This is a genomic window from Acinetobacter sp. A47 (genome assembly GCF_000805455.1).
GTDB lineage: Bacteria > Pseudomonadota > Gammaproteobacteria > Pseudomonadales > Moraxellaceae > Acinetobacter.
In genome coordinates this window covers 1-57671 of record NZ_JSUS01000039.1, presented here as the reverse complement: position 1 = coordinate 57671, position 57671 = coordinate 1, and the positions used below count along the sequence as shown (strand labels likewise).

The following is a 57671-nucleotide window of genomic DNA, read 5'->3' as shown; positions in this document are numbered from 1 at the left end:
GGATCACACAACGGATGGAACGGTCTTTTTCAATTTTTTTTGCGGTTGCGACCAGTTCCTTCAATAAGGCAAAGCTCATTGCATTGCGTTTGTCCGGTCGGTTTAAAGAAACAGTTGCAATACCATTTTGCTTTTCAACGCGTAAAAGTGCCATCTGTCTTACTCTTATTGTGTTCGATAAGGCAGCATAACATGAGAGCCAGAGCTGAAACATGACACCCCAGTCACCTTAACTGTCGTGTGCATGCAAGATCAGGTTTGCTGCCTGTCTGACCTGCTCGATTGCCGTATTCAACTCATTAAAACGATGGTTGGTTTCACGAATAAAATGCTCATCGGCTTTACGGCGCTCTTTACGTAAAGTCGAAACAAACTGTTCAAACTCACCTGAAACCTGTTGCAGATTTGGTGTGCCGACATAGCGGGTTGCGCCATACAGGCGGTGTAACACATGTTCGAGCTGTGGAAAGTCTTCCATCTCGATCAACTGCTGCATTTCTGCAAGTTCGGTATCAAAACTGTCGACCAGCATGCCTAACAGATCCTGAGCCAGATCTTCCTTGTTGGCTGCCAGCTGTACGCTTTGTTGCCAGTTCAGAATCTGTGGGTCAATCGACTCGATCGGGCGTTTTTGTTCAATGTTGACTGGCTGGACACTAAAATTGTTTTTGGTCCAGTGGGTCAGGATCTGGATAATCTGTTCCATCTGGATCGGCTTGGTCACGTAATCATTCATGCCCACCTTGAGTAATTTCTGTTTTTCATCGGCCAGTGCATGTGCGGTTAAGGCGATGATTGGCAATTGCATGCCGTTATCCAGAGTGGACTCCAAGGAGCGGATGGCGCGTGTGGTATCAATCCCGGACATGACTGGCATCTGGATATCCATAAACACCAGATCGAATGGCGGTGACTTCTGCTCAATACGTTCCTGAATGATATCAATGGCTTTTTGCCCGCTGAGTGCCTTGGTGGTGGTGACATTGAGTTCGCCCAGCAAGGCTTCAAGTACAATCAGGTTCGGGAGATGGTCGTCAACTGCCAGTACGTGCAGACCCTGTCCATTAAAGTCTTCGGGTTCCTGTTCAAAAATCGGCTGATTGCCCAGTAACTGAACCAGTTCGCGACGACTGAGCGGTTGATACAGCGGGCGGGCGCGGTATTCATTGAGCATGTTTGGCTCAAGGCTCATCTGGTAACCATATACTGCGAGATTGCCATGATAGCGCTGGCGAATTTCCTTGAGCAAGGCTTCAGTGTCGCCACTATGATCTACAATCAGCCAGGTATTTTCCTGCTGGTTGAGGTGATTCAGGCGGCTGAACAAGTCCAGTATGGATTGGGTTTCAATATGGGCAACACGATAATTTTCCAGATATGAACGCAGCACGCTGGCCGTAGCCGGATGAGCCAGATAGGAGACCACTTGTAAATGGTCAAAATGAGGATGCTCGACAAACTCGTTGTGTTCTTCCACTTTAAATAAAGCGGTAAACCAGAAGGTTGAACCTTTTTCTGTCGGTGCGCGCTCCTGATTGTCCTCAAAGCCGATCTGGCCATGCATCAGGTGTACCAGTTGCTTGGAAATGGCCAGTCCAAGTCCGGTTCCGCCAAACTGGCGGGTTACCGAGGCATCACCCTGCGAGAAAGATTCAAACAGTTTTTTGCGGTCGGTACCGCTTAAGCCAATACCGCTGTCCTGTACACTGAAATGCAATAAACATTGTCCGATCTCGTCATCTTCCATCCGCACCCGTACGATGATTTCACCATCAGGCGTAAATTTGATTGCATTGGAAATCAGGTTGGTCAGAATCTGCTTGAAGCGCAGCGCATCGCCGACCACATGCTGTGGAATATTTTCGGCATAGTAAAATGCCATGTTGATATGCTTTTGTGCGGCCAAAGGCGAAAGCATGTCCATCACATCAAAAATGGCTTCTTCCAGATCAAATGGTGCGGTTTCGAGCTCCAGTTTGCCCGCGTCGATTTTGGAAAAGTCCAGTACATCATTGATCAGTGCCAATAAGTGCGCTGAGGATTTCCGAATGGTTTGCAGATACAGGTTCTGTTCATTGCTCAGGTTTTGCTGACGCAACAGCAAGTGAATAAAGCCATCAATACTGTTCAGTGGCGTTCTGAGTTCATGGCTGATATTGGCCAGAAAAACCGACTTGGACTGATTGGATGAAATGGCCTGGTCCCGGGCCTGACGATAGGTAATGTTCTGGACTTCGAGTGTGTCCAGGGTACGTCGTAAATCTTCCTCGGTTTGTTCGGTATGTTCTTTTAGCTCAAGGAAGCTAAAGTGCAGGCGTTTTACCACATTGGCAATATCACGCTGTAGCAAACGCAGTTCGCCGGTACTGTTTACCACAATATGCTGGTCGAGGGTATCGGCATTGAGGCGTTGCATCTGCATGCGGATTTCATAGATCGGCGCCAGCCAGCGACGTGAAAATACATTCAGGCAGAACAACAGAATCAGTAAGGTCAGTAACCCGGTGACAATCAGTGAAAGCAGCACTTTATAGCGTGCCAGTTCCAGTGGCTGGTTATCCAGTTCGATCATCAGCCAGACCGAATCCGGATTGCCACTATCGAGTTTGGAGCCGTAAATATTATTGTGATTATGGGAAATCGGGCCAAAAAAATTACTATTGTTGGGGAAGTTGGGCCAGAAACGGTTGTTTTGGTAACCGACACTTAAATAGGTCTGTCCTTTATTGTCGATCAGCACGGCACGTTGCAAGTTTTTTTCATCAAACATCTTTTGCATGATGTTCTGGGCACGATCATATTGATCAGGCTGCTCCTGAACCAGCTTTAATAAATCATTTGCAGTTTGATGATAGCGCGCCAGTATGGCCGAAGCCTCTGCACGTTGTTGTTGTTTTGCTGAGTTGGTGGTTTCAGCTAAAACCCAAAGAATCCCTACGCTGGTCAAAATTGCAATTGGTACAAGAATCAGTGCAATCAATTGCCCATAAGCATGATTGAGGCGTAAGCGTTTCGATATGGTCTTATTGAAATTTGACATAGTTCGGTCAGATTTATCATTCTGCGCAACATCTTAGCATGCTTTCCGGTAAGCGCAGCCATCTGCTTGCCAATAAAAAGCAGAGTGAAATGGTGCAGTATTGCTGTTTTTTTCATACAATAGTCGCCACCTTAATATCGGTGTCGATCATGACGAATACGCAAACTGATTTTTTAGCAGATGAATTTTTACTGGATGAGTATGTCGGTAAAACCCCTTTAGTACGTTTGCAGCGTTTAGCGTGTCACACTCAGGCCACGGTATTGGCAAAATTGGAAGGCAATAACCCGGCAGGTTCGGTCAAGGACCGTCCTGCCTACAATATGATTGTACAGGCCGAAAAGCGCGGTCAGATCCGTCCGGGCGATACCCTGATTGAAGCCACCAGTGGTAATACGGGTATTGCTTTGGCGATGGTGGCGGCCATGCGCGGCTATAAAATGAAGCTCATCATGCCGAACAACATGAGTCAGGAACGTAAAGATGCCATGCTGGCTTATGGGGCAGAGTTGATTGAAGTGACTCAGCAGCAGGGGATGGAAGGCGCGCGTGACCTCGCGATGCAAATGCAGGCCGAAGGCAAGGGCTTTGTGCTGAACCAGTTTGGTAACCCGGACAATGTCGAGGCCCATTACCTGACCACAGGTCCCGAGATCTGGAAACAGACTGGCGGCAAGATTACCCATTTTGTCAGCTCAATGGGTACTACCGGTACCATCATGGGGGTATCCAAATACCTGAAAGAACAAAATCCGGATATCCAGATTGTGGGGCTGCAACCTTCAGATGGTTCAAGCATTGCCGGCATTCGCCGCTGGCCGCAAGAATATCTGCCTACCATTTTTGACCGCAGTCGTGTCGACCGTATTATTGATATTCCCCAGATTGAAGCAGAAAAAACCATGCGTAAGCTGGCGCGTACCGAAGGGATCAGCGCAGGCACATCTTCAGGTGGTGCGGTGTGGGCCTCCATTAAACTTGCCGAAGAAACTCCAGGTGCAGTGATTGTCTGCATTATCTGTGACCGCGGTGACCGTTATTTATCAACGGGTTTATTTTCAGTTCAAGATTAGAGTCTCCCTCTAATACCTCCTGGAAAAAAGGGGGGGCTTTCTCCCTTAGATCAAGGGAGCTAGGGAGGGATTTAAAGAGATGTCAAGATGAGCTTACGCTTTCCGATTTTAGTTTTTGATATTGAAACCCTGACCGATTTAAAGGCGGGGGCTCATCTTTATCATCTGGATTTGCCCGAAAGTGACGTGGAGCAAGCCCTGACCAAGCTTCGTCGACAGGAGTCCGGTATGGACTTCCAGCGACTGCCTTTACATGAGATCGCCTGTATTTCCGGACTGTGGATTGATGAAAAGGGCTTGCGCCTGTTTTCATTTAGTCAGGAGCAAAATACCGAGGCCGAAATGCTGGCCAAGTTCCTGTCTATTTTTGACAAGAAACAGCCGACGCTGGTGAGCTGGAACGGCTCGCAGTTTGATTTGCCTGTGATCCTGTTTCGTGCCATGTATCATGGGCTGTCTGCACCAAGCCTGTTTGACCAGGGTGAAATCAACCAGCAAAAACGCTACAACAATTATCAAAACCGTTATCACCACCGTCATGTTGACCTGATGGATGTGATGGCGATGTTTAATGGGCGCAATTTCCAGAAGCTGGATGACATCGCCTGTTTACTCGGTTTTCCGGGCAAGCGCGGAGAGATGGGCTACCATGTACCAGAATACATACGGACTGAACAATGGCTTAAACTGACCAGTTATTGTGAAGGTGATGTCTTAAATACATGGCTGATCTATCTTCGCTGGCTATTGCTCAAAGGTCAGCTCAGTCAAAAAGATCATCAGCAGCTGGTTCAGGCCACGGTTGATTATTTACAAACTCAAACGCAACAAGCAGAATTTTTACAGATATGGCAACAAACATCGCAATATACTGTATTTACTGCCGACACTTTTGCGCCAGAAAATTAGGTTTATCTTTTGAAACACAAAGCGAAACATCGCCCCGCCCAGTATCCAACCTATACCTTTCAGATCGAAGCATTTTCTCATGAGGGGCGCGGCATCGCGCATTATGGAACCCATCCCGATCATCCGAAAGAAAAACATGGCAAGAAGGTGTTTATTCGCTATGGGCTGGTTGGGGAAACGGTACAGGCCAAGATTACCAACCAGACTTCCCGGCTGGAAGAAGCCGACATGATCAGGCTGGAAAGTCAGGCGGCCGAAGGACGGGTTGATCCTGTCTGCCCGCATTTTGGGGTATGCGGGGGCTGTAGCCTGCAACATATCCATCCTGATGAGCAGATTTTATTGAAGCAGAACGTGCTGAAGTCACATTTACAGCACTTTGCCGGCTTGCAGCCTGAGCAGTGGCTTGAGCCTGTCCGTTCAGACCGGCCGGATTACCGCCGTCGGGCCCGTATCGGGGTGCGTTATATTGCCAAGCAGAACCGTTTGGTGATGGGCTTTCGTGAGCATCACAGTAACCATCTGACTGCGGTTCAGCAATGCATGGTTCTGGACCGGAGCCTGTCTGAAAGTTTGCCGGAACTGAAAAAATTACTCGAAAGTCTTACAGGCAAAGCCCATATTGGTCATATAGAATTGGCCATGGGCGACACCGAGGTTGCATTGCTGATTCGTCATCTGGATGAATTAACACTGTCGGATGTCAACCAATTACGTCAGTTTACGTTACTCAAGGGATGGCAGTTATATTTACAGCCGAAAGGGGTAGATAGTTTACATCGCGTAGATGATTCACAGGCAGCGATGCGCCTGCATTATAGCCTGGATGAATTTGCAGTCAGATTTGCATTTTCACCGTTAGATTTTACCCAGGTGAATAGTGGCGTAAATGCAAAAATGATCCACCTGGCATGTGAATTGCTTCAATTACACAAAGGAGAACGGGTGCTTGACCTGTTCTGTGGACTGGGCAACTTCTCGCTTCCGATGGCACGTTGTGTGGGTGAGGACGGGCAGGTGATTGGTGTTGAAGCAAGTGAAGAGATGGTACAGCGGGCGACAGATAATGCGAAAGCAAATCATCTGTCACAGGCAGTATTCTTTTCACAAGATTTAACAAAAGACTTTTCGCATCATTCTTGGGCGAAACAGGGATTTGATGCATTATTAATTGATCCTCCAAGATCAGGTGCATTTGAAGTCATGCAATATGTGCCTAATTTTGGAGCGAAAAGAATCGTTTATGTTTCATGTAATCCATCCACACTGGCAAGGGATGCAGGTGTACTGGCACAATATGGCTATCAATTGAAGAAAGCGGCGGTCATGGACATGTTTACACATACTGAGCATGTTGAATCCATCGCCCTGTTTGAAAAAGTTGAGCAGCTTGAAAAAATCGAAGAGATAAACGATTAAAAAATGAGTTACATATCCAGAGGAGAAAGGTATGGTCACAGTACGTGAACAGTTACCTGGGCCACTCCAAGAGTTGTCCGAGGAAGCGACTGTAGAACATGCCGCTGAAGCGCAAAGTAGTCTAGTGTCTTGGCTAGACCGGGTGCGTGGTATTTTGGATGGGGCCGAGCTGGAACAACTACAACGAGTTGCAGAGCTTACCTTGGCAAAAGAGTTACAGGCAACGGCCAATCACCGGATCAATACCTTTAGTACCGGTATTGGAATGGCGGATATTTTAGCGCATTTACATGTCGATGAAGACACGCTTTCAGCGGCAGTGTTATATCGTAGTGTACGTGAAGGCCTCATTACTTTAGAGGATATTCAACAACAGTTTGGCGAGCAGGTGCTGATGCTGGTAAAAGGCACGCTTGCGATGGGTAAACTGTCAGAACTGATTGAAAAGAATAAACGTTTAGAAGATCACTTTAACAATAACCAGCGTGAACACCTGAACGGCATCTATAAGATGCTGATCTCTGTGACAGAAGATGTCCGGGTTGTGCTGATCAAACTGGCCGAGCGTACCTATGCCTTGCGTGAGTTGGCCACCGCCAGCAAAGAGCGTCAGGAACGGGTCGCTCGCGAGATTCTCACCATCTATTCACCACTGGCGCATCGTCTGGGGATCGCCCAGCTGAAATGGGAGCTGGAAGATCTCGCTTTCCGTTATCTGGCACCAGAGCGTTATAAAGAAATTGCCTCTCTGCTCAATGAGAAACGTCTGGAGCGAGAGCAATATATCCAGTTTGTGATTGACAAGCTGAAAAATGAACTGGCCGCTTATAATATTCAGGCTGAAATTTCGGGGCGCGTAAAGCACATTTATTCGATCTACCGGAAAATGAAAAGCAAGAACCTCAGTTTCGATCAGCTTTATGATATCCGTGCTGTACGTGTTCTGGTCAAGAGCGTTCCCGACTGCTATCACGCTCTGGGCATTGTGCACCAGATCTGGCGTCACATTCCGAACCAGTTTGATGACTATGTCACCAATCCTAAAGCCAACGGTTATCGCTCCTTGCACACGGCTGTGATTGCAGAGAATAAATCTCTGGAAGTCCAGATCCGTACCTTTGAAATGCACAACGAAGCCGAGCTTGGGGTGTGTTCACATTTTAACTATAAGGAAGGCGCCAAGAATACCGATCATTCTTTTAATGATCGCTTGCATTCATTACGTGCTGTGCTTGAGCATTATCAGGAACGTACTGAAACCACACCGCATACTGAAGATGAAGAGTCCAACAGCATTGATCAGATTCAGGATTTTGAAAATTTTGAAAAGATCTATGTATTTAGCCGTGATGGTGACATCAAGGAGTTACCGCGTGGCTCAACCGTGCTGGACTTTGCTTACCATGTTCACACCGAAGTGGGCAACAAATGCTATGCAGCGCGGGTGAACCAGCGTTATGTCCCGTTAACCTATATGTTAAAGACGGGCGAGCAGGTCGAGATTTTAACCAAGAAAGATCGTGAGCCTAACCGGGACTGGCTGGTAAACTCTCTGGGGTATATCAAGACCGCACGGGCACGTGACAAGTTACGTCACTGGTTTAGACAGCAAGACCGTAGCAAGAATGTCGAGGTAGGCCGTGAACTGCTCAACAAGGAGCTGGCACGTCTGGCGATCCACCCGAAAAGTATTGACCTGAAAGATTACTCCTCCCATTTCAACCTGAAATCGGGCGATGATATTCTGGTGGCACTGGTCAGCGGTGATGTCAGCCTGCATGCCTTGATGAATCAGGTTAATCGTCAGATGCATCTGGATCAGGATGAACCTGAACTGGTGCTAAAACCGGCTTTAAACCCTCGTGCCAGCCATACCCTGTCTGCACACGGTATCCTGATTGATGGTCTGGATAATGTTGAACTGCATATTGCGCAGTGTTGCCAGCCTGTCCATGGTGAATCGATCGGGGGATATATCACCTTGAATCGTGGGGTGAGTATTCATAAGGTTGCCTGTCCGGACTATCTGCGCATGACCACCCAAGAGCCTGAGCGGGCAGTTGAAGCCGATTGGGAAATGCAGCCGACGCGTGGTCAGAGTGTACAGATTGTGGTGGAAGCCTATGATCGTCGTGGTTTACTCAAAGATCTGACCCAGGTGATTTTCTCCGACCAGATCAATATCCGTCAGGTCAATACCATTTCTGAAGCAGATGGTATTGCCAATATGAAACTATTGATTGAAGTCAAAGGCCTGGCGCAGTTGTCACGTTTGCTGGCCCGTTTAGAGCAGCAACCGGGGATTATCAGCGCAAGACGTTTAGTCCAGGGCAGTTAATATATCTGTGTTGACCAATAAAACCTGCAAGCCTTGCAGGTTTTATTGTTTATGATTAATTCCCGGTTTTGGCCTTTAATCATAAAAGATCATTTAAACTAGATTTTGCACTTTTTGCTTTTTTGATAAACCGTCATGTTATCAATATTGGTTTGAGCCTTTGCTTTAATTGCCTGCTGTAATGTCAGGTTGCCAGCATCAGAGCTATCTTCTTCCCCTGCAATGTTTTGTGCAATTTGCCCGACCTTGGCTGCTTTTTCCGAATTACCTGCAAAAGCACTAATCGCCCCACTTGCAAGGCCTGCCCATTTGCTCACGGCTTTAGCTGGTGATTGTGCATTTGCATTGATGTTTGCAATATTCTTTTCTGCCTCAGCAAGTTCACGTTTGGCATTGGCCTGTTCAACAGAAAGATCAGCGCAGCTCATGGCTTTTAATTCAGTGGTTGAAAATGCCTTATTGGTGTTTTCGTTTGCAGCCCATGCTGAAAAAGACATGGTTGCAGCTAAAGTTAAAACTGATAATTTTTTCATTATTAATTCCCTCGAAAAGAAGGGTGGCATAATAATAAAAAAATATATTTATTTTTTTGACATAAAAAACCTTAATAATTAACAATCTAAGTGTTTTTAAAGGTTTTGCTGTTTTTGTTTTAAATCAATGTGAAGGATTTTATTGCTCACTTATAAAATGTTGAAGACTGATTTGTCTGGTTTAAAAGTCTCCCTTGATATTTTATAGCGTATCAAAGGCGTTAAAACTATTTTTTTCTTGATAATAATAGGTTGGTGATCCGGTTTAAAAACTGTGGGCTCAGGTTAGACAGTTGATACATTAATTTGGTTTTAATGCCCACAGGTGTATGGGTTGCAAGCAGGGCATGATCTTTCTGCCGGGCTAGATGCAGAACCTGTCTGGCAACATCGGCAGCGCTGAGGCTTACCCCGATATGCTGGATACTGCCTGCATCCATATTGTTCACCATACTGGTATGTACAAATAACGGCATCACATCCAGAACACGGATATTGTATTTTTGCCATTCGACATCCAGTGCTTCAGTTAAACCGCGCACAGCAAATTTGCTGGCCGAATAAGAAGCAAGATCTGCCTGTCCATAAATGGCCGAAGCAGAGGACAGGTTAATCACTCGGGCAAAGCTGGCCTGTTGCAGATGTGCCAAAGCAGCGTGGCAGCCATTCAGCAGGCCCTTGATATTGATGTCGATGGTGCGGTGATGCGCCAGAATATCCGTATTTTCAAAAGCGCCCGAATGCAGAATGCCGGCATTGTTAACCAGAATGTTCAGTTCACCTGCCCAATGTTGAAATTGTTGTAATGCAATTTGCCATTGTTGATAATGACTGACATCCAGATAACCTGCTTTTGCATGCTTTCCAAGTGTTGAAGCTAAAGCCTGCGCCTGTACTTCATTGATGTCATAGATTCCTACTTTATAACCTTGTTGATAAAAAAGACGGGCGATTTCAGCACCGATTCCCTGTGCGGCCCCACTAATAAAAACACTCTGTTGCATTGCTTTCCCTTGCTTTATATTGATATTTTTTGCCTACATGTATATTAGGCATAAGCATGTTCAGGCTGCAACTATCTGGCCGTATTCAGTATCGAGGTGATCATGGAAAAGTTATTGGCAATCATGCAAGAGTTAAGACAAAAATGTCCATGGGATCAACAACAAACGCCAGAGAGTTTGACGCGTTATGCCATTGAAGAAGCGTATGAGGTCGAGGCCGCCGTGCGTTCTGGTGATATTGATGAGATTCGCAATGAGCTCGGTGACCTGTTGCTGCAAGTAGTGTTTCAGTCACAAATGTTTGAAGAAAAAGGATTATTTAATTTTCAGGATGTGGTGAATGCGATAAGTGAAAAACTGGTGCGCCGCCATCCACATGTTTTTGAAGCAGAAAAATATCAGAACCTCACATCCGGGCAGGTAAGCGAACTGTGGAAACACATCAAACAACAGGAAAAACAGGGTAAAGTACAGTCGCGTCTGGATGAGGTTAAGCATGGCCCAGCCTTGATTCAGGCCCATGAAATTCAAAAAAAAGCGGCACAACTGGGTTTCGACTTCGAGACGGTCGGGGATGCCTGGGGCAAGCTGGATGAAGAGCTGGGCGAATTACACGCAGCCATTCAAAGCCAGAGTACCGGTGCCATGCAGGAAGAGTTTGGCGATTGCCTGTTTTCATTAATCAATGTCGGCAGAAAGCTGGGGCTGTCGAGTGAGGCTTCCCTGCTGGCCATGATTCATAAGTTTAGAAGTCGTTTTGCTTACATGGAACAACAGGCACAACAGCTCAATACAGACTTGCAGGACATGAGCCTGACCGAAATGGATCAGCTCTGGGAGCAAGCAAAACAACAATTAAAATCTCGGGAGAGGAGTCATGATTTCGCGGCAGGTGAGCAGCAAATATAAGCTTGTTTTCATCATTATCTTGTTGGGATGTGTCTCACATCTCAACGCCCAGTCCTTTGACCAGTCATATCAGCAGTGGAAAGCACAGCAGCAGGCTCGTGATCAGCAATTGGCAAGGCAGGCCAACAATAACTATTATTTATCCCGACCTGCTACCCGGCAAAATACCGGCCAGCATTCGTCCCCGCCCGCGATGCAAGGCGATAAAATCAGTTTAAATCAGGCAAATTTACAGCAATTACAGGGCTTAAATGGTGTAGGCGAGAAAAAAGCCCAGGCAATTATGGAATATCGTCAAAAAAATGGCGGTTTTAAAACCATTGACGAGTTGATGAATATCAAGGGCATCGGCCCAAAATTGCTTGAGAAAAATAAAGCAAGGCTGATGTTGTAGGCCTGAAATTGTCATGCCGGGAGGGTCTGGAGGGGCTGATCTGTTGAAACTTGCATCAGAATAAATTGCCCTTTGTGTGTGTTAGAGCTATGATTAGCGACAAATTGTTATTTACGTCCTGACGTAGGAGACAGTGTCTTTTGCAAACTTTGCGTGCGTCAAAATGTGGTCTGTCCACAACTCAACTTCCTTCCTCAATTCTAGATGTGATCGATAGCCTGACAAAAGCTGGCTACGAGGCATATATTGTGGGCGGAGGTGTTCGAGACATGATGTTAGGTCTTAATCCAAAGGATTTTGACGCGGTTACCAATGCTACACCAGCTCAGGTGAAAGAAGTGTTTGGTCGACGTTGCCGGATTATCGGACGGCGTTTTGAGCTGGCACATGTATATTCCGGTCGCGAACTGATTGAAGTTGCGACGTTCCGTGCTCCCCCGAAAAAAGCAGTCACCAGTGCCTCTGGCATGATCCTTCGTGATAATAACTGGGGAACAATCGAGCAAGACTTTGCCCGCCGGGACTTTTCCATCAATACCCTGTACTACCAGCCAAGAAAAGGCATCGTGCTTGATTTCTGCCATGCGGTAGATGACATTCAAACACGGACTTTACGTTTTTTAGGTGAGCCTGCACAGCGTTTTGAGGAAGATCCGGTGCGGATGTTGCGTGCTTTACGCTTTGCTGCAAAACTGAATTTCCAGATTGATCAATCCATTCTCGATGTGTTTAATGTGGAAATGACGCAGTTGTTGCGTGATGTTTCACCCCATCGTTTATATGATGAATCGCAAAAGCTGTTCACCATGGGACATCTCACACGCGTGTTGCCGATGCTGATCGAGTTTGGTGTCTGGAAACAGTTGTTTGCTGAAGTCCAGCCCAACATTACGGCATTTATTGACCGTGCTGCCCGCAATACCGATCAGCGTATCCAGATTGGTAAAACCATTAACCCGGCATTTTTCTATGCGGTGTTGTTATGGAAACCGTTTTTAGAGCGTTGTGACTTTTATTTGAATAAAGGTGTGATTCCGGCTGAAGCCCGTGCACAAGCCGGGCTGGATGTACTAAAACGTCAGGCCACGCGCACCATTATTCCGCGTTTTGCAGAAACCTTCATTCGTGAAGTCTGGGAAATGCAAACCCGTTTGCTCAATCCGAAACCCCAGCAGATTGAGGCGCTGGCCGGGCATGCCCGCTTCCGTGCCGGATTCGATTTCTTGCTGTTACGTGAAAAGTCCGGAGACAGCAGTACCGAGGGGATGGGAGCCTGGTGGGAAGCCTATCAGGAAATGACCACCGACCAGAAAGAAGCTGCAATCCGCCAGTACAACCGCCAACGTAGCAAGACACGCCGTAAAGCGGCTGATACCGAGGAAAGCAAGGCCACCGAGATTGAACCTTTGGTCAACGTGCCTGAGCCTAGAAGCCGTCGTGGCAAGAAAGAACGGGCAAGAGCAGATGATTCTGCCAGCCGTTTTATGGAAAAAGCGGCAACAGAGCCAGGGCAAATCAGTGCAGATCACCCGATTCTCAAACGCAAGCGGGTACAGCGTGATCTTAGCCAGGTGGTGTTTGGGCCGACACAATGAGCATACGTACTTATATCGGTTTAGGCAGTAACCTGGGCGATTCACGGCAGATCATGCGTGAAGCTGTTGCGAGGCTGGCAACCTTGGGGGCAGTACAGGTTTCACGGCTTTATCAAAGCCCGCCGATGGGTCCACAGGACCAGCCCAATTATTTAAATGCGGTTGTACAGCTGGATACGACCCTTGCTCCGCTTGACTTGCTGGATCAATTGCAACAATTCGAGCAAGCGGCAGGACGTGTGCGCTTACGCCGCTGGGGCGAACGTACCCTTGATCTGGATTTACTGATCTATGGTCAGGAGCAGATTCACAATGAACGTTTGACCGTGCCTCATGTGGGCATTCTGGAACGTGATTTTGTGGTTATTCCCTTATTAGACCTAGATGCTCATTTACAATTAAATGGTCATTCTTTAAAAGATTTAGAACTGGTACAGCAAGCAAACTTGACTGTAATAGCAGACCAGTCTTGGGCAACAGCCTAAGGCTGTTTCGTTCTGGAAACGCCTGTAGAGGACATCATCATGATTAGTCTTAGTGACTTAAGAAAATTTAAAGCCGAGGGACGCAAGTTCTCATGTCTTACTTGTTACGATGCAAGTATGGCTAAAGCTATGGAATTGGCTGAAATTGATACGATTTTAATCGGTGATTCTCTGGGAATGGCGATTCAAGGTAGAGATTCTACGCTTCCTGTCACAGTTGAAGATATGGCCTATCATACGGCAGCTGTACGTCGTGGTAATTCACATGCCCTGATCATGACCGACTTGCCGTTTATGAGTTATGCCACTGTTGAAGACGGACTGAAAAATGCCAGAACCGTCATGCAGGTTGGTGCACAAATGGTCAAGATCGAAGGTGGCGCCTGGCTTAGTGAACTGGTCAGTGTGTTGACACGGAACGGTGTTCCCGTATGTGTCCATTTAGGCTTAACCCCGCAATCGGTTCATGTCTTTGGCGGCTATAAGCTGCAGGCCAGAACACGCGAAGCTGCCGACCAGCTGATTGCAGATTGCCGTGCTGTTGTTGAGGCCGGAGCAGCAGTACTCTTGCTGGAATGCGTACCAGCCCAGCTGGGTAAGGAAATTGCGGAGCTGTTCCCGAACACGCCGGTTATCGGTATCGGGGCAGGCAATGAAACCGATGGGCAGGTGCTGGTGGTACAAGACATGCTGGGTTTAACTTTTGGCCGCGTTGCTCGATTTGTGCGTAACTTTATGAAAGAACAGGCGGGCGAAACAGCAATTGTAGATGCGTTTAAATCTTATCATGCTGCCGTGCAGGACCAGTCTTTCCCGGCCAAAGAACATACTTTTCAGGTTGAGCTGTAATTCATGAAAACTGAAACAACGATACAAGGCTTAACAGCGTCACTTTCACCGGCACGCAGTTCTAAAAAACTGATCGGCTTTGTCCCGACCATGGGCAACCTGCATGAAGGTCATTTGACCTTGGTGCGTGAAGCCAAAAAACTGTGCGATGTGGTGGTGGTCAGCATTTTTGTGAATCCGATTCAGTTCGGTGCGGGGGAGGACTTTGACAGTTATCCCCGTACTCTGGAGCAAGATAGCCGCTTATTGGCAGATGTCGGCTGTGATATTATTTTTGCGCCGACGGTTGAGCAAATGTATGGTACCCAGCCGCGCCTGACCAATATCAGTGTGGGCCAGATTACCGATGACCTGTGTGGCAAGTCACGCCCAGGACATTTTGATGGTGTGGCTGTGGTCGTGACCAAGCTGTTTAACATTGTTCAGCCAGATTTTGCTTTCTTTGGGCAAAAGGATTACCAGCAACTGGCGGTGATTCGTCAGCTGGTGCAAGACCTGAACATGCCGCTTGAAGTGATTGGTGTGCCGATCGTGCGTGCCGAGGACGGCCTGGCGTTAAGTTCGCGTAATGGCTACTTAACGGCAGAACAGCGTGCCATCGCACCAACCATTTATCAGCTGCTTAAACAAGCTGAACAACAATTGCATGAAGGTCAGGCACTTACGCAAGTGTTAGCAAATATCTCGACCCAATTGACACAGGCCGGTTTTGTTGTGGATTATGTGGAAGCACGTCAGACCAACTTGCAGCCGATTGCACAATTTGATCAGGATATTGTCCTATTTGTTGCGGCAAAACTCGGTACAACCCGTTTGATTGATAATTTACAAATTGACTTTAAAACATAAAAAATGAAGGGCAAAATGCCATGAAGCGTATACTTATCGTGACAGGACAATCCGGCTCAGGCAAATCATCTGCATTACAAGTGCTTGAAGACTTGGGCTATTATTGTATAGATAACTTACCTTTGGCATTATTGCCCGAAATTGTGGCTAAACTGGACCATGAAAATAATCTTGAACAGTTGGCACTGGGTGTCGATATCCGCAGTACCCGTGCCGATATGCAAGAGTTCGATCATGTGTTTCAGCAATTACAACGCCATGGTTCGGTGGATATCATTTATCTGACCACGCAAGATCAGGACCTGATTGCACGCTTTAGTGCATCACGCCGACCACATCCGTTGGCCAGCCGTTTCAATAGCCTGTTGCAATGTATACAGGAAGAAAAACAGCTGCTCATCCCGATCCAGTTCCGTTCCACGGTACATATTGATACCACCGATAAAAGTGTTCATGATTTAAAACATATCCTATTGTCTAAACTGGGACAGTCGGATAACTTAATTGTAATTTTACAGTCTTTTGGTTATAAGCACGGTATTCCGCTCGATGCAGATTATGTATTTGATGTACGCCATCTGCCCAATCCGCACTGGGATCTGGAGTTACGCCGTTTTTCAGGTTTAGATGAACCTGTGCGCCGCTTTTTGGAAGGCAGTCAGCAAACTAATGAAATGTTTGAGGATATTTATGCTTTTCTGGATAAGTGGTTACCTGCTTTTGCCGAAGGGCATCGCCATTACATGACCATTTCGGTGGGATGTACCGGCGGGCAGCATCGTTCGGTTTATATCGTGGATAGACTCAAACAGGCCCTTGAGGCGAAATGGGCTGTCCAAATCTTACATAGAGAAATGAAGCACTGGTCATGATAGACACAACAATTGATGTAATTAATAAACTCGGCTTACACGCTCGCGCCTCTGGTAAACTGATTGAAGTGACGACGAAATTCCGTTCTTCTATCCAGATTGGTAAGGGTGACAAGCTGGTTGATGCAAAAAATATTATGTCATTGTTGATGTTAGGTGCTGGTAAGGGCACTACATTAAGACTGGTCATAGAGGGTGCCGATGAAGACAAGGCACTGGAAGAAATTCAAACGCTGTTCGCAGCAAAATTTTACGAGGCAGAGTAATAGTGGCACGTGGTCCCCAACGTTATACCGATGAAGATTTTGAGTCATTAGAAGGGCGTGCGAGCCGGACTGAACAGAAAAAAGCAGTACAGCGCATGGCTGCTTTGGGTGAGCAGCTGGCTCAGCTGAGTCCAAAGCAGATTCAAAAGCTTCCTGTCGATGAGCGTTTAATTGATGCTTTGCTCGAAGTACAGCGGATCAGTTCATTTGAAGCGCGTCGCCGCCAGTTTCAGCGTGTTGGCAAGTTATTGCGTAACGAAGACGAGAGCACGATCTTGTCTTATCTGACACCACAACAAGGCGCCAAAAAACAGATGCAGCTGATGCGCTGGGTAGATCGTATGATCGAACAGGGTGACCCGGTGATTAACGAATTTAGCAAGGTATTTAATGCTTCTGAACGTCATACCTTGCGTCAGCATGTCTTACGTATTCATCGAGACATCAAGCAGCAAGCCAGTGAAGAAGAGCTGGAAGCCTCTAAACGTAAATTCGTGAATTATGTTCAACAGGTCGCCCTGTTATCTGATCAGGGTTAAACGTTCATCTCAAAAGAAGTTTCAAAGGAAACTTCTTTTTTTATTTAGGCTCAATGACCAAACTCGCCATTGGCCCTTTGTCTGGCCCATTCCCTTAAGATAAATTTCTGCAATTTTCCGGTCGAGGTTTTTGGAATGTCGGTGATGATCACATCCTTCGGGACTTTAAAGCGAGCCAGTTGCTGCTGACAATGCGCAATGATCTCTTCAGGTGATGCTGTGGTACCCTGTTTGAGTTCAATAAAGGCGCATGGGACTTCCTGCCAGCGTTGATCCGGTTTTGCGACCACAGCAGCAGTCAATACAGCAGGGTGGCGGTAGAGCACATCTTCCACTTCCAGCGATGAAATATTTTCGCCTCCTGAAATAATAATATCCTTGGATCGGTCGGTAATCTTGGCATAACCATCGGGATGGCTGACCGCCAGATCGCCTGTATGGAACCAGCCGCCTTGAAAGGCTTCTTGTGTGGCGTCGGGATTTTTTAAATAGCCTTTCATGACAATGTTGCCACGGAACATGATTTCGCCCATGGTTTGTCCATCATTGGGAACCGGTTGCATGGTGTCTGGGTCGAGTACCCGCATACTGTCCTGTAAAGGGTAGGGTACGCCTTGACGTGAATGCAATTGTGCCTGTTCCTGAATGGATAAATCATTCCAGCCTGCCTGTGAGGCACATAAGGCCGAAGGACCATAAGTTTCAGTCAGACCATAAACATGATTGACATTGATGCCCAGATGATGCATCCCTTCAATAATTGCCACGGGCGGAGCAGCACCCGCAACCATCACTTCGACATGATGGTCAAATGAAGTTCGCTGCTCTAAGGGAGCATTAATCAGCATGGACAGTACAATTGGTGCACCGCAGAAGTAATCAACTTTATATTGCGCAATATATTTAAAAACCAGTTTGGGGTCGACACGACGCAGGCAGATATTGGTACCGCCACTGGCGGCAATGGACCATGCAAAACACCAGCCATTGCAATGGAACAGCGGCAGGGTCCACAAATAGACTGCACGCGGTTTCATGCCGCAGGCCAGAATGTTGCTGGCTGCATTCAGGTAAGCACCACGGTGATGGTAGACCACGCCTTTGGGATTGCCTGTGGTGCCTGAGGTATAGTTGAGGCTGATGGCATCCCATTCATCTTGCGGGAGTAGCCATTCAAATTCAGGATTTCCTTGAGCAAGCCATGCTTCATATTCATATTGTCCGATGGCAATCTGTTCGCCTTCAAACTCGGCATCAAATACATCAATCACCACGATCTCTTGTGGTACCAGTTGTAATGCTTCTGCTGCGACCTGACGAAACTCAGGATCAACCAGCAGTACTTTGGATTCGGCGTGCTCCAGCATAAAGGCGATGGTTTTGGCATCCAGACGGGTATTTAAGGTATTGAGTACCGCACCCGTCATTGGCACGGCAAAATGTGCTTCGATCATGGCCGGAATATTGGGGAGCAATACGGACACGGTGTCGTTTTTTTGAATCCCCAGCTTGGTCAGTTGATGCGCAAATTGACGGCAGCGCTGATAGGTCTGTTGCCAGCTGATTTGACGATCACCATGGATGATCGCAGCCTGATGCGGGTAAATGTAGGCTGCACGCTCTAAATAACGTAACGGCGACAGGGCCACAAAATTGGCGGCAGTTCTGGGTAATTCATCGTATGCACTGACCATGTGTTTTGCTCCATTTTATGTTGTTCTCATTAATGACTAAGCTAGTCTGTCACCGAGTCTAAATCATTTAGGCTTTAGTCGGAGGTGAATCGCAAGAGATATCGGGTTTTTCTGGTTCAGAGGTTTCATCCACAGCTAAACCCGTGTAAAATCTTGGATACTTTTTTATCCGCCGTTTTTTATCTTTTGAGGCTGCGCCTCAATACATAATCTCGCGGTGATATGCTCCTTCGTATAGGGCATCACTCCTTAAGGATTTTTTATATGCCAATCATTACTTTACCAAATGGTGATCAGAAACAGTTTGATCAGCCAATTTCCGTGATGGAACTTGCCCAAAGCATTGGTCCGGGTCTTGCCAAAAATACAGTGGCTGGCCGCATCAATGATCGCTTGGTGGATGCTTGTGATTTAATCACAGAAGATGCGACAGTTCAGATTATTACCCCTAAAGATGAAGAAGGTTTAGAAATCATTCGTCACTCTTGTGCGCACTTGGTCGGACATGCGGTTAAGCAGTTGTTCCCGGAAGCGAAAATGGTGATCGGTCCTGTGATCGAAGAAGGTTTCTACTACGACATCTGGATGCCTCGTCCGTTTACGCTGGATGATATGGCAGCAATCGAAGAGCGCATGAAAAAGCTCATCGATCAGGATTATGACGTCATTAAAAAAATGACACCACGTGAAGATGTGATTGCAGAATTCACAGCGCGTGGCGAAGAATACAAGTTACGCCTGATTGCAGACATGCCGAACGAAACTCAAATGGGCTTGTACTACCATCAGGATTATCTGGACATGTGCCGTGGTCCGCATGTACCGAATACTAAATTCTTAAAATCGTTCAAGCTTACTAAAATCTCTGGTGCCTACTGGCGTGGTGATGCCAAGAATGAACAGTTACAACGTATTTACGGTACAGCCTGGGCTGACAAAAAACAGTTAGCGGCGTATATCAAACGTATTGAAGAAGCTGAAAAGCGTGATCACCGTAAAATTGGTAAGGCGCTAGATCTGTTCCATATGCAAGAAGAAGCACCGGGCATGGTGTTCTGGCATCCGAACGGCTGGACCATTTACCAGGTGCTTGAACAATACATGCGTAAGGTTCAGCAAGAAAATGGTTATCAGGAAATCAAGACTCCGCAAATCGTAGACTTCACGCTCTGGGAGAAGTCTGGTCATGCGGCAAACTATGCTGAAAACATGTTTACGACCCATTCTGAAAGCCGTAACTATGCCGTGAAGCCGATGAACTGCCCATGTCACGTACAGGTGTTTAACCAGGGGTTAAAATCTTACCGTGACTTGCCGATCCGTTTGGCCGAGTTTGGTTCTTGTCACCGTAATGAGCCATCGGGTTCTTTACACGGTATTATGCGTGTTCGTGGCTTTACCCAGGATGATGCCCATATTTTCTGTACCAAAGAACAGATTGGTAAAGAAGTTGCCGACTTCATCAAGCTGACTTTAGACGTTTATAAAGACTTCGGTTTTGAAGACGTACAGATGAAGCTGTCTACGCGTCCAGAAAAGCGTGTAGGGGATGATGCACTTTGGGATCTGGCAGAAAAATCTTTGGCCGATGCGCTTGACGATGCCGGTTTGGCATGGGACTTGCAACCGGGTGAAGGTGCCTTCTATGGTCCGAAAATTGAATTCTCGCTAAAAGACTGCTTAGGCCGTATCTGGCAGTGTGGTACCATTCAGTGTGACTTCAACCTGCCAATCCGTTTAGATGCGTCTTATGTCACAGAAGACAACGAACGTGACCAGCCTGTGATGCTTCATCGTGCAATTCTTGGCAGTTTTGAGCGATTTATTGGTATACTAATTGAACACTATGCGGGGTTCATGCCACCTTGGCTTGCGCCAGTTCAAGCTTGTGTCATGAACATTACAGACTCACAAGCGGAAGCAAGTGAACAAGTGGTCGCAAAACTCAAAGAAAATGGCCTTCGTGCTATTTCAGACTTGAGAAATGAAAAAATCGGATTTAAGATTCGTGAGCGTACCCTAGAGCGTATTCCTTACCTTCTAGTACTGGGTGACCGGGAAGTTGAAGAAGGTACCGTTAATGTGCGTACCCGCTCAGGAAAAAATTTAGGTACTATGTCAGTAGATGCATTTATTGACTTAGTGAAATCTGCCGTTGCCGAACGTGGCCGGTACATTGTGGAGTAATAAAGATTAAACAGCCTGACCGTAACCAACAACAAGGTGCTAAAAGTAACCGTCCTGCAATCAACGAAGAGATCCGTGCTAAAGAAGTACGCCTCGTCGCTGCAGATGGGGAGCAAAAAGGTGTTGTTTCATTAAATGAAGCATTGCGTGCTGCAGAAGAAGCCAATCTTGACCTTGTTGAGATTGTTGCTAATGCAGAACCGCCTGTTTGTAAAATCATGGACTACAACAAGCACTTATTTGACTTGAAACAAAAGCAAAAAGATGCGAAGAAAAAACAGCATCAAGTGCAAGTGAAAGAAATCAAGTTACGTCCTGCGACGGATGTAGGTGATTACCAGGTAAAATTGCGTGCAATTTTACGTTTCCTTGAAGAAGGAAACAAAGTGAAAATTACCTTGCGTTTCCGTGGTCGTGAGATGGCACATCAACAGCTTGGTTTAGCTCAATTACAAAAAATTGAAGCTGACGTTGCCGAGTTTGGTGTTGTTGAACAAGCGCCGAAGATGGAAGGCCGTCAGATGGGCATGTTACTTGGTCCGAAAAAGAAAAAGTAATTTTTTCTTGAAAAAAAGCACCGCAACAGGCGGTGCTTTTTTTATTTCTTTATAAGCCCGAAAACAATATGTCCTTCATCACATGTCCATAAAAGAAAACAGGATATGATAAGATTGCTTGATAATTACACGATTTAAAAACTGGAAAAATTCATGTCTATAATTAAAGGTACACAGGAACTCTCTGAAATTAATCAAAAAGTGGTGCAGGAGGGCGAGCTTCTACCGCAAGTTAAACTCAAAGATGGCAGTCGTGTACAAACCGGTACCGTTGCGACCATGCTGCACAATATTAATCTCTACAATGCCGGTGTGCGTGGTGCCGTTGAAGAAGAGCTGGCTCTAGCTGTTCCGACCCTGTTTAAGGTGGGCATGTTTGATTTGTTCTCTGTTGAAGAGTGGATCAATGGTGATAATGCCGGACGCAGGTTTGTGGGTGAGAAAGCCTGGGAATTCCAGCAAAAGCAAAAATAATTTTCCCGAGATCGGGATTAAAAACACGGCCTATTGTAGCTTTTCGTGCCTATTTGCTGATCAAGAGAAGTGAACTGTGCTATAACGCAACACAGTCAAGAAAATGATGAACAGGATAGTATAATGATTGACTTATATTACTGGGGTACACCCAATGGACATAAAATAACAATTGCTTTAGAGGAAATGCAGCTTGAATATCAGATTTTCCCGATTAATATTCTGGAAAATGATCAGTTTCAACCTGATTTTCTGAGAATCTCCCCAAACAATAAAATTCCTGCAATTGTTGATCAGAATGGACCACGCGGTGAGCCGATTTCCGTATTTGAATCTGGGGCAATCTTGCAATATCTAGGCCGGAAAACGGGTTTGTTCTATCCAACCGATGAGCAGGAACGGGTTGAGGTGGAACAATGGTTAATGTGGCAAATGGGTGGCTTTGGTCCGATGCTTGGTCAAAACCATCATTTCAATAAGTTTGCACCTGAACGTATTCCCTATGCGATCGAACGTTATATCAACGAAACCAAACGTCTTTACAATGTCCTGAACAAGCAGCTGATTGGCCAGAAATTTGTAGCAGGTGAATATTCCATTGCCGATATGGCGATCTTGCCTTGGGCATTGCGTTATGAATGGCAGGGCATTCAGCTTGAAGATTATCCTTATGTGAAAGATTATATTGAACGTCTAACAGCCCGTCCTGCAATACAAAAAGCCTTGTCCATCAAGGTGGTATAGACGGGTGACAGCAACACAGCGCTACTGGAAGCATTGGCGGATTGCGATGGGATTGCTGTTGCTGACGGCAATCCTGTGTGCCCAACTGCAAAAACTCTTTTTAGCGCCTCATCTGGCGGTGCTAATGTTTGTTTTCATAACTGTTCTGGGGCTGTTATTTTCTACACTGTTTGCCTGGTTACAGCTAGAGTCCCAAAACACCTATGCGAGCAGCTGGTGTTTTGCCGGCTTTTTAGCGCTATCACTGGGGTTAGGCAGTTATCTTGATCATCAGGTGTATATGGATCTGGTTGCAGCCCCAGATACAACACTACAGCTGAGTCTGTATCAGAAGATCGTAAGTTCTGATCTTAGCTTTTGGTTCCTGTTTGTTTTTCCCTTTCTTTTTTCGGTCTTGAGTTTTTCTCTGCGGACTAAAGCTCGACCATAAGCTGTTATCTGGTGTGCAGCTCTGTTTTATTGTTGTGTAATTTTCAGCTTTTTTGCATCGAACAGGCTAGGATAGTTCCATATCCCAAAAGATAAATCTTTATGCATAACCTTATTTCAGCAGCTTATCTGGAAACACTGGGTTTCAAGGGCGACTTTTCTCCAACATTAGCTCATCTGGAAAGCTTGTTAAGCCTGCATGTGCAGTCGATTGCTTTTAGTAATTTTGCTTCCTTTTTAGGTGACAAGGTCACATTGGCACCTGATCAGCTTGCTGAAAAGCTGTTGCTGAATGGTCAGGGCGGATATTGTCTGGAACATAGTACCTTGACCAGAATTGCATTAACCGAATTAGGGTATGAGGCGTATAACGTACTGGGACGGGTCTATTATCAAGGCACACCTGTCAGTACGCCTGTACGTAGTCATTTGGTGACACTGGTGCGTATTGATCAGCAACTATTTTTATACGATCCCGGATTTGGTGGTATGACGCCTACCACGATTTTATCTCTGGATCAGCCTAATGAGACACAGCATACCCCGCTCGAAGCGTTCAGGTTTGTAGAGGTTGCACAGAGCGGGCTGGAGCCTGCGGTGCTGACCGAAATGCAGTATATGTTGCAGGTTTGTCTTCATGATCAATGGGTTAATGTCTATGCCATTCATCCTGAACAGCAGATCGCAGAGGCAGATGCCGTAGTCGCCAACTGGTATATTTCGACTTCACCTGAATCTTTGTTTACCCAGTATCTCATGCTCTCCGTGATTCGTGCAGACCGGCGAATCACTTTAAAAGACCGTATCTTAAGAACGCATGGCAAAGCAAACTCGACCAAGAAAGAGTTAACTTCCTTTGATGAGTTTGAGCACACCATTCAAACCGTTTTTCAACTAAAGATACATGATCAACAACTGCGTGCGGCTTGGGAAAAATTGAAACAGGTGCAATAAATTGCGGTTATATTGCAGTAGGCTGATCTGTCTTGATCGATATTGAGTGTACTTGATAAATTGATGTCTTATTGTTTATTGTTCCTCTCTGCCTTTGGTGCGGCGACTTTATTACCCTTACAGTCTGAAGCAGTGTTGATGACCCTGTTGGTGCAAGGGACTTCCCAGCCTTTTTACCTGATCCTGGTCGCAACGATTGGTAATGTTTTGGGTTCCTGTGTGAACTGGTGGCTTGGCCTGAAAATCGAACACTTTAAAGATAAAAAGTGGTTTCCTGTATCCGGACAGCGATTAGAGCAGGCCCAACAGATATATCACAAATATGGTTTCTATTCGCTGTTACTGAGTTGGACACCTGTGATTGGCGATCCGATTACCTTGATTGCAGGCTTGATGAAAGAGAACTTCTGGCGATTCTTCGTGATCGTGACAATCGCCAAAGGTGGACGTTATTTAACCTTATATGCTTTATATCTGGGTATCTTTTAAAAAAGAGGAAACAACTGCGCTTCCTCTTGGGTTTATTGATCTGAACCTTGGCTGATATCGACTTTGAATAGGTCACTGGTTTTAAACCAGCAATAACTTACCACTGCAAGGGTCATGCAACCACCGAAAATGGTTGCGGTGATGGTGCCCAGATACTTGGCTGCCAAGCCTGACTCAAAAGCTCCGAGCTCATTACTTGAAGAGACAAACATTCCGTTCACGGCAGCGACACGCCCCCGCATATTTTCAGGGGGGAAGATCTGTAGCACGGTTTGACGTACCACAACAGAAACACTGTCACACGCTCCTGTCATGGCGAGGGCAAACAGCGATAGCCATAAATTGTTCGAGAAGGCGAATACAATGGTAAACAGGCCAAAGCCTGCGACGGCCAGCAGCATATTGCGCCAGGCGTGATGCATCGGTGGAAACTTGGTCAGTACGATCATGGTCACCAGTGCACCGATGGAAGGGGCAGCACGTAAATAACCTAATCCTTCAGGCCCGACCTTTAAGATGTCCTCGGCAAAAATTGGCAGCAGGGCAATTACACCACCAAACAGTACCGAGACCAGATCAAGGGAAATGGCCCATAAAACAATCTTGGTTTTCCAGATAAAGCGGAAACCGTCGGTCAGGCTTTGCAGCACATTTTCGGTTTCCATTTTCGGAAAAGTTCGCTTCGCTAGACAGTTAATTAAAATGAAGCAGATCGCCAATAATGCAGATACCGCAAACAGACTGGTTTCACGACCTAGAAAAGCCAGCATAAAACCCCCCAGCATCGGGCCAATGATGACCCCGCTTTGCCAGCCAATGGTGGTCCATGTCGCACCATTGGCATACAGCTCGCGGGGAATCAGAAAAGGCTTGAGTGATGTTGCCGACGGGTTATAAAAGCCGCGAATGGTGCCTAAGGCAAAAATGACGGCATAAATGCCCCAGGACAGTGTGGTGATCCCGATTTTTTCCAGTCCATGTAAATGGAACAATCCCCAAAGAACCAGAGGCAAGGGAATGGAAAAGAACAAACAGACTTTCATGATGCTTTGTTTATTCAGCTTGTCGGCAAAATAGCCACCCCATAACGACAGGGTAATAAAGGGGATCGCCTCTGCCAGACCAATAAAGCCAAGCGTAAGGGGATCACGGGTAATCTGATAGAGTGAATAGGCAACGATGATTTCCTGGATCAGGATGGCCAGGGTTAGGCAAAACTGATTAACGGTCACAATGGAAAAATCCCGATACCTTAAGGCGGCAAAAGCATCATTTTGTATATTCATATGAAAGGATATTTAAAAATTTGGTTCTATTATAGGATGAGTTGTTGGTATATTTCTCATCATTTGAGAATGAATAATAAAAATAAAGGGCGTGAAAAAATCGCTGCTTATTCTCAAAAAATAAGCATTTTACTTTTGTTTTAGCAGCAGATGCTATATCATACTGCCTTCCTTACCTGCAGGTCGCTTTGCAATAGTGCAAACGTGCCGAACAGGTGCCCAAAAGAGGTTACTATGGCTAAGTTAAAAACTCGCCGTGGTGCAGCTAAACGCTTTAAAGCGACTGCAAACGGTTTCAAGCGCAAACAAGCATTCAAGCGCCACATTTTGACCAAAAAATCTGCTAAGCGTATCCGTCAATTGCGCGGTTGTGTAATGGTTCACGTAAGTGACGTTGCATCAGTTCGTGCTATGTGCCCATACATCTAAGGAGATTATAAATGGCTCGTGTAAAACGTGGTGTACAGGCTCATCGCCGTCACAAAAAAATTCTTGCTCGCGCTAAAGGTTACTATGGTGCTCGTTCACGCGTTTATCGCGTAGCGTTCCAGGCGGTAATCAAAGCTGGTCAATACGCATACCGTGACCGCCGTCAAAAGAAACGTCAATTCCGTGCTTTATGGATTGCGCGTATCAATGCTGGTGCTCGTCAAAACGGTTTATCATACAGCCGTATGATCGATGGCTTGAAAAAAGCTCAAGTGATCATCGACCGTCGCGTATTAGCTGACATCGCTATGCATGATGCGGTTGCATTTGCTGCTTTAGCTGAAAAAGCTAAAGGTGCATTAGCTGCATAAGCTTAGAGATTCAAAAAAAGGCCGCTTTTTAGCGGTCTTTTTTATTTCCTTCCTATTATTATAAGTACAGACAAGATTGTGGTAATAAGTAATAAAAACTTAGCAAATTCATATTTCTGAACCAATAAAAATAGACCATATAATAGTATTAGGAGTATTGCTAAGACGATGAGTAGTGTGGTTAGTGCTCTCCAGCCAGAAATAGTTTCAGGTTCTGGCGAAGTGGCATTTTCGATAACTGGTGAATCTTGCAAACCAGATTCTTTTTTACTTAATATTATTTCTTTTTTTAACTCATTTTGAGTTTTTACTGGGATATAAGCTGATTGATAACTATTGGCAGTATGGCAAATAAGTTGGACAAACTGTTGACCAATTGATGCCTCATAGAGATTCAATTTATTGATTTCTTCCAAATCAAAGTTTTGGTATTCAGACAGTTCATTACGTGGATGTTTAAAGCCCCGAAGATTAATCTTTAAAGTGTCAAACTGTTGAAGCAGGGTGAATGCAAGATTATTTTGTGAAGAGGGATTCTCTAGCAATGGAAAAGTACATCCTTCTTCTTCGTGGGGGTAAAGATGCAAATTATTTGTGAACGAAATATCATACATTCCATAAAATTGATAAGGTGCAGAACGAATAATCTCTTGAGTTTCTTTATAGAAATTTTCCCAATTCAGATCACTATTAAATGTTCTCATTTTTTCGTTTTGCTCTAAATTTAAAGGAATAAGACTAAACAACATATAGTTCCGCTCGTCTTGAGTAGATAGAGTGCCCCAAAACTCTCTAGGATCGCCTATAGGTTGAATATCTTTTACAATCTCCCTTTCTATTTTTATTAATGCGATATTGGTATGTCTTAGATTGAAGACTAATACTGGATAATTATTTATTTCAAATAAAAATTTAGTTTGAGTTTTTTTAAATTCAGGAAAAAGTAGCGTAAAAGGATAAAGTGAACAATCGTATGCACCTTGATGGAATAGATCAAATATTAAGGCATCAATAGAGTCATAAATAAGTGAGCAATCATCTAAATCTCTCACCATAAAAATATCGTGATTACGAATGCTCCAATGGTGACGAACGGCATGATAAGAAATGAGGCCTTTAAAAAACTGCTGAGCATTATGTTGTAAACCTAATATAAACTTCCAGTAATTGTCGGTCATGGTTTTATAAGTACTATTATTGATGAGAAGTTAAGTTGATTATCATAGCTGAAACTATCTATGGGTTAAAACGTGCGCAGACAATATCACTTTAGACAAGTGGGTGAAGATAGTTATATCTGGGATGTACATCATCTGGTTGAGCTCACCCAAACTTTTGTGATCAAGAAAGTTGCGCTGGCTGATATTCAGGAGCTTCATGAGGCTTATTGGTTTCCAGATCACTTTCCGACGACACAGCAAATCATGGAACATTTTCAACTGGTACAAGACGCAGATCTGAATTATCCCATTATTTTATGTGCTGAAGGTCGGGTCATGGATGGCATGCATCGTATTGCCAAAGCATGTTTGCTCAAACAGGAGCATATTCTGGCGGTGCAATTTGAACACACACCTGAACCGGACTTTATCAATGTGAATGAAGATGAACTGGATTATGATGATTAAATTAATCTATTGATTTAATTCAAGATTACATAACCCAAACATGTTTGATTAGACTTTTTTCGCTGAATCTTTTTACAGTAAAGTAAAACAGAACAGGATAAGAAATATGAAAGTGAGTGTAGAAGGTTTAGAACAGGGCGCAATTGAAACTGAACTGAATATTTTGCCAAGACAAGGTGAAACGATCCGGATCTTTTATGGGCCCGATGCTGAAGTCGAGGGCGAAATTGAAAATATTCATCACATCGTCAATCAGCATGATGGCGGCCATAAAGTCATTATCAAAATCCGGCCAACTTTTTAAATTGAGTAGAAAAACCTGGATGGTGTGATCTAGGTTTTTTTATTGAGTTTGTTGTTATAAACCAAAATAATAAGCCACCACACAAATAATCACGGTCAGGAGAATTAGCTTAATGACGCCAGAAGTGCCCACCTTATGATGCGGGTGGTTAGGTGACTGGTGTACAGTTTCCATGGTCCGGTCAATGATTTCGGGGTGTTCAGCTGTCAATTGAGCGCTTTGGTAATGATTGGCGGTTTTCACGATCAGTTTGGCAAATAGCTCGTCCGTTTTTTGTGAAAAATTACGCAGGTTAATTTGCTCTTCTGGGCTGAGCAACTCACCAGTGGCATGATAAGGATGCTTTTTTTGCTGTTCCAAATGCTCTACCAATGCCTGGGTGCGATGTAATAAGCGGTGTGCACAGTCAGCTGGATAGTCGGTCGGGATCAAGGCAAGTTGCTGACTTGATAGCTCATCTGGATCGACTGCATAACCGTAAAAAGGAAAGTCCTGCTGTTCAGGCTCTATAAAGTTGTCCGCATATTTGCTCGCAAATAGTTCCTGTTCCAGAAAAATGGCAGTTTCATTCCAGTTGACTTTTTTCAGGTCAGCATCAATTTTCCTGCCCAGCTTGTCATTTAACTCATAACGCCAAAGAGCTTCTTGACGTAACAGAGATTGTTGGGAAGATGGAGCCTGAAACTCACGGTCATTATTGTCCCATTCAGCCAGTTCGTGTCCACAAATCCAGGCTATTTTTTTATTGCTGTGATGGCTCACGATAAAATGTGCAAAGGGAAGCAACTCAACATTGGCATTGGGATTCTGTTCATCATTGAGCACGCTGGATAAATGTAGACTCAGCTTTTTTACACCTTGTTTTTTTAGGCCTTCAAGCCAGATCTGGAAATGCTGTGCCAATAGATGTTGAGAGCGTAAATCTCTGAAGACCAGACGATTCTGAGCAAAAACCGGATGTTCGATCCAGCGACTGAAGTTGAGATTTCCCGCAAGGTATTCATTGCCATAGGTGACAAGGGTAAGCTGTTGTTTCCAGATCTGATCAAGCGCCATCGTTATTATTTCTCATTGACGAATTAGGGTTTATTGATATTTCACCTTACCAGCTATAGCTCTCATTGCGACAGTGGACATTTTTTGATGCTACAAGGCAAATCCTATGTCATTCTAAATAAATAAGATATAACGCAGCTGGTGCGTAAGACAACGCAATGCATGGTTGAAATGTCAATAGACCCTAATATCTTATCCATTTTATTTAATTATTGATCATTTTTTTCAAAAATTAATGTTTCTACTCCAACTTGCCGGGGGTTTTATCCTCGGCATGCTGCACAAAAACCAGAAGATTTAAAGCTTGTTTGCGCTTCATAAACCAGGTAAAAAGCTGATAAACTATAGCGTTTTATTATATTTCTATATTTTGTTGCTTTGAGAGTTACTATGTCACTGGAAGCCCTGACCACTGAAGCGCTTGCTGCCATTGCAGCGGCTCAAGACCTTGCTGCACTCGACCAAGTCCGTGTGCAATTTACAGGGAAAAAAAGCCAGCTTGCAGAGCAGTCGAAAGCACTTGGAAAAATGGATCCTGAAGAACGAAAAGTACAAGGCGCTGCGATTCATGCGGTTCGTGAAGCAATCAATGCTGCTTTGACCGAGCGTCAACAGACCCTGCAACAAGCTGAACTGGCAAAAAAACTGGCGAGTGAAACCATTGATATTACCTTGCCAGGGCGCGGTCAGCGTATGGGGAGCATCCATCCTGTTACTCAGGTCCAAGAGCGTATTTGCCAGTTCTTTACCAAGGCAGGTTTCCAGGTTGCACATGGTCCGGAAGTTGAAGATGACTACCACAACTTTGAAGCATTAAATATTCCTGGACATCACCCGGCACGTGCCATGCACGATACTTTCTATTTTGATGCGACACATTTGCTGCGTACGCATACGTCTGGCGTGCAAATCCGTACCATGGAAACCAGCCAGCCACCGATTCGTATTGTATGTCCGGGCCGTGTCTATCGTTGTGACTCGGATCAGACCCATTCGCCGATGTTCCATCAGATCGAAGGGCTATATGTGGCAGAGAACACCAGCTTTGCCGAGTTAAAAGGTCTATTGATCAACTTGCTGAATGAATTTTTTGAAAAAGATTTAAAGGTACGTTTCCGTCCGTCTTATTTCCCGTTCACCGAGCCAAGTGCCGAAGTGGATATCATGGATGAACGCGGTCGTTGGTTAGAGGTTCTCGGTTGTGGCATGGTACATCCAAATGTATTGCGTGCTGCAGGTATTGATCCTGATAAATACAAAGGCTTTGCTTTTGGTTTAGGGGTAGAGCGTTTTGCAATGTTGCGTTATGGCATCAATGACTTACGTATGTTCTACCAGAATGATGTGCGTTTCTTGCGCCAGTTTGCCTAAGCATTTTTTTCAGGATTAAATAAGGTTTATACAGATGAAAATTAGTGAAAATTGGTTACGCACGTGGGTCAACCCGGCTGTTGATAGTGATACTCTTTCTGATCAGCTGACTATGCTGGGTCTGGAAGTTGACGAAATGGCTCCTGTGGCAAAGCCATTTAGCGGCGTGGTTGTGGGAGAGGTGCTCACGGTTGAACAACATCCGGATGCAGACCGTTTACGCGTAACGACAGTTAATATCGGTTCTGGTGAGCCATTACAAATCGTTTGCGGTGCGCCAAATGTTCGTGCAGGTATGAAAGCACCGGTTGCAACTGTCGGCGCAGTATTGCCGGGCGACTTTAAAATTAAAAAAGGCAAACTACGTGGGGTTGAATCACACGGCATGCTTTGTGGCGCATCTGAAATTGATCTGGAAGATAAGATCGACGGTCTGCTGGAATTACCTGCAGATGCGCCAGTCGGGACCAATATCCGTGAATACTTAAAGCTGGATGACAACGTCATTGATATCAGCATTACACCAAACCGTGGAGACTGTTTCAGTATCCGGGGGATTGCACGTGAAATTGCAGTCATCAATCAGCTGAAGATGAATGAGCCTGAAATTCAGTCAGTTGCTGCAACCATCGCTGATGAAAAGGCCGTAACGATTACGACTGAAGGTACACCTCGCTATTTAGGGCGTATTGTTAAAAATGTCAATGTCAAAGCGGCAACACCAGACTGGATGGAGCAGGCATTAGCACGTTCAGGAATTCGTACCCATAGTATTCTGGTCGATATTACCAACTATGTGTTACTTGAGTTGGGCCAGCCAATGCATGCGTTCGATCTGGCAAAAATCGAAGGTTCGATTCAGGTTCGTCAAGCGCAAGCTAAAGAAAAGTTGATGTTGCTCAATGAGCAGGAAGTAGAACTGCAAGATGACATCATGGTGATTGCCGATGAACAAAAAGCATTGGCGATTGCCGGTATCATGGGCGGTCTGGATTCATCGGTAACCGATGATACGCAAGATATCTTCCTTGAAAGCGCTTTCTTTGCACCGCTGGCAATTGCTGGCCGTGCACGTCGTTTCGGTTTACATACCGATTCGTCACAACGTTATGAACGTGGTGTCGATTTTGAACTGCCAATGATCGCCATGCACCGTGCTTCTGAGTTGATTCAAGCCTTTGCGGGTGGTGAGTTCGGGCCGATCACGATTGCCGAGCAAGCGGCTTTATTGCCAAAACGTGAAGCGATTGCCTTAAAACAGTCTCAGGTTGACCAGTTGCTGGGTTATCCGGTTGCAGGTGATTTTATTGCCGATGCATTAACTCGTCTTGGCTGTAGTGTTACGGTCATTGCAGAGGGTGAGTGGAGTGTTGTACCCCCTTCGCATCGTTATGATATGGCGATTTATCAAGACCTGATCGAAGAAGTGGTGCGTATTCACGGTTATGACAATATTCAAATCAGTTTGCCAAAAATTGATGTCAAGCTAGAAAAATATCAAGACCGTTTTGAAATTGCACAATTGCGTCAAACAATTACAACGCTGGGCTATCAGGAAGCGATCAGTTTTAGCTTTGCCGATGCAAAACTTGAAAAGCAGCTGAACCCGGCCGTACAGCCATTAATGCTGGCAAACCCGATTTCAAGCGATCTGGCTGCGATGCGCAGTACCTTGTTGTCGAGCCTGATTCCATGTGTGCAGTACAACTTAAACCGTCAGCAACAACGTGTACGTTTCTTTGAGCTAGGCTTACGTTTTGATTATCAGAATGCCCAAACTATTCATGATCTCAAACAGATTCCAACACTGGCATTGATTGCGGTTGGCTCACGTGTACCAGAGTCCTGGCATGGCAAAGCTCAGGCAATGGATTTCTTTGACTTCAAGGGTGAAATTGAAGAAATTCTGGCGGCTGGACGTACCACGGTCGAGTTCACGCGCAGTGAACGTGCATGGTTACATCCGGGGCAGTCTGCTGAAATTCTGCTGGATGGACAATCGATCGGTTATCTTGGCCGTTTACATCCGTCGCTGGAAACTGAACTGGATTTGGGCACTACCTGGGTTGCTGAACTTGATCAGCAGGCAGTTTTGCAATCTTATGTATCTAATTTTACAGAATTATCACGTTTTCCATCGGTTAGACGTGATATTGCGCTTTTAATCTCTGATAATATTGAGGTAAGAGATATTCAGCGGTTAATTGAGCAAACTGGTGGTGAGTTACTTGACTCAACATGGTTGTTCGATGTGTATACGGGGCAAGGCGTTGAACACGGCAAACGCTCTCTCGCTTTTGCAGTGCTATGGCAACATCCAACTCGTACGCTTGAAGATGCTGAAATTAAATCTGGTATGGATAACATTATTCAAGTGTTGGAAGACACTTACCAAGCGACATTGAGGGCCTCATGACAGCATTAACAAAAGCAGATATGGCGGACCATTTAAGTGAGCTGACTAGCTTAAATCGCCGTGAAGCAAAACAAATGGTCGAGCTATTTTTTGATGAAATCAGCCAGGCATTAATCGCCGGTGAACAAGTCAAACTTTCTGGGTTCGGTAATTTTGAGTTGCGTGACAAACGTGAACGTCCGGGACGTAATCCAAAGACGGGTGAAGAAATTCCAATTTCTGCCCGTCGTGTAGTGACCTTTAGAGCAGGTCAGAAATTCAGACAGCGTGTTGGAAATGAGCAGATCGATTGATCTGCTTTTTTTATTGTTGTTATTGTATATGCCTTAAATTTTGGCATAAAAAAAAGAGAACCGTAAGGTTCTCTTTTTTCGATAATCTAAAACTAGATTATTGTGCAGCAGAAGCTTCAGCAGGAGCAGCTTCAGTCGCAGCAACGTCAGAAGCAGCAGCAACGTCAGTAGCAGCTTCAGCAACGTCAGAAGCAGCAGCAGCAACGTCAGAAGCAGCAGCGTCAACAGCTTCAGTAGCTTCAGAAGCAGCTTCTACAGCTTCAGATGCAGCAGCAGTAGCGTCAGTAGCTGGCGCTTCTTCTTTCTTAGTACAACCAACGAAAGCTAAAGTAGTAGCAATAGCAGCAGCAACAGCGAATTTTTTGAATAACATGGCATCACTCTCATAAAATTGTGAGATTAAAAAAAACCTGAGTTAGTCTGTTTGTGCTTTTATTATTCCTAAACGCTTTAGGTAACAACGCAGGGAGCAGTCTAACTGGTCTGATGCTATCCTATCAAAGCAATTCATGAATTACTACTGTTCTGCCCAACAAAACGGCAAAAATGGACAGAATTTGACTGTTTTTTGATAGAAAATAACTATGAAAGCTAAGCTTTGAATCGGTAAGTTAAGGAAATTAAATAAGTTATTTTTTAAATATATAATTAAATCAATAGAATAGTGTTTTTGGTAACTTTTTTGAAAAAATGTAAATGTTCTGTAAGTATGTCAACCAAATAAAAAAAGCTACCATTGAGGTAGCTTTTTCTGCAATGTTAGGTGGATGCTTTTCTTTTCATCTGATCGAAGAAATCGTCATTGGTTTTGGTTTCTTTCATGCGATCCAGCAAGAATTCCATCGCAGCAAGCTCATCCATCGGGTGAAGCAATTTGCGTAGAATCCAGACTTTACGCAGATTTTCTTCGCTCATCAGGCGTTCTTCACGGCGCGTACCCGATTTCTTGATATTCATCGCAGGGAAGACGCGTTTCTCTGCAATACGACGGTCAAGGGTAATTTCCTGGTTACCCGTACCTTTGAATTCTTCGTAGATTACATCGTCCATCTTGCTGCCGGTTTCAATCAGGGCAGTTGAGATAATGGTGAGTGAACCACCTTCTTCGATATTACGTGCCGCACCAAAGAAACGTTTTGGACGTTCTAAAGCATGCGCATCCACACCGCCCGTCAATACTTTACCAGAAGAAGGAATTACGGTGTTGTAGGCACGGGCAAGACGGGTAATCGAGTCGAGCAGAATCACGACATCTTTTTTATGCTCGACCAGACGCTTGGCCTTTTCAATGACCATTTCGGCAACCTGAACATGGCGGGCAGGTGCCTCATCGAAGGTTGATGCCACAACTTCACCACGAACGGTACGCTCCATCTCGGTCACTTCTTCAGGACGTTCGTCAATAAGCAGTACAATCAGGAATACTTCCGGGTTATTACGTACAATTGATTGCGCGATGTTTTGTAATAACATCGTCTTACCAGCTTTCGGCGGTGCCACAATAATTGAACGCTGGCCTTTACCGATAGGGGCAACCAGGTCTACAACACGTGCAGTTAAATCTTCTGTGGTTCCGTTACCCAGTTCCATCACCAGTTGTTCGGTCGGGAAGAGTGGTGTCAAGTTTTCAAATAAGATTTTATTACGGGAGTTTTCAGGCGTATCGTAGTTAATCTGGTTTACTTTTAATAAGGCAAAATAACGTTCACCTTCTTTTGGTGGGCGGATTGTACCGGTAATAGTATCGCCCGTACGCAAGTTAAAGCGGCGAATTTGTGATGGACTGACATAGATGTCGTCTGGGCCAGCCAAATATGAACCAGCCGCAGAGCGTAGAAAGCCAAAACCATCAGACAGAATTTCGAGAACACCATCACCAAAGATTTCTTCGCCATTCATGGCATGGCGCTTTAAAATGGCAAAAATAATATCTTGTTTACGGTTACGTGCCATGCCTTCAAGGCCCATAAACTCCGCAATTTTAATGAGTTCGCCAATGGGTTTTTTCTTGAGTTCAGTTAAGTTCATAAGTGGTCAGACAGAATGGAATAAGTGGAGGACTACGTTAGGGAAAGAATAAAAATCGACCGCATACATACATGCTGATGTAATTGTATTTACACAACCACAATTCAGTAGTCTGGTTCATTGTTTCAGAGAGAAATGTGAAAACAATTGTTTATTGCCGAGCGGCGATCTTATGTTTTGTGTCTTGTAAGAAGCGCAATGAAGTAGATTCCATTCAAAGCTTCTTGATCCAGAAATATAGAGGAAATCAGGGGATTTGTCAATTTTTAACTGGAAATACACGATTCGGTATAACGTGTATTTCCAGTACCGACCATCCAGTAATCGTATTAGATGTTTTGGTCAATAAATGCTGCAAGCTTAGAACGTGGAGCTGCACCAACCTGTTGAGCAACAACTTCACCATTTTTAAACATCAATAATGCAGGAATATTACGGATGTTGTATTTCACTGCAGTAGCTTCGCATGAAGTTACATCCACTTTAACGATTTTCACTTTACCTTCGTATTCGTTTGAAAGTTCTTCAAGTACAGGCGCGATTGCTTTACATGGCGCACACCAGCCAGCCCAGAAGTCAACAAGTACAGGAGTTTCAGCATCTAAAACATCTGCTTGGAAGTTTTCATCAGTTGTATTAACAATAGTCGCAGACATAAGGTTGCTCCAAATTTGAGAAATAAAGTGCGAATTTAAACATCATCACGATGAATATTACATTGCCGCTTTATTCAATGTAAGGGTTTGTTCCGATTATTCAAGTTTGAAAACGAAAAGTCTAATGGATGCTCACGATGCAGATTATCGACTTCTACAATGATTTAGGCGTTAAAAAGCAGAAATCAGTTACTTTTATTGATGAAAATGACTTTAAAATTGGAAGCATGTGAATTACTCTAATGCGTGAATTGAGCATGGGTTTATATGAATAATGTCTGATTTTCTGATTGATGAAGAATTACTTGCTGCGATTGATATGGGATCGAACAGTTTCCATCTTGCGATTGCTCGTGTTGATCACGGTGAAGTTAAGAAAGTCGCTTCAATGTCAGAAAAAGTACAGTTAGCTGCGGGACTGGATGAAAACAAGAATTTAACAGAGGCGGCACAGCAACGTGGACTGGCCTGTTTGGCCCGTTTTGTTGGCCGGTTAAGCTCGGTTCAGCCGAACCGTTTAAGAATTGTGGCGACCAATGCCTTAAGACAGGCGAAAAATGGTCATGAATTTATCCAGAAAGCAGCCGAAATTTTACCCAAACCGATTGAGATTATTGCTGGCCGGGAAGAAGCACGCCTGATCTATCTGGGCGTATCCCATACCATGGCCAATGGCGGACGCCGTCTGGTGGTCGATATCGGTGGCGGTTCAACCGAGTTTATTATTGGTGAAGAATTTGAGCCATTGCATACCGAATCTCTGCAAATGGGATGTGTGGCCTACAGTAAAACCTATTTTCCTGATGGCGAAATAACCACCAAGGCCTTTGACAAAGCGGTTGTTGCGGCACGTAAGGAAATGTCAGGTATTGCCAATACCTATAAAGTTGTTGGCTGGGACACCGTGGTCGGGTCGAGTGGTACCATTAAGGCCTGTCGCCAGATTGCGGTTAACCTGGGGTTGAGTGACGAACAGGAAAACCTGACCCGGGATGGACTGTATAAACTCAAAGACCGCTTACTCAAGTTCAAGCATATCTCTGAAATTGATTTTGAGGGACTGCGTGAAGACCGGCGAGCAGTTTTGCCAGCTGGACTTGCCATTTTATTTGCCATTTTTGAAGTTATGGATATCGATAAATTGGCATATTCTGATGGTGCGTTACGCGAAGGTGTCATGTATGACCTGCTTGGCCGTTTCAAGCATGAAGATATTCGTGACCGTAGTGTGCAAGCCCTGATGGGGCGTTATAACGCCGATCCGAAACAGGCAGAACGTGTAGTCAATACCGCCCAGCAACTGTTTGACGGGGTGGCACAGGCGCTAAATTTAACTACTGAAGACAGTGACTTACTGCGTCGTGCTGCTTATTTGCATGAAATTGGCCTGGCGATCAGCCACAGTGGTTATCATCGTCATGGCGCTTATTTATTGCAGCATTCGGACATTCCAGGTTTTTCACAAATTGATCAAAACCATTTGTCTCATCTGGTTTCACATCATCGCCGCAAATTACGTGCAGATGCAAAAAATGACGTTTTAAAGGTCGGTGGCAACCATCTACTGTATCTTTGCCTGTTGCTTCGCCTTGCTGTTTTACTGAATCATAGTCGTAGTGATCAGATGCTTCCTGCCATTGAACTGAGTGTTGTAAATGATCAACAATGGCAGCTAAGCGTATCTGGCGATGCTAAACAATGGCCTTTATTAGTTGCTGACCTGCATGATGAACAAGTGCAGTTTAAGCATTGGGACATTGAGTTAAATATTCAGTCAGACAAATTTGTTGATTAACCATATTATTATGGATCATTCTTGACTTATGAAAAATAAAGCGACTCAGTCCAAGGCTTGGGCTACGGTTCAAATTGCACGACATCCTGAACGTCCGCAATTTCTGGATTATGTGAGTGAAATCTTTACAGAATTTGATGCACTGCATGGTGACCGTTTATTTGGTGATGATGGCGCCATGATTGGCGGTCTGGCACGTTTTGATGGACAACCTGTGATGGTGGTTGGCCAGCATCGTGGTCGCAGTACCCGTGAAAAGTTACAGCATAACTTTGGTATGTGTAATCCTGAAGGTTATCGTAAATCGCAGCGCCTGCTGGATATGGCTGAGCGTTTCAATTTACCTGTCTTTACTTTTGTCGATACTATGGGGGCTTACCCGGGCGTAGGTGCAGAGGAGCGTGGACAGGCCGAAGCAATTGCGACCAGTCTGGCCCAGCTTTCAAGTTTAAAAGTTCCCGTGATTGCTACCGTGCTTGGTGAAGGTGGCTCGGGCGGTGCATTGGGTATTGGGGTGGCAGACCGTGTCATTATGCTATCGCACAGTATCTATTCTGTAATTTCTCCTGAAGGCTGTGCTTCCATTTTGTGGAAAACAGCAGACAAGGCTGCACAAGCAAGTGAAGCGCTGGCATTAACAGCCGACAAGCTTCAGGCTTTAGGAATTGTGGAATATGTCGTGGATGAAGGCGAAGGGGCGCATTTGCAACCTGAAAAAGTCATGCATGATTTAAAAGATGTGCTCAAACAGGCTTTAGATGAATTGCAACCGATGGATGCCCAGGAACGATGCGACGCCCGTTATCAACGTTTAATGAAGTTTGGCAGCAGCAATTTAGGCATCGCGTCTTAGCACAAACACAGCATTTTTCTGAACAAACCCGATTCCTGATCGGGTGTAGCGGCGGCATGGATTCCATGCTGTTGCTGCATCTGATGTCAGTACTTTTCCCTCATCAGACCCGCGCCATTTATGTTGATCATCAACTCCAGAATATGAGTGTGGCGTGGGGGCAGCTCGTACAGCAGCAAGCTGCAGCACTCAACCTGCCTTGTATTTTACAAAAAGTCTCGGTTGCGACAGGCAACCTTGAACAGCAAGCGCGACAGGCCCGGTATCAGGCTTATCGGCAGCATTTACAGCCTGGTGAAATTCTGGTTCTGGCCCATCATCAGCAAGATCAGGCCGAAACACTGCTATTGCGTTTATTGTCTGGCGCCGGGGTCAATGGTCTTGCAGCCATGCAACAGCTTGATATCCGTGAGGATATGACTATCTGGAGACCCTTTCTGCAACTGAGCCGGGCCCAGATTGAGCAATGGGCGGCACAGCTTGGTCTTGATTATGTCACTGATCCTACCAACCATGATACCCATTATGACCGGGCATGGTGCAGGGAACAGTTATGGCCAGTTCTAGAAAGCCGTTTTCCTAAAATGCAGGCAGCCATAGCCCGCAGCAGTATGCTGATGCAGGACGCTGCAAGTATTTTAAATGAAGTCCTGCAACAGGACTGGCGCCACTGCGCAACAGAGCATGAGCTGGATTTGACCAGATTAGGTCAACTTTCATCTGCACGGCAACGGCAACTCCTTTCAGACTGGATCAAGGGGAGGGAGCAGTACCGGCCAAGTTATGATATGGTCCAGCGCCTGCAAAATGAAGTGATTCTGGCAAAGCCGGATGCACAGGCAAGCCTGCATATCCATCCATATTATTATGTGCGCTATCAGAAAAAACTGTATCGCCTCAGTCGAGAAGTCCTGTATGCAGAACGGCTCGTGCATATTGAAGAGGTTGTTTTTCAACACTATCAGCTACAACAAAGCATCCGGGTCGCGTCTGGCGAGTTCAGGATTATCAATCAAGAGGTTGGTTTATCGGCAAGCTTACTCGGCCAGGAGTTAAAGCTGCTCAGACGCCGGGGGGGAGAAAAGATTCATCTTTATGGGCGTGTTGGCCATTGGCCGCTCAAAAAAGCCGTTCAAGAAGCACAGATTTTGCCTTGGTTACGTCATACAATTCAAATATTAGTCGTGGATAATGTTATGCTTGGGGTTTTTAGCCCAAAAGGGTTTTGGTTAGCGCAATCCGAGTACGTGGTACAGGGGGGCTGGCAACCAAGTTTAATTTCCGACTGTATTTTTCATCGGTCTTTTTCAAATGGCGAGTAGGACATGGCGACAGCATTGAATAAAAATATCTGTTTTATTGGTGGCGGAAATATGGCGCAAGCCTTGATTGGCGGATTACTTTCTCGTGGGTTGCCTACGACACGTATTACCGTTTCTGATCCTGTCGAGCAGATTCGTCACGTATTGGAAGAAAAAGGAATCCAGACGACAACAGATAATGTTGAAGCCATTCAGCATGCAGATGTGGTAGTACTGGCAGTCAAACCGCAAGTGCTGGCAACGGTATTACAACCATTAAAAGGCCTGTTGTCAGATAAACTGGTGATTTCGATTATTGCTGGGGCTGAAATTCAGACCATTTCAGATTTAATCGGTGGCAGTCAGCGTATTGTGCGGGTGATGCCCAATACGCCTGCGCTGGTACAGACGGGGGCGCATGGCATTTATGCGTCTGAAGCAGTCGATGCACAAGACCGTGAATTGACCAGCCAGATTCTGGCTGCGACGGGTTTGACCCTTTGGGTGGAAAATGAAGCACAGATTGATGCGGTTACTGCGGTATCCGGTTCTGGCCCTGCCTATTTCTTCTACTTGATGGAAAGCATGATTCGCGCCGGAAAAAATCTGGGGCTAGATGAGAAGGTGGCAACTGCGTTGACCCTGCAAACAGCCTTGGGTGCAGCGCAAATGGCGATTACCAGCTCGAATTCTCCAGCAGAATTACGTAAAAACGTGACCTCTCCCAACGGCACAACACAGGCAGCTTTAGAAGTGTTTGATCGTGCCCAGATTTCACAAAATATTCAGGCAGCGCTTGCAGCGGCTCAAAAGCGTAGCCAAGAGCTTGCACAAGAGCTGAGTGACAAGACTAAATCGGTTTAAGTAGGATAAGACAATTATGGGTGCAAGTTCTGCGCTAATTTTTGGTGTTTTGATCAATGTTGCTATTTTATTGGTCTTTTTCCGTTTTTTAATGCAATTGGCGGCAGTGAGTCCATACAATCCTGTAGTGCTTTCCACAGTGAAAGCAACCAGAATTGTAGATATTTTTAGCCGTATTTTCCCGACAGTCGGTAAGGGGCGTGTCAATCTGGCCGCAGTGGCTTTATTGGTGGTCCTGTATTTGTTGAAGATGTTTGGCTTGATGTATTTGTCTGGACAGATGCCCCATAGTGCAGTTTATCTGGTCGTGACGACCTTTGTGACCATGATTCAGGATCTGATCCGTTTCTGTCGCTATCTGATTTTTGCAACCATTATTTTAAGCTGGGTGGTGATGTTTACCCAGTCCCGTTCACCTTATATCGAAGTCATTCAGGAACTGGCGGAGCCTTTGCTGGCACCTTTCCGTCGCATATTACCGAATATGGGGATGATCGACCTTTCCCCGATTCTGGCATTTCTGGCGCTGTATGTTGCCGAGATCCTGATGAATGAAGCCGCTAAAATCCTGTTAACAGGACTTTAATGGCGCTTGATTCAGTAAAAAATGGGCATTATGCCCATTTTTTTATTTCTTGATGAATAGCTGCCGTATGGCTTGATTGAGTGGATTGGAAAAATAGCGTGCAATCCAGCCTCCCAGAGCGATAGCCAGCACAAAGTAAATCAGTAATAACAGCAGCTTAATATTGCCTTGTGTGAGAGCCGGGGTATAAAACAGCTTGAACAGGCCCAGAATAACGAGATGAAATAGATAAATTTCATAGCTATTCTTGCCAATATTCCTGACCCAGTCAAAACGGGAAGATCCAGCGTTGAGCGGTTCATTAGCCACACTGGCCAGAATCACCAGCACGGTGGAACATGCAAACAGGCTGATTCCCCATATGCAGTTGTCTTTAATCGATCCTGAAAAATAAATGAAGACCATGACCGCAATAGCCATCGCTTTTAGGGCTGACCAGATTCGGTGGCTCAAATGAAGCCGGGGCGCAAGCAAAGCTGCAATACACCCCCATGCAATCCCATCAAAACTGGAAAAATAATGATATAAATAGGCGCCGCTTTCTTCCCCATAATGCAAATACCTGAAATAGGGGGCAAATACAATCAGGCCGAGACAAAGCAGTACAAACAGCGCCTGTTTTCTGAAGAAGAGGGCTGCCAGCGGGAAAGTTAGATAAAAGACTTCTTCAACTGATAGGGACCACAACACACCCAGAACATAATTGACCCAGCCATTTTCAATAATCAGGATATTCATCCAGAAACTGAGTGCAGCCAGATTGACGGTAGATTGCGCAACAATAATGCCATTCGGTGCCTGGGTCATAAATGGTTTTAGCTCAAAAGCCCCCAGAAGATTGACCAGACAGATCAGTAAAATCATGGTCGGCATGATGCGGGAAAATCTTGAAATGTAAAAATCCCGAATGTTGATCTGGTCAAGGGTACCCCAGCGCTTCAGAGTGTGCGAGGTGATCAGGTAACCCGAGATCACAAAGAACATGGTAACGCCATAATTGCCATTTCGGGCGAGGAGCGTGGTGATATGTTCTCCAAAAACCTGAAAACTGATGGAAGTATCCAACAGTTTGTAAGGAATATTAAAGTGATGCAGCAATACCAGAAAAATGGAAATAAAACGTAATGAATCAATGGAAGGATAACGTTTAAACTGAACTTGATTAAAGGACATGTCGCATTCCTTTCTCCTATGCGGATTAATTTTTATCGGTTATTCTTTCTTGGTGTTCTTGTAGCGCAGGAGGAATATATCCTCCTGTCTGCAAGAAACTTATTATTGATGACGTTATTGTGCAGGATTAATGGGCTGCATCCCAGTTTTGGCCCTGTCCCACTTCAACCACAAACGGTACGGAAATTTGCAAGACGGACTGCATCACTTCGGCAATCTGTTTGGAAAGTTCATCGGCAATCGCCACATCTGCTTCAAATACAAGTTCATCGTGCACCTGTAAGAGCAGCTTGGCCTGATCTTTTGGCAGCATCTTATCGACTGCGATCATGGCAAGTTTAATAATATCGGCCGCACTGCCTTGTAGGGGCGCATTAATTGCTGCACGTTCGGCTGCCTGTTTAATCATTTTATTGGTTGCCATGATGTCCGGAGTATACAGACGGCGGCCTAAAATGGTTTCCACAAAACCTTGTTCGCGTGCAATCTGGCGCGTGCGCTCCATGTACTCCAGTACACCAGGGTAGCGCTGGAAATAACGGGCGATATAACTGCGGGATTCTTCACGGCTAAAACCAAGCTGACGGGTCAAGCCGAATTCGGACATGCCGTAAAGCAGGCCGAAGTTAACCGCCTTGGCTTGGCGACGCTGGTCATTGGTGACCTCTTCAATGGCAATGCCGAGAACTTCCGATGCGGTACGGCGATGCACGTCCTGACCTTGCTGGAAGGCGTGTACCAGCGCATCATCTTGAGAGAAATGTGCCATCAAACGGAGTTCGATTTGCGAGTAATCGGCTGCCAGTAACACCCGGCCTTCAGGAGCAATAAATGCTTTACGGATCTGACGGCCAATCGGGGTACGGATTGGAATATTTTGCAGGTTTGGATCAGTAGAAGACAAGCGGCCTGTCGCCGTGAGGGCCTGATGATAACTGGTGTGTACCCGGTGAGTTGCATCGTTTGATTGTACAATCAGGCGATCGGTATAGGTATTTTTCAGTTTGGCCAGGCCGCGGTGTTCCAGGATCACCTCTGCTAGAGGATGCTCAATTTTTTCCAGAATACTTTCACTGGTACTGTACTGTCCAGTTGCCGTTTTTTTGCCGCCTTTGAGGCCAAGCTTTTCAAACAGGACTTCGCCGACCTGCTTGGGTGAGGCGACATTAAAGGCCTCGCCAGCCAGTTCGGCAGCTTGCAGTTCAAGATTCTGGATGGTTTCAGAAAACTCGACACTCAGTTGATCAAGGAATTGGTGATCCAGCTTGATCCCGTCTTCTTCCATGCCGGTAAGTACGCGTGCAACCGGCATTTCGATGTTATGCAGGATATTCACCAGTTCCGGATGACTGTGTAATTTTGCAGATAGCACTTCATAAAGCCGGTAGGTGACATGGGCATCTTCGGCTGCATAATGGGCTGCCACTTCAAGTTCGATCTGGTTAAAGGTTTTTTGCTTGGCGCCTTTACCGGCAATCTGTTCAAAAGTTGTGGTCAAATGGCTGAGGTATAGACGGGCGACATCGTCCATGCCATGACGCGTTGCCGCAGCATTCAATACATAAGACGCCAGCATGGTGTCAAAATACCAGCCTTGAATGGTAATACCGTGATTGGCAAAAATATGGGCGTCATATTTCAGATGGTGACCGATCTTTCTGACTTTGTCGTTTTCTAGAACCGGTTTGATCTGGGCCAGTACCTGTTCGCGGTTTAGCTGTTCAGGTGCACCTTCGTAATCATGCGCGACAGGCACATAGTAAGCGTCATTGGCATCAAAGGCGATCGAGAAACCGACCAGTTCGGCAAAGCGGTAGTCCAGGTTGGTGGTTTCGGTATCAATGGCAAAGTGGTCTGCCTGCTGCATGCGCTGTAATAATGCATCCCAGTCTTGCGGGCTGAGCACGGTATGGTAGGTAGCTGTGCCCAGTTGGTCATCCTGGCTGGACAGGCTGGCATGATCTTCGATCACGACTTGTTCTGTCTGCTGCTCGGCTTTGACGATGCTCTGGGCAGCTTGTTGATAGGCCGGACTATTTGGATTGTTGGGATGATCCAGAGACTGTAACTGATTACGGAATTCCAGTTCGGTATATAGTTCGCGTAATTGGTCGACATTCGGATTGCAGAGCTTGAGATCATGCCAGTCCAGCGCCAGATCCAGATCACAGACAATACTCGCCAATTGATGGTCGACCTTGATGTTGTCGAGATTGTCTTTAATGTTCTGGCTGATTTTACCCTTGAGCTGATCGACATTGGCAATGATATTGTTTAATGAACCATATTCATTCAACAGTTTTGCCGCGGTTTTGGCTCCAACACCCGGTACGCCCATAATACCGTCGGAGGCATCGCCCATCAGGGTCAGGTAATCAATGATCTGGTGCGGATGAACCCCAAACTTTTCAAAAACACCTGCTTCATCAAGTACACGCTCCTTAAAGCTGTCTTCCAGCTTGACGTGTTCATTGACCAGTTGGGCCATGTCTTTGTCCCCTGTTGAAATCAGGACGTGATGGCCTTCCGAAAGGGCACGTTTGGTTAAGGTGCCAATAATATCATCAGCTTCAGCACCTGGCAGGCTATATAAAGGAATACCTTGTGCCTTGATCAGGGCATGCAGATATGGAATCTGCTGCGACAGTTCCTCCGGCATGCTTGGCCGGTCACCTTTATAGATCGGTGATAACTTATGCCGGAAAGTCGGTTCCGGTGTATCAAAAATTACCGCCATGTGGGTCGGCTGGGTACGACGCATCAATTTCTGTATGGCAGAAATTGCACCACGTATTGCATTGGTATGTAAGCCTGTCGACGTCGTTAATGGAGGTAAGGCGTGAAAAGCACGAAATAAGAAATAAGACCCGTCAACCAAGACAAAAGGTGGCATTGCGCAAATCCTAATTATAAATTAGTCGGTATTTTACGTGAAAAAGCGCTGCCTGTCTTATCTGAACATGTATCGGCACGGCTGGATGTGTCGTTTATGATTTGCAGTATTTTGTATGTGAAAACACCTGCTCAGGCAGTGATCAGGTAAGATAGCAGCAATGAAGCTATCATTATTGATATAAGTCTATGTATAAAAAAGACAAACAGGGAATGGTCTTTGTTCTGGTTGTTTTGACGGTGTTGCTGGCGGGCGCCGTTATCTTTAAATGGCTGGCAACAGCGCTCGCGGCAGCGCTCGGACTGACCGTTGTTATTGTGCACATTCTGTCTGAAATCCATCAGCGTTTGCTCCGGCTTGAAAGGGCAAGTTTGAACAGCTTGGCGCAGGCTACCGGGATCGGTGTCCAGAAAGTTGTGATTTATACCGCGGCATTGGTGGCCCTGTTTGCCTATGCCAATAGCTGGATGTGGCTGGCAGGTGGGGCATTACTGATCCTGATGTTATGTCTGATCCAGACCATCAGTGCATTTCAGACCCGTTTGTTATATCTGGAACAGGCGACGACCCAACAGTATCAGGTTCAGACAGAGCATGCCGCTCAATCCCGGCCAACACCGCCAGATCAGCAGCCTGAAAACATTCCCTCAGCAACTGCTGCTTCAACTTCTATCGATCCGGCGCAGCATCCGGCATGGATGCATCAAGCGACTGAAGCGGTTCAGACCTCATCTACACAGAGCACCACTACAGTTGCCCAAACAACTGCGCCAGAAACACCGAGTTGGTGGCAGCCTGCTCTGGACTGGATGATACACGGCAATCCGATTCTGCGTGTTGCCGTCACGGTACTCATGGTCGGGGTGGTTTTATTATTGCGGTTTGCCAGTGAACATTGGCAACTCAGTCTGGGGGTGAAACTGGGCTTTATTGCCAGTGCCGGTATCGCGACGACCGTGGCAGGGTACTGGCTGCAAAACAAAAATCAGCTCTTTGCTGTAGCACTGCAAGGCGTAGGGCTGGCAGTGGTCTTTTTGACGCTGGTGTTCTCTCATCATTTTGCCGTGATTGCCAGTTTAAGTACGGCCAGTATTTTATTTGTGTTTTTATTGGTGGCGACAGTTTACCTGAGCCTGAGGCAGCAGGCCCTGTATTTGGCCCTGTTGGCCTTGACCATGGCTTATCTGGCGCCACTGGTGATTCCGCAAAACCATCCTGATGTCATTTTCCTGTTTGGCTATTATTTTGTTATTAACCTGGCAGTGGCTGCGTTGAATTTTATTCAACCCTGGAAAATCCTGCACCAGATTGCCTTTTTTGCCACCATGTTTATTGGTGGTTCAAGCATCGGGGTGTATGCTAAGTCTACGCAGTTCGATGTTCTGGATGTGATCCTGTGGTTGCATATTGCTTTATTCATCTGGCTCAGTATCCGGTATAGCCAGTTAATGCTACGCGCTCAAAACCAGCAACAAACAGATCAGTCATCTGAGCGTTTACAGCCGATTCTGGATGTGGGCCTGATCTTTAGTGTCCCTGTACTGGGGTTTTCGCTACATGCCTATCTCATGCATAACTCGACGCCAGCATTGACGTGGGGAGCAGTTGCCCTTGCAGCGACTTACACAGGCTTAAATTTCTGGATTAAACGTCAGTACCCGCAACTTTCAATTTTAGCCAAGAGCTTTTTTATCCTTGCAGTGGTATTTGTTGCATTGATTTTTCCATTGGCCAAAGGTGCACACTGGACATCGACTGGCTGGGTAATTCAGGGAACCGCACTGATTGTCTGGGGTGTCACCGAGCGCTATCGTTTAAGCCGTTATACCGGGGTAGCACTGGTCTTGCTCAGTTCAGTGGCATTACTGTTTCAGGTCTGGTCAAATGATCACTTCCCGATTTTAAGTACTGCAATTTTTGCATTGGCGCAATTTATTTCAGCCTTTTACCTGTTGCATTATCAGGAAGTGGAAAAGTATTTCAGTGCGCGGATGCTCAGCGGAATATTTCTGGCACTTGGCCTCTATGCCGGTGCAATTGCGGGTACTGAGTGGATGCAATGGCAACAGCATGGGCTGAGTCCGTATCTCGCGGTCGCAGCTATCTTGCTAGGTTTGTTTAGTCTGGCCGTACAGCTTAAATCTCGATTGCAGTGGGGCAGTGTACAACTCATCTTGTTGACTTGCTTATTAGCATTGCTCTACGCGGAAAGTTTTGCTCAAAATGTGTATTCGGTTTGGCATTGGTCGAGTAGCTTAAACCAGGTCAGCTTTGCTGTAGCGTCGATTGCCATGACCTTGATCCTGATGTGCTTGAGTTCTCACACATCTAAAGCATCGCTCATGCTGTGGTCGGCTTTGCTCTGGCTTAGTCTTGCCAGTACTGGATTGGCTATTTTTCCAATCATGCCGCTTGTTGCACTTGCGATTGTCCCTGCGATTTATAGTCTTTGGCAATTTATATCGAAGAATACCCAATTGCTGCATCAGGTTCCGATTTGGTGCTTAACGCTGGTCTGGTTGGTATTGATCAGTCTGGATCCTTATTCTGCGCAGCAATATTATGTACTACCGCTATTTAACCTGACCGATATTCTGTCTGTATTGATGTTCTTTGGTCTGATCTGGATGATTTATCATCATGATTTTAGTGCTGAACGGTCGATAGAATGGGGCTTTAAAGTCACGACCATTCTGATTGGCTTGCTGGTCTTGAGCAGTGTACTGGTGCGTGCCATGCATCATTATCTGGGCACGCCATTCTGGGGACTGGCCATCTGGTCAAATGGTGATGTGCAACTGAGTTTGACACTGCTGTGGGTGATTCTGGCGTTTATTTTGATGACCTTTTCCAGCCGTCGTCATATCCGGCAAATCTGGTTTGTCGGTGCAGCCCTGTTGGCAATTGTGGTCGTGAAATTGCTGTTACTGGACCTGTCACAAAGTGGCACCTTAACCCGGGTAATTTCGTTTATTGGCTCGGGTGCGGTGATGCTGGTGATTGCCTATCTGGCACCCCTTCCTCCAGCCCGCGACCCGGCCAGAAAAGAGCGATAATTATCGCTCTTTTTCTTCTTTTCTTAATTCCTTCTGGTTGGCATATTGATCGATTTCATCATTTTCTAAAGGGAGAGGCCGATCAATCAGGCCCATTTTCGGTACCGGAATCTCGATCTGGTTATCTAGGAAGCCATTACGAATGCGTTCCTGCATTTCATCTCGCACTTTCAGGGAGTTTTCCTGACGGCACCAGATTGCAAACAGGAGTTCAATCGAAGATTCCCGAAATGCCGTGACCGTGACGGTTGCTTTGGGATCATCCATCACCAGAGGATGTTTGGCTGCGACGTCCAGAAGCACTTGCCGCACTTTAAGAATATCTTCGTGGAAGTTGATTGCCAGTGTAATCGGAATACGCCGGATCGGATACTTGGACAGGTTCATGACCGGCGTCCGGATTAGCTGTTCATTTGGCAGGCGAATATAGACATTGTCCAGCGTCAGCAGCTTAACCGAGAGTAGATCAATCGAAATCACTTCTCCTTCAATGGTTTGACCCCGAATCAGGGTGATTTGAATGGTATCGCCCACTTCAAAGGAGCCTTCGCCGATCAGGAACAGACCGCTAATCAGGTTGGTGGCCGAGGTCTGCGATGCAAAACCCAGTGCAACCGTTAATATCCCTGCTGCACCGAGGAAAACGCTTAGCTTGAACCCGGCTTCCCTTAAGCTGGTCATGATAAACAGCAGGAAGATGAAGTAAAAAATACCGCGACGCCATAATAAACGCTGGTGTGCGTTGAAACGGCTGCCGATGGTGCGAATAAAAGCATTGGAAACCAGCCGTGCCGTCAGGAAGCCAATAAAGCATAAAATAATTGCGACAATGATTTCGCTAAGCCGTTCAAAATTGATATTGGTAAAGACGTTGGTCAGGCTGCCAGCAACATCTTTTGGAATATTGGTATTCGGCATGGCACCCCCTTAAAAAAATGAATCAAACATATTAAATAACGTGCTGCCAGGGGCACGTGGGGGATGTACATAGACGACTTCACCGGCCTGGGCAGGGGTTTTGTTTTCGATCCGGATACGTGCCGGATGGTCAGTCCCTTCATAATAGACCTTGATTTGCGAGGTCCAGAGTCGTCCGGTACTTTCACTATAAAATAAAGGCAGGGCCGGCACAGGTACATTCATACGGTCAAAGCGCAATTGATGATGGCTGGTATTGTGAAACTCGATGGGGGTAACTGCGCGAAAAGCACGAGGCTTGAGCAGGTTCAGGTCGATACGGCCATCAACGGAGGTGGCATAACAGATTTCGCCATTCTGGGGATCTTTACCAAACCAGGTGTCCTTGGGTTGAATCACCGGAATATCAAATAAAGGTTCAGATAGCCCATCGACCATACCTGCAATCCATAGCGGGGTACTGATGTAGAGCATTCCGCGCTGGCCTGCCGGAATATAAATCGGGTCAACCGGCCGGATGACAACCGAACGGTCAGCCAGACGTGGCATTAAGTGGAAGCTACTCTGGGTCTTATGAAACATGTAGCGTTCAATTTTTGCCGGAGGCGGCATGGCAAACTCGGTATCATTCAAGACTCTCCACTGTTGCTCGTAATCGTGCTGAGACTGGGGGCGATGATATTCCAGACGCCACTCCTTGATGCCACGGGTAAGCCGAAAGAGCAATGAACCGAATTGCCAGGCTTTGGTCTGCTGAAGCTCGAATTGTTGTTCGCCCCACCACTTTAAGGTGTTGGAGGGTGGTGCTTCAAATTGATTATTTTGAGACAAGATGCAAAATTCCTTTGTGAGTATGCTAATCAGACTTCACGCTGTAATCTGCTTAGAGTACACTCAATACTTTCTCTTATCATTATTTGTGTGATGCAAATACTTAAACAAATACAAATTCCTTATAGTTTTGCGAAACGACATGGCGTTTTACTGCGTTATGAAGGTGATCAAATTTTTATAGTACGACGCAAGGACACTGCGCGTATTGCGTTGCAGGAAGCACGTCGGATTTTGGGGAAATCTGCGCATGATCAGTTATGCAGTGATCAGGAGTTTCATGCCTTACTCAGTTCGAGTTATGCCGGCGATACCGGGGAGTCGCAGCAGGTTGCAGCAGGACTGGAAGACCATCCGGATTTGCTGAGTCTGGCCGATCAGGTACCTGAAGCTGAGGACCTGATGGATCAGGAAGATGATGCCCCGATTGTCCGCCTGATTAATGCACTGTTATCAGAAGCAATTCGGGTGAGCGCCTCGGATATCCATATCGAAGCCTTTGAGAAAAAGCTCTCGGTACGTTTGCGTGTTGATGGACAGTTGCGCGAGATTGTACAGCCACGCCGTGAACTGGCACCACTTTTGGTATCCCGTATCAAGGTCATGGCAAAACTGGACATTGCTGAAAAACGTATTCCGCAAGATGGCCGTATCTCGTTACGCCTTGCCGGGCGTGAAGTGGATGTGCGTGTTTCAACCTTGCCATCATCACATGGTGAACGAGTGGTGATGCGTTTGCTGGACAAGCAGGCCGGTCGTCTGAACATGACCCATTTGGGTTTGATGAAAAATGACTATGAACGTCTAACCCAACTGGTACACCGTCCACACGGCATTATTCTGGTCACCGGGCCGACTGGTTCGGGTAAAACCACAACGTTATATGCGGCCTTATCTGACCTGAATGACAATACCCGCAATATCCTGACTGCTGAAGACCCGATTGAATATCAGCTGGAAGGAATTGGGCAGACGCAGGTCAATACCAAAGTGGACATGACCTTCGCGCGTGCCTTGAAGGCGATGTTGCGTCAGGATCCTGATGTGGTCATGGTCGGGGAGATCCGTGATCTGGAAACGGCAGAAATTGCCGTACAAGCATCTTTGACTGGTCACTTGGTACTCTCTACCCTGCATACCAATACTGCAATCGGGGCAGTAACACGGTTAAAAGATATGGGAATCGAGCCTTTTCTGTTGGCAAGTTCCTTAATCGGGGTGATTGCCCAGCGTCTGGTGCGCACCCTATGTCCGCACTGTGTGACATGGCGGCCGGCAGACGCTTTCGAGCGTCAGGTTTTTCAGCATCTTCAAGCAGATGAAGCCGTGCAGCTTCCAGAGCCACATGGCTGTGAAAAATGTTCCCATGTCGGCTTTAGCGGTCGAACGGCTATTTATGAAATCGTGCCGGTGGATGAATCGATGCGTCGTTTAATTCATGGCAATGCTGCCGAATTTGAACTGGAAAATCATGCACGCCGTCATGCGGCTTCCATCCGTGATGATGGTTTATTGAAAGTCTTGGCGGGTAAAACCACCCTGGAAGAAGTACTTCGTGTCACCAACGAAGCTGCGGAAGAATAAATCCAAGCGTTTCATCAAAAAAAACAGCAGGTCAATTCCATGCTGTTTTTTTATGGACGTGCAAATTATGCAGCAGTCACAATATTAAAATTCACATCAATATTGTTGCGGGTTGCATTTGAATAAGGACAAACGATATGTGCTGCCGCAACCAGTTGTTCTGCCTCTGCCTGATCCATACCGATCAGGTAGACATTTAAAGTCACTTCAATACCAAACCCGTTTGGAATCGGGCCAATACCGACTTCGCCTTCTACATAGGCATCCTTTGTGATATTGAATTTGTCGCGGTTCGCCACAAATTTCATGGCCCCCAGAAAACATGCAGAATAACCTGCAGCAAACAATTGTTCAGGATTGGTGACTGCACCGCCAGCGCCTCCCATTTCTTTCGGGACGCCGAGTTTTACATCTAACACACCGTCTGAAGAGGTTGCACGACCATCTCGGCCGCCTGTTGCCTTGGCTTTAGCACGATAAACCACTTGTTCTAATGACATGATAATTATCCCTGAATATTATTGACTGTCATTTGATCGTACTGCAACCAGATTAAAATACAAGTCAGCAAACGTTGTTGATCCTGCCATCTTTCGTAGCGGAATGTGTAGGGGAGAGCTGGCTTTTTTGCAGCCGCTTTTATATTTGATAGGTAAGGATATTTTAAGTGTTTACCACTTCATCTTTAAAAAATAAGCACTCATTAGTTAACTAATAAAGATTAGCTATTCTAGAAATTATGGTCTGTGAGCTGGCTTTATAGAGAGCCAAAAAAGCATAAGTCCCGAGACTTATGCCAATATTGCAAAATAATTGTGATGGGTTTTACCAGAGATCGGCAATTTTTTTCATAAGGCGGGCCCGATAACGCGCTGTCGGGTTGCCAAGATTATTTTGGGCTTCCAGTTCAAAATGCTGCTGCCAGGCTTTAATCATTTCCAGTGTGGTGCCTTTTTGCTTAATCACGGCAACATCTTCACGTTGAATATTATCCAGACGTTGTCTGGCACCTTCTGCACCGGTACCCCAGCCAATAATCCATTGACCAAATGCATTCAGGGATAAATTTTGCGGGGTGGCCAAGACCGTAGCTGAAGCTGCTGTCACCTCAGTTTCTGTATTAACTGTTGTAGCATGAAGTGATACAGTTGCTCCCAAAACACATATAGCAGCGATCAATCTAAACATGAATAAAGCTTAATAAAAATGAATGGATGATAGTACATCATACATGGCCCAAAAGCATTCAGCTTTGGAGCATGATGGAAAATAAAATGTATTAAATCATGAATCTAGAAAAGCGGCATTGATAAAAATTGACCAGTAGGTTCAGAAAAAACTTGCCTGCCGATATTTTATCCAATTATGACACTAAGCCGTTGTGTTGTTTTAATAGCGGACTAACTTGCGATGTTGCATCAGTGGCATGGATGCGCGCACAGCCTGTTGTTGTTCAAGATCGAATGTGCTGCTAATCAGGCCATGACCTTCAGTTTCAACCATTTGAAGAAGTTGGCCACGACTATCGGTAATTCCGGCATGACCCCAGGTCTGGCGTTTTTCTCCATGCCAGCCTTGCTGTGCAGCACCAAGCACATAACACTGGCTATCCATGGCGCGTGCCTGTAATAACAGTTGCCAGTGAAGTTGACCGGTTGTATGGGTAAAGGCCGCCGGAGCAGTCAAAATATGGGCACCTTGCTGACGTAAAGTTAAAGCCAGTTCCGGAAAGCGCAAGTCATAGCAGACCATCATGCCAATCTGGCCGAAAGGCGTTTTGGCAACGATGACCTGATCGCCAGGCTCAAAAAATCTGGATTCCTGATAACCGCCCACAGCATCACTGACCTGTACGTCAAACAGGTGAATCTTGTCATAACGTGCTTCGGTACCTTCGGGACTAATACATAAACTGACGGTACGTACCCGGCCATCCTGAATAATCGAGCCATCCGGACGGTAAGGGCATGGGAGCGTACCCGCAATGATCCAGATTTGATACCGGTGCGCCAGTTGTTCCAGTCGTTTTTGAAGGCTTTCGAACTGGGCTGCGGTTTCACGCTGTTTACCCGCAGCAAAACAGACAAAGTTTTCAGGAAAAACGATCAGTTCAGCTGCCTGGGCTTTACTCTGCTGGATCAATGATTCAATGACAACGAAGTTTGCTTCGATATCATCTTGGGAGTTCATTTGTGCAACAGAGAGTAAAGTCATAATAGGCGCCGCGATATCAGATTGAGAGATCAAGCGTTTTGTTTATGTGCATCGAGGTTGAGGCACTCTTGTTCTTTTTGCAATTGTTTAACCAGAGGTTCAAACATGTTCTGGTTATTTTCATTTAAACGCATCAGGGTTTTATGCGCATCAAGCACCGTATTGAGCATGGCACTGTGGGTGACATGTTCATCGGCAAGCTCCAGAGTACATACGCTCGGATCACCGCAGTAATTTAAAATCACAAAAACCTGACCTAGCCCCATACTGTTGGCCAAGGTGGTAATATCCGGATTTGTTGACAGCATGACTGCTTGGATCTGATGAACTTGCTTAAGCTTTAAACCCAGTTTTGCCAGAATACCTAAAACGGTACTGTCAATAAATGTGGTTTCGGTTAAGTCAACGATTGCACCAACAACATTTTGCTGTTGTTCAATTCGGTTGAGCAGTTTGTCTAGACTTATACAAGAGTGAGCACGCACTTCGCCAATAAGCTTGAAAATATGCGTTCCGTTCAAACTTGCATATTCAACATGACCTGTTGACATATAAATGCCATTTTCAGAGAAAGGATATAAAATTATCCCATAGTGATATTCCAGACACAAGTGGTCGGATGCTTTTGTTTAATTAAGTTTATGATATTTAAATTAATTCATTCGACATAGGCTCAGGATTGCAATGTCATCTGCTACATGATCCGGCGCTTTAAACGAGTCATTCTGCAGATGTTCCACCAGTTGGTTAAACTGATCGTTCAGGCCACCATCAAAGGGTTCGAGCGCTCCATCCGAGCAAACAATAAAGCGTGCGTGGCGACTTAATACACAACGGTGTTCTTCAACTTCAAGCTCTTCAGTAAGGCCTAAGGGAAAGCTGCTTGTGGTTAAAATCTGTGGAGGCTGATTGGGTTCAAAAATAATAGGAGGCGGGTAATGTCCTGCACTCGACCAGCGTACTTCATGGGTGGCAAGATTTAAAATACCCGCGACCATGGTAATGTGTTTTTCAATATTTTCCTGAACCAGCATGGCATTCAGCTTTTGAATCAGCTGTCCGGGTGTTTTAGAGCGGCCGTGAAAAGCAGCCATCCAGGAGGTTAATAGACTGCTGGTAACACCATGCCCTGAAACGTCGGCCAGATAAAATAAAACTTCTTCATCATTCAGGCGCCAATAATCATACCAGTCACCCGACAAATAGGCAGAGGGCTGGAAAAAAGACTCAAACTGATAGTTTGGAAGTTCGATCGGATTGGGCAACAAACGTTTTTGTAATTCAGCTGCAGAAGGCAGGTCACGGCTATCCTGATTACGTTTATATTGCGCATCAATCTTGAATAAGGAATGAATCGGATTCTTTGGTAAACTATCCCAGATCCAGCCTGCCAAGGCACCCTGTTCCCAAGCCTGGGCGAGGGCTGCTCCTTCATGTTCAAAGGCAAGCACTACGGTAGGCAGTTTCCATTGATATTTTAAAAAATCTTGTACATCGGCAATGGCAATGATGGTTTGATCATATAACTCCAGATCATCAACTTGAATGATCTGCAAACTGGGTAATTCAGTTAAAGCTTGATCTAGACAGGGTATGGAACGTTTGGGTTGAATGAAATACATAGATGAATAGCCAATCCTTTGTATGATCATTTTTTAATTCATCATAGATGAAAGATGACCTATAACATAGTATTGCCAGAGTTTAAATTCTCTGACAATACATAAGTTTGTAAAACATTATTTTAATGCGGTCACTTTTCATCAGAAGATGAGTCGTCAACATCATCTTCATCACCAACAAAAGAAACATCATCAGAATCGCCGCGTTTCTCAGCAATCTGGAAGGCTTTGCGCTGTAAATAAAAGTCACGGATCATTGAATATTTATCGCCTTTTAGACTTTCTTCAATATCCAGAATTTGCGAACGTGCATCAACGGCTTGCAACAGGTTGGTTGACCAATAAATACCTTCCTGATCATCCAGTAGATATTTCTGCGGGCGTCCAAAGCTATCTGCTGCCAGGCCAAAACCGTCACGGAATGTACTTGGTCCAAAGAAAGGTAACATCACATAAGGACCAGATGGGACACCATAATACCCTAAGGTTACCCCAAAGCTTTCCTCCTCGGTCGGAAGGCCTAAGCGGCGTGCCGGATCTGCAAAGCCTAAGGTTGTTAACGTATTTAAGGTAAAACGTCCTAAAGTCTTGGCAGCACGGGTAGGACGGCCTTGAATCAGCTGGTTAACTGCATTCCAGGGTTCACCCAGATTTTTACGGAACTGGCGATATGGACTACGCACGGGCTCAGGAATTTTAGCGACATATTGTACAGCTACGGGTTTTAACAGGTTGCGGTCCAGCATGTCATTAAATGCATAAATCTGTCGGTTCAATGGCTGCAATGGATCTTTAACCGTATCAGGCTGTGCTGCATTTGCATTTACTTTCAAATCATTCTTGGTGAGATGCTTTAAATCCTTGATTGCCTGTATGGTTGAAACTTTTTGTTCAGCTGCAACCGGTGAGGCTGTTGGCGCGGTTGGAGCTGTAACTTCATTTGGAGTCTCTTGAGCAACTACAGATGAACAGGCACCGGCAGTGAGCAACCCAAGCAAGATGAAATTGGAGTAACGCATATAAGTCCTTAATCGCTGTAAGAGCGAAATACAGTCATTAAAATGATTGCGTCACTTAACGCAAAACATCGATATCATGAATATAGTTTAATTGTTCTCATGGTATTAAAACAAATTCGTTCGATAAATATAACAAAAAATGTGATTTTGATCTAAAAATGTTCAGTTGAATAAAAAAACTGGAAAAGGGTGTTGCAACCGATCTGAAATGCTGTAGAATGCACATCCATCGGCGGTGATGCAGATAAAAACTTGTTGAGAAACAAGGATTTGGCTAAAATGGTTAGATTTTTGAGTGGTTGATAAGTTTGAATAAATATCTAGATTACCTGTTGACTTTTAAGAAATTGAGAGTAATATAGCCGACCTAGCTTGATGGTGACGAATCATCGAGAAGATCATTAAGAGAATAGAAGAACAACTTGTGTGGATTTTTACCGGTTGATCGATCGAATATATTTCATTGATTAATTGGTTTAAATTTCTCGAAGTTTATTTGAGCGAATATAAGTCAGTAATTGA

The 57671-nt window shown here is 45.5% G+C and carries 54 protein-coding genes and 1 pseudogene (1 of these 55 running past the window's edge); 34 read left to right on the top strand and 21 right to left on the bottom strand.

What is annotated here, in order from left to right; genetic code table 11:
- Both OC23_RS09945 and OC23_RS09940 read right to left on the bottom strand, forming a co-directional pair.
- A protein-coding gene (locus OC23_RS09945) for a crotonase/enoyl-CoA hydratase family protein (RefSeq protein WP_038344525.1) crosses the window boundary here: on the bottom strand, window positions 1–154 show its beginning. 635 nt of this gene lie to the left of the window's left edge; only the first 154 of its 789 coding nucleotides appear in the window; the start codon lies at window positions 152–154; its stop codon lies off the left edge, out of view.
- Between the two features lie 75 nt (window positions 155–229).
- Entirely contained in the window at window positions 230–3040 is a 2811-nt protein-coding gene (locus OC23_RS09940) for an ATP-binding protein (protein WP_038344524.1), read from the bottom strand.
- 149 nt (window positions 3041–3189) lie between these two features.
- Here OC23_RS09940 and cysM point away from each other — a divergent pair, with 149 nt between their 5' ends.
- The 4 genes from cysM to OC23_RS09920 all read left to right on the top strand — a co-directional run bounded on the left by cysM (window position 3190) and on the right by OC23_RS09920 (window position 8779).
- Complete coding sequence (gene cysM, locus OC23_RS09935) at window positions 3190–4113, top strand: cysteine synthase CysM (protein WP_038344522.1); 924 nt, start codon at window positions 3190–3192, stop codon at window positions 4111–4113.
- 87 nt (window positions 4114–4200) lie between these two features.
- On the top strand, window positions 4201–5022 hold the full coding sequence (locus tag OC23_RS09930) for a 3'-5' exonuclease (RefSeq protein ID WP_038344520.1): 822 nt from the start codon (window positions 4201–4203) through the stop codon (window positions 5020–5022).
- Window positions 5023–5031: 9 nt separating this feature from the next.
- Window positions 5032–6441 carry a 23S rRNA (uracil(1939)-C(5))-methyltransferase RlmD gene (rlmD, locus tag OC23_RS09925; protein ID WP_038344518.1) on the top strand — a complete coding sequence of 470 codons (1410 nt, stop codon included), beginning with the start codon at window positions 5032–5034 and terminating at the stop codon, window positions 6439–6441.
- Window positions 6442–6472: 31 nt separating this feature from the next.
- Entirely contained in the window at window positions 6473–8779 is a 2307-nt protein-coding gene (locus OC23_RS09920; protein ID WP_038344515.1) for a RelA/SpoT family protein, read from the top strand.
- 98 nt (window positions 8780–8877) lie between these two features.
- Here the strand turns inward: OC23_RS09920 and OC23_RS09915 are convergent, their stop codons facing one another.
- Together OC23_RS09915 and OC23_RS09910 are read right to left on the bottom strand one after the other, a co-directional pair.
- Window positions 8878–9312 (bottom strand): hypothetical protein, encoded by a 435-nt coding sequence (locus OC23_RS09915; protein ID WP_038344514.1) that lies wholly within the window; start codon window positions 9310–9312, stop codon window positions 8878–8880.
- Window positions 9313–9539: 227 nt separating this feature from the next.
- On the bottom strand, window positions 9540–10316 hold the full coding sequence (locus tag OC23_RS09910) for an SDR family oxidoreductase (protein WP_038344513.1): 777 nt from the start codon (window positions 10314–10316) through the stop codon (window positions 9540–9542).
- A gap of 102 nt (window positions 10317–10418) precedes the next feature.
- On the opposite strand from OC23_RS09910, the gene mazG reads away from it, so the two are divergent.
- The 9 genes from mazG (at window position 10419) to yjgA (ending at window position 17074) form a co-directional block, all read left to right on the top strand.
- A complete protein-coding gene (mazG, locus tag OC23_RS09905) occupies window positions 10419–11225 on the top strand; it encodes a nucleoside triphosphate pyrophosphohydrolase (protein WP_038344512.1) in 807 nt (268 codons plus the stop codon).
- Window positions 11194–11619, top strand: coding sequence for a ComEA family DNA-binding protein (locus OC23_RS09900; protein WP_038344510.1), 426 nt, complete (start codon window positions 11194–11196; stop codon window positions 11617–11619). Before mazG ends, OC23_RS09900 begins: the two co-directional genes overlap by 32 nt.
- 140 nt (window positions 11620–11759) lie before the next feature.
- Window positions 11760–13214, top strand: coding sequence for a polynucleotide adenylyltransferase PcnB (gene pcnB / locus OC23_RS09895; protein WP_038344508.1), 1455 nt, complete (start codon window positions 11760–11762; stop codon window positions 13212–13214).
- Window positions 13211–13699, top strand: coding sequence for a 2-amino-4-hydroxy-6-hydroxymethyldihydropteridine diphosphokinase (folK, locus tag OC23_RS09890; RefSeq protein ID WP_038344505.1), 489 nt, complete (start codon window positions 13211–13213; stop codon window positions 13697–13699). Before pcnB ends, folK begins: the two co-directional genes overlap by 4 nt.
- Before the next feature lie 39 nt (window positions 13700–13738).
- Window positions 13739–14548 (top strand): 3-methyl-2-oxobutanoate hydroxymethyltransferase, encoded by an 810-nt coding sequence (panB, locus tag OC23_RS09885; protein WP_038344502.1) that lies wholly within the window; start codon window positions 13739–13741, stop codon window positions 14546–14548.
- A gap of 3 nt (window positions 14549–14551) precedes the next feature.
- Entirely contained in the window at window positions 14552–15397 is an 846-nt protein-coding gene (gene panC / locus OC23_RS09880) for a pantoate--beta-alanine ligase (RefSeq protein WP_038344500.1), read from the top strand.
- A 20-nt stretch (window positions 15398–15417) separates the two neighbouring features.
- The gene (gene rapZ / locus OC23_RS09875) at window positions 15418–16269 is read left to right on the top strand and encodes an RNase adapter RapZ (protein ID WP_038344494.1); all 852 of its coding nucleotides are present in this window, start codon (window positions 15418–15420) and stop codon (window positions 16267–16269) included.
- Window positions 16266–16535: an HPr family phosphocarrier protein gene (locus tag OC23_RS09870; RefSeq protein WP_004804467.1), complete on the top strand. Its 270-nt coding sequence runs from the start codon at window positions 16266–16268 to the stop codon at window positions 16533–16535. Before rapZ ends, OC23_RS09870 begins: the two co-directional genes overlap by 4 nt.
- A 2-nt stretch (window positions 16536–16537) precedes the next feature.
- On the top strand, window positions 16538–17074 hold the full coding sequence (gene yjgA / locus OC23_RS09865; protein WP_038344492.1) for a ribosome biogenesis factor YjgA: 537 nt from the start codon (window positions 16538–16540) through the stop codon (window positions 17072–17074).
- A 50-nt stretch (window positions 17075–17124) separates the two neighbouring features.
- On the opposite strand, the gene OC23_RS09860 is transcribed toward yjgA, so the two are convergent.
- Complete coding sequence (locus OC23_RS09860; RefSeq protein ID WP_038344490.1) at window positions 17125–18768, bottom strand: acyl-CoA synthetase; 1644 nt, start codon at window positions 18766–18768, stop codon at window positions 17125–17127.
- A 264-nt stretch (window positions 18769–19032) separates the two neighbouring features.
- On the opposite strand from OC23_RS09860, the gene thrS reads away from it, so the two are divergent.
- The 7 genes from thrS to OC23_RS09825 all read left to right on the top strand — a co-directional run bounded on the left by thrS (window position 19033) and on the right by OC23_RS09825 (window position 24602).
- Entirely contained in the window at window positions 19033–20955 is a 1923-nt protein-coding gene (gene thrS, locus OC23_RS09855) for a threonine--tRNA ligase (RefSeq protein ID WP_038344488.1), read from the top strand.
- Between the two features lie 5 nt (window positions 20956–20960).
- Entirely contained in the window at window positions 20961–21512 is a 552-nt protein-coding gene (gene infC, locus OC23_RS09850) for a translation initiation factor IF-3 (protein ID WP_081407322.1), read from the top strand.
- A gap of 153 nt (window positions 21513–21665) precedes the next feature.
- Window positions 21666–21986 (top strand): hypothetical protein, encoded by a 321-nt coding sequence (locus tag OC23_RS09845; RefSeq protein ID WP_038344484.1) that lies wholly within the window; start codon window positions 21666–21668, stop codon window positions 21984–21986.
- 123 nt (window positions 21987–22109) lie between these two features.
- The gene (locus OC23_RS09840) at window positions 22110–22730 is read left to right on the top strand and encodes a glutathione S-transferase N-terminal domain-containing protein (protein ID WP_038344482.1); all 621 of its coding nucleotides are present in this window, start codon (window positions 22110–22112) and stop codon (window positions 22728–22730) included.
- Between the two features lie 46 nt (window positions 22731–22776).
- Entirely contained in the window at window positions 22777–23160 is a 384-nt protein-coding gene (locus OC23_RS09835; RefSeq protein WP_052209158.1) for a hypothetical protein, read from the top strand.
- A gap of 101 nt (window positions 23161–23261) precedes the next feature.
- Entirely contained in the window at window positions 23262–24113 is an 852-nt protein-coding gene (locus OC23_RS09830) for an arylamine N-acetyltransferase family protein (RefSeq protein WP_038344478.1), read from the top strand.
- 63 nt (window positions 24114–24176) lie between these two features.
- Window positions 24177–24602 (top strand): YqaA family protein, encoded by a 426-nt coding sequence (locus OC23_RS09825; protein WP_038344477.1) that lies wholly within the window; start codon window positions 24177–24179, stop codon window positions 24600–24602.
- 32 nt (window positions 24603–24634) lie between these two features.
- Here the strand turns inward: OC23_RS09825 and OC23_RS09820 are convergent, their stop codons facing one another.
- Window positions 24635–25888, bottom strand: coding sequence for an MFS transporter (locus OC23_RS09820; protein WP_038344476.1), 1254 nt, complete (start codon window positions 25886–25888; stop codon window positions 24635–24637).
- A gap of 234 nt (window positions 25889–26122) precedes the next feature.
- On the opposite strand from OC23_RS09820, the gene rpmI reads away from it, so the two are divergent.
- Complete coding sequence (gene rpmI / locus OC23_RS18810; protein WP_004637967.1) at window positions 26123–26317, top strand: 50S ribosomal protein L35; 195 nt, start codon at window positions 26123–26125, stop codon at window positions 26315–26317.
- Between the two features lie 11 nt (window positions 26318–26328).
- Window positions 26329–26688 (top strand): 50S ribosomal protein L20, encoded by a 360-nt coding sequence (gene rplT / locus OC23_RS09815; protein ID WP_004867327.1) that lies wholly within the window; start codon window positions 26329–26331, stop codon window positions 26686–26688.
- Window positions 26689–26729: 41 nt separating this feature from the next.
- Here rplT and OC23_RS09810 read toward each other — a convergent pair whose 3' ends face one another.
- Window positions 26730–27866, bottom strand: coding sequence for a hypothetical protein (locus OC23_RS09810; protein WP_038344474.1), 1137 nt, complete (start codon window positions 27864–27866; stop codon window positions 26730–26732).
- 72 nt (window positions 27867–27938) lie between these two features.
- Here OC23_RS09810 and OC23_RS09805 point away from each other — a divergent pair, with 72 nt between their 5' ends.
- Together OC23_RS09805 and OC23_RS09800 are read left to right on the top strand one after the other, a co-directional pair.
- Window positions 27939–28316, top strand: a complete 378-nt coding sequence (locus OC23_RS09805; RefSeq protein ID WP_038344472.1) for a hypothetical protein — start codon at window positions 27939–27941, stop codon at window positions 28314–28316.
- 106 nt (window positions 28317–28422) lie between these two features.
- Complete coding sequence (locus OC23_RS09800; RefSeq protein ID WP_038344470.1) at window positions 28423–28620, top strand: hypothetical protein; 198 nt, start codon at window positions 28423–28425, stop codon at window positions 28618–28620.
- Window positions 28621–28674: 54 nt separating this feature from the next.
- On the opposite strand, the gene OC23_RS09795 is transcribed toward OC23_RS09800, so the two are convergent.
- Entirely contained in the window at window positions 28675–29676 is a 1002-nt protein-coding gene (locus OC23_RS09795; protein WP_038344468.1) for a hypothetical protein, read from the bottom strand.
- A 390-nt stretch (window positions 29677–30066) separates the two neighbouring features.
- Here OC23_RS09795 and pheS point away from each other — a divergent pair, with 390 nt between their 5' ends.
- The 3 genes from pheS to OC23_RS09780 are packed head-to-tail and all read left to right on the top strand — an operon-like array spanning window position 30067 to window position 33756.
- Window positions 30067–31047: a phenylalanine--tRNA ligase subunit alpha gene (gene pheS, locus OC23_RS09790; protein ID WP_004664219.1), complete on the top strand. Its 981-nt coding sequence runs from the start codon at window positions 30067–30069 to the stop codon at window positions 31045–31047.
- Window positions 31048–31081: 34 nt separating this feature from the next.
- Window positions 31082–33463 (top strand): phenylalanine--tRNA ligase subunit beta, encoded by a 2382-nt coding sequence (gene pheT, locus OC23_RS09785; RefSeq protein ID WP_038344464.1) that lies wholly within the window; start codon window positions 31082–31084, stop codon window positions 33461–33463.
- Window positions 33460–33756 (top strand): integration host factor subunit alpha, encoded by a 297-nt coding sequence (locus OC23_RS09780; RefSeq protein ID WP_000126166.1) that lies wholly within the window; start codon window positions 33460–33462, stop codon window positions 33754–33756. The genes pheT and OC23_RS09780 overlap by 4 nt, the downstream gene beginning before the upstream one ends.
- Before the next feature lie 172 nt (window positions 33757–33928).
- Here the strand turns inward: OC23_RS09780 and OC23_RS09775 are convergent.
- From OC23_RS09775 to trxA, 3 genes and pseudogenes are all read right to left on the bottom strand, one after another.
- Window positions 33929–34129, bottom strand: a pseudogene (locus tag OC23_RS09775) (hypothetical protein); the annotation flags it as partial.
- Between the two features lie 386 nt (window positions 34130–34515).
- Entirely contained in the window at window positions 34516–35784 is a 1269-nt protein-coding gene (rho, locus tag OC23_RS09770; protein WP_004906752.1) for a transcription termination factor Rho, read from the bottom strand.
- A 329-nt stretch (window positions 35785–36113) separates the two neighbouring features.
- Window positions 36114–36440: a thioredoxin gene (trxA, locus tag OC23_RS09765; protein WP_038344462.1), complete on the bottom strand. Its 327-nt coding sequence runs from the start codon at window positions 36438–36440 to the stop codon at window positions 36114–36116.
- A gap of 274 nt (window positions 36441–36714) precedes the next feature.
- On the opposite strand from trxA, the gene ppx reads away from it, so the two are divergent.
- Genes ppx through OC23_RS09740 form a run of 5 tightly spaced genes read left to right on the top strand, consistent with a single transcriptional unit; the run spans window position 36715 to window position 41839 of the window.
- Window positions 36715–38235, top strand: coding sequence for an exopolyphosphatase (gene ppx / locus OC23_RS09760; RefSeq protein ID WP_038344461.1), 1521 nt, complete (start codon window positions 36715–36717; stop codon window positions 38233–38235).
- Window positions 38236–38263: 28 nt separating this feature from the next.
- On the top strand, window positions 38264–39088 hold the full coding sequence (locus tag OC23_RS09755; RefSeq protein ID WP_038344459.1) for an acetyl-CoA carboxylase carboxyltransferase subunit alpha: 825 nt from the start codon (window positions 38264–38266) through the stop codon (window positions 39086–39088).
- A 56-nt stretch (window positions 39089–39144) separates the two neighbouring features.
- Window positions 39145–40410, top strand: coding sequence for a tRNA lysidine(34) synthetase TilS (tilS, locus tag OC23_RS09750; RefSeq protein ID WP_038344458.1), 1266 nt, complete (start codon window positions 39145–39147; stop codon window positions 40408–40410).
- Window positions 40411–40413: 3 nt separating this feature from the next.
- Window positions 40414–41253: a pyrroline-5-carboxylate reductase gene (proC, locus tag OC23_RS09745; RefSeq protein ID WP_038344457.1), complete on the top strand. Its 840-nt coding sequence runs from the start codon at window positions 40414–40416 to the stop codon at window positions 41251–41253.
- A gap of 16 nt (window positions 41254–41269) precedes the next feature.
- A complete protein-coding gene (locus tag OC23_RS09740) occupies window positions 41270–41839 on the top strand; it encodes a YggT family protein (protein ID WP_038344455.1) in 570 nt (189 codons plus the stop codon).
- Window positions 41840–41881: 42 nt separating this feature from the next.
- Here OC23_RS09740 and OC23_RS09735 read toward each other — a convergent pair whose 3' ends face one another.
- Entirely contained in the window at window positions 41882–43012 is a 1131-nt protein-coding gene (locus OC23_RS09735; protein ID WP_038344453.1) for an acyltransferase family protein, read from the bottom strand.
- 127 nt (window positions 43013–43139) lie between these two features.
- Entirely contained in the window at window positions 43140–45905 is a 2766-nt protein-coding gene (polA, locus tag OC23_RS09730; protein WP_038344452.1) for a DNA polymerase I, read from the bottom strand.
- A gap of 188 nt (window positions 45906–46093) precedes the next feature.
- Here polA and OC23_RS09725 point away from each other — a divergent pair, with 188 nt between their 5' ends.
- Window positions 46094–48961, top strand: a complete 2868-nt coding sequence (locus OC23_RS09725; protein WP_038344451.1) for a DUF2339 domain-containing protein — start codon at window positions 46094–46096, stop codon at window positions 48959–48961.
- Here the strand turns inward: OC23_RS09725 and OC23_RS09720 are convergent, their stop codons facing one another.
- Together OC23_RS09720 and OC23_RS09715 are read right to left on the bottom strand one after the other, a co-directional pair.
- A complete protein-coding gene (locus OC23_RS09720; RefSeq protein ID WP_038344449.1) occupies window positions 48962–49879 on the bottom strand; it encodes a mechanosensitive ion channel family protein in 918 nt (305 codons plus the stop codon). It lies immediately after the preceding gene.
- A gap of 9 nt (window positions 49880–49888) precedes the next feature.
- Window positions 49889–50710, bottom strand: coding sequence for a hypothetical protein (locus OC23_RS09715; RefSeq protein WP_038344448.1), 822 nt, complete (start codon window positions 50708–50710; stop codon window positions 49889–49891).
- 93 nt (window positions 50711–50803) lie between these two features.
- Here OC23_RS09715 and gspE point away from each other — a divergent pair, with 93 nt between their 5' ends.
- A complete protein-coding gene (gspE, locus tag OC23_RS09710) occupies window positions 50804–52294 on the top strand; it encodes a type II secretion system ATPase GspE (protein WP_038344447.1) in 1491 nt (496 codons plus the stop codon).
- A gap of 65 nt (window positions 52295–52359) precedes the next feature.
- Here gspE and OC23_RS09705 read toward each other — a convergent pair whose 3' ends face one another.
- From OC23_RS09705 to OC23_RS09680, 6 genes are all read right to left on the bottom strand, one after another.
- Window positions 52360–52794 (bottom strand): organic hydroperoxide resistance protein, encoded by a 435-nt coding sequence (locus tag OC23_RS09705; RefSeq protein ID WP_038344446.1) that lies wholly within the window; start codon window positions 52792–52794, stop codon window positions 52360–52362.
- Between the two features lie 325 nt (window positions 52795–53119).
- The gene (locus OC23_RS09700; RefSeq protein WP_038344444.1) at window positions 53120–53482 is read right to left on the bottom strand and encodes a DUF4951 domain-containing protein; all 363 of its coding nucleotides are present in this window, start codon (window positions 53480–53482) and stop codon (window positions 53120–53122) included.
- A gap of 201 nt (window positions 53483–53683) precedes the next feature.
- Window positions 53684–54508 carry a carbon-nitrogen hydrolase family protein gene (locus OC23_RS09695; protein ID WP_038344443.1) on the bottom strand — a complete coding sequence of 275 codons (825 nt, stop codon included), beginning with the start codon at window positions 54506–54508 and terminating at the stop codon, window positions 53684–53686.
- 29 nt (window positions 54509–54537) lie between these two features.
- Window positions 54538–55059: an anti-anti-sigma factor GigB gene (gene gigB, locus OC23_RS09690; protein ID WP_038344442.1), complete on the bottom strand. Its 522-nt coding sequence runs from the start codon at window positions 55057–55059 to the stop codon at window positions 54538–54540.
- Between the two features lie 102 nt (window positions 55060–55161).
- Window positions 55162–56130 carry an RsbU family protein phosphatase GigA gene (gene gigA / locus OC23_RS09685; RefSeq protein ID WP_038344440.1) on the bottom strand — a complete coding sequence of 323 codons (969 nt, stop codon included), beginning with the start codon at window positions 56128–56130 and terminating at the stop codon, window positions 55162–55164.
- Between the two features lie 131 nt (window positions 56131–56261).
- The gene (locus tag OC23_RS09680) at window positions 56262–57149 is read right to left on the bottom strand and encodes a VacJ family lipoprotein (protein WP_038344438.1); all 888 of its coding nucleotides are present in this window, start codon (window positions 57147–57149) and stop codon (window positions 56262–56264) included.
- Window positions 57150–57671: the final 522 nt, after the last annotated feature.

Coding starts and splice junctions, on each gene's coding strand:
- rplT (WP_004867327.1), top strand. CDS start 26,329: ATGGCTCGTGTAAAACGTGGTGTACAGGCTCATCGCCGTCACAAAAAA.
- OC23_RS09680 (WP_038344438.1), bottom strand. CDS start 57,149: ATGCGTTACTCCAATTTCATCTTGCTTGGGTTGCTCACTGCCGGTGCC.
- OC23_RS09755 (WP_038344459.1), top strand. CDS start 38,264: ATGAAAAATAAAGCGACTCAGTCCAAGGCTTGGGCTACGGTTCAAATT.
- proC (WP_038344457.1), top strand. CDS start 40,414: ATGGCGACAGCATTGAATAAAAATATCTGTTTTATTGGTGGCGGAAAT.
- OC23_RS09700 (WP_038344444.1), bottom strand. CDS start 53,482: ATGTTTAGATTGATCGCTGCTATATGTGTTTTGGGAGCAACTGTATCA.
- OC23_RS09920 (WP_038344515.1), top strand. CDS start 6,473: ATGGTCACAGTACGTGAACAGTTACCTGGGCCACTCCAAGAGTTGTCC.
- OC23_RS09740 (WP_038344455.1), top strand. CDS start 41,270: ATGGGTGCAAGTTCTGCGCTAATTTTTGGTGTTTTGATCAATGTTGCT.
- gigB (WP_038344442.1), bottom strand. CDS start 55,059: ATGTCAACAGGTCATGTTGAATATGCAAGTTTGAACGGAACGCATATT.
- OC23_RS09830 (WP_038344478.1), top strand. CDS start 23,262: ATGCATAACCTTATTTCAGCAGCTTATCTGGAAACACTGGGTTTCAAG.
- OC23_RS09930 (WP_038344520.1), top strand. CDS start 4,201: ATGAGCTTACGCTTTCCGATTTTAGTTTTTGATATTGAAACCCTGACC.
- OC23_RS09870 (WP_004804467.1), top strand. CDS start 16,266: ATGATAGACACAACAATTGATGTAATTAATAAACTCGGCTTACACGCT.
- gspE (WP_038344447.1), top strand. CDS start 50,804: ATGCAAATACTTAAACAAATACAAATTCCTTATAGTTTTGCGAAACGA.
- OC23_RS09845 (WP_038344484.1), top strand. CDS start 21,666: ATGTCTATAATTAAAGGTACACAGGAACTCTCTGAAATTAATCAAAAA.
- thrS (WP_038344488.1), top strand. CDS start 19,033: ATGCCAATCATTACTTTACCAAATGGTGATCAGAAACAGTTTGATCAG.
- trxA (WP_038344462.1), bottom strand. CDS start 36,440: ATGTCTGCGACTATTGTTAATACAACTGATGAAAACTTCCAAGCAGAT.
- OC23_RS09695 (WP_038344443.1), bottom strand. CDS start 54,508: ATGACTTTACTCTCTGTTGCACAAATGAACTCCCAAGATGATATCGAA.
- cysM (WP_038344522.1), top strand. CDS start 3,190: ATGACGAATACGCAAACTGATTTTTTAGCAGATGAATTTTTACTGGAT.
- panC (WP_038344500.1), top strand. CDS start 14,552: ATGAAAACTGAAACAACGATACAAGGCTTAACAGCGTCACTTTCACCG.
- rho (WP_004906752.1), bottom strand. CDS start 35,784: ATGAACTTAACTGAACTCAAGAAAAAACCCATTGGCGAACTCATTAAA.
- gigA (WP_038344440.1), bottom strand. CDS start 56,130: ATGTATTTCATTCAACCCAAACGTTCCATACCCTGTCTAGATCAAGCT.
- OC23_RS09725 (WP_038344451.1), top strand. CDS start 46,094: ATGTATAAAAAAGACAAACAGGGAATGGTCTTTGTTCTGGTTGTTTTG.
- OC23_RS09800 (WP_038344470.1), top strand. CDS start 28,423: ATGAAAGTGAGTGTAGAAGGTTTAGAACAGGGCGCAATTGAAACTGAA.
- OC23_RS09820 (WP_038344476.1), bottom strand. CDS start 25,888: ATGAATATACAAAATGATGCTTTTGCCGCCTTAAGGTATCGGGATTTT.
- OC23_RS09840 (WP_038344482.1), top strand. CDS start 22,110: ATGATTGACTTATATTACTGGGGTACACCCAATGGACATAAAATAACA.
- mazG (WP_038344512.1), top strand. CDS start 10,419: ATGGAAAAGTTATTGGCAATCATGCAAGAGTTAAGACAAAAATGTCCA.
- folK (WP_038344505.1), top strand. CDS start 13,211: ATGAGCATACGTACTTATATCGGTTTAGGCAGTAACCTGGGCGATTCA.
- OC23_RS09810 (WP_038344474.1), bottom strand. CDS start 27,866: ATGACCGACAATTACTGGAAGTTTATATTAGGTTTACAACATAATGCT.
- OC23_RS09915 (WP_038344514.1), bottom strand. CDS start 9,312: ATGAAAAAATTATCAGTTTTAACTTTAGCTGCAACCATGTCTTTTTCA.
- rapZ (WP_038344494.1), top strand. CDS start 15,418: ATGAAGCGTATACTTATCGTGACAGGACAATCCGGCTCAGGCAAATCA.
- OC23_RS09860 (WP_038344490.1), bottom strand. CDS start 18,768: ATGGTCAGTGCATACGATGAATTACCCAGAACTGCCGCCAATTTTGTG.
- OC23_RS09900 (WP_038344510.1), top strand. CDS start 11,194: ATGATTTCGCGGCAGGTGAGCAGCAAATATAAGCTTGTTTTCATCATT.
- panB (WP_038344502.1), top strand. CDS start 13,739: ATGATTAGTCTTAGTGACTTAAGAAAATTTAAAGCCGAGGGACGCAAG.
- rpmI (WP_004637967.1), top strand. CDS start 26,123: ATGGCTAAGTTAAAAACTCGCCGTGGTGCAGCTAAACGCTTTAAAGCG.
- OC23_RS09910 (WP_038344513.1), bottom strand. CDS start 10,316: ATGCAACAGAGTGTTTTTATTAGTGGGGCCGCACAGGGAATCGGTGCT.
- OC23_RS09735 (WP_038344453.1), bottom strand. CDS start 43,012: ATGTCCTTTAATCAAGTTCAGTTTAAACGTTATCCTTCCATTGATTCA.
- OC23_RS09835 (WP_052209158.1), top strand. CDS start 22,777: ATGGGATTGCTGTTGCTGACGGCAATCCTGTGTGCCCAACTGCAAAAA.
- OC23_RS09720 (WP_038344449.1), bottom strand. CDS start 49,879: ATGCCGAATACCAATATTCCAAAAGATGTTGCTGGCAGCCTGACCAAC.
- polA (WP_038344452.1), bottom strand. CDS start 45,905: ATGCCACCTTTTGTCTTGGTTGACGGGTCTTATTTCTTATTTCGTGCT.
- OC23_RS09795 (WP_038344468.1), bottom strand. CDS start 29,676: ATGGCGCTTGATCAGATCTGGAAACAACAGCTTACCCTTGTCACCTAT.
- pheT (WP_038344464.1), top strand. CDS start 31,082: ATGAAAATTAGTGAAAATTGGTTACGCACGTGGGTCAACCCGGCTGTT.
- OC23_RS09705 (WP_038344446.1), bottom strand. CDS start 52,794: ATGTCATTAGAACAAGTGGTTTATCGTGCTAAAGCCAAGGCAACAGGC.
- OC23_RS09780 (WP_000126166.1), top strand. CDS start 33,460: ATGACAGCATTAACAAAAGCAGATATGGCGGACCATTTAAGTGAGCTG.
- OC23_RS09940 (WP_038344524.1), bottom strand. CDS start 3,040: ATGTCAAATTTCAATAAGACCATATCGAAACGCTTACGCCTCAATCAT.
- OC23_RS09825 (WP_038344477.1), top strand. CDS start 24,177: ATGTCTTATTGTTTATTGTTCCTCTCTGCCTTTGGTGCGGCGACTTTA.
- ppx (WP_038344461.1), top strand. CDS start 36,715: ATGTCTGATTTTCTGATTGATGAAGAATTACTTGCTGCGATTGATATG.
- pheS (WP_004664219.1), top strand. CDS start 30,067: ATGTCACTGGAAGCCCTGACCACTGAAGCGCTTGCTGCCATTGCAGCG.
- tilS (WP_038344458.1), top strand. CDS start 39,145: ATGGATTCCATGCTGTTGCTGCATCTGATGTCAGTACTTTTCCCTCAT.